Origin of the sequence: Polaribacter septentrionalilitoris, assembly GCF_009832745.1 — a bacterium.
In the GTDB taxonomy this organism is placed as follows: domain Bacteria; phylum Bacteroidota; class Bacteroidia; order Flavobacteriales; family Flavobacteriaceae; genus Polaribacter; species Polaribacter septentrionalilitoris.
On the sequence record NZ_VRMJ01000008.1, the window covers coordinates 57,672 to 115,342 of the forward strand.

The window sequence follows — 57,671 nt, forward strand, 5'->3', positions numbered from 1 at the left end:
GGTTGGTTTTCCTGGAGCATTTCCTCCAGCATAACCAGACACTACTTTTTCAATACCTCTTACTTCTTGGAATACAGCTTCTGTACACCAAAAACAGCCACCTCCTAAAGTGGCAATTTGTAAATTTTTACTCATTTTTATCTCCTTGCTCTAACTGCATAGATTCAGAATTAATACAATATCGCAATCCACTTGGTTCTGGTCCATCTGGGAAAATGTGTCCCAAATGAGCATCACATGAGTTGCATAGTACCTCAACTCTAATCATACCAAAAGAGGTGTCTTTATGGTATTTAATAGCGTTTTCTTTAATGGGTTGCGTAAAACTAGGCCAACCAGTTCCTGAACTAAACTTTATGGTAGAATCAAATAATGGTGTATTGCAACAAACACAATTGTATTGACCTTCATCATAAATACTACATAAAGCTCCACTGTGAGGTCTTTCAGTTCCTTTTTGTCTTGTAATTCTGAATTGCTCTGGGGTTAATAAAGCTTTCCATTCTGTTTCAGTTTTCTCAACTCTTTTATCAGGAGTTGGATTTCCTTTTGTTGCGAAGTTGATAACTTCTTTCCAAGTTAGCATATTTTAGGTTCCTTTCTTTTCTAAATTAATATTGATATGCTTTCGTTTTTAGACGTAAAAAACGTTGTTAACTTACAAATAATTCTTAATTTGTATACCTTTGAAAGCAATACCTAAATTTACGACGAATATCAATAAAGAGGAAAGTTACTTTGTAGTTTCTTTCGATTCGTTTATAAAATAATCTTATATGAGTACACTAATTGTTGATGCAGAAAAATTTGTTTTTAACTTGTTAAGTAATGAGCTTGACACGAAATATGTCTATCATAATTTGGCTCATACACAAAGAGTAGTTGAGAAAACAAAAGAACTTGTAGAAAATTTAAATATAACTGAAACTGATACTGAGAATTTAGAAATTGCAGCTTGGTTTCATGATACAGGTTTTACTCAAAAGTCATCAGGTCATGAAGAAATTAGTGTAGCGATAGTAAGTGATTTTTTAAAACAAAAAAAAGTTGGCCAAAAAAGAATTGATGCTATTTCAAAGTTGATTTTAGCAACAAAAATGGGACATGAACCTCAAACTATTTTAGAGGAAATTATAATTGATGCAGATTGTGCACATTTGGCTTCTAAAAGCTTTTTTGATTACACTTCTTTACTAAGAAAAGAGTGGGAGATAAGTGGTTTTAAAATAATTTCTGATGAGGAATGGATGAAAGAAAATATTGCTTTTTTTACAGGTCAGCACCGTTTTAATACCGAATATGCTCTGAAAAACTGGACTAAAAGAAAGGAGAAAAATCTTTCTAAATTGATAAAAAATTTAAAAAGTTTACAAGAAGATCTTCGAAAATTTAATCAGAAGCAAGAGGCTTTAGAACTTAAAAAAGAAAAGATTGAAGCTCCAGAACGTGGTATAGAAACTATGTTTAGAGTTGCTTTGAGAAATCATATTACATTAAGTGATATTGCAGATACTAAAGCAAATATTTTATTATCTGTTAATGCTATTATTATTTCGGTAGCATTATCTAATTTGTTACCTAAATTAGATAACCCTTCTAACACGTATTTGATTTACCCTACATTAATTTTTATGGGATTTACTGTAGCTTCTATAGTTTTATCGATTTTAGCAACAAGACCAAATGTAACCAAAGGTGAGTTTACAAAAGAAGATGTTGCCAATAAAAAAGTAAACCTTTTATTTTTTGGAAACTTTCATCAAATGAGCTTAAAAGATTTTGAATGGGCTATGGGTGAAATGATGCAGGACAAGGATTATCTGTATGGATCTTTAACCAAAGACTTATATTTTTTAGGACTTGTACTGAATAGAAAATACAATCTATTAAGAACAACTTATACTGTTTTTATGATTGGTATACTTGTTAGTGTTGTTGCTTTTGCAATAGCATTTGCTACTCAAGGAATGGCTTAATTTTTTTAAGCTTCAATTTCTTTGATTAAATCATCGAAAGAAATGGTGTTTTTTTCTTTAAAATCTTCTTGATAGATAACTTCTACACGTAATGCTTTTAATCCAGAAACACCTTGTAAATCTTCCAATTCTAAGTATTCTAATTTACCTAATTGATTTTTAGACTGTAGATAATTGATGTATTTTGTATACTCTATAGCATCTTTTTCTTGAGAGTAAACTATTGCAATTTTTCCTGGAGTTGTAAGTCTTTCTTCTGTACTTTTAATATGAGCTTTGTCAATTCGTTTTTTTATAATTTCATAACGAATATTATAGGCACCATCTACATCAAATTGTTTTTCATCCATTCTAAATTTGATTGCCATTGCATTACTATGTACTAAAATAAGAGATGCAACTCGTAGTTGGGTTTTCATATTTCTACGTTCGTAATAAGCTACATTTTCCATTTCATAGGTAATTTGCAACTGCCATAAACGTAAATTATACAAATACAATTTATCAAAAGATTTGTTCTTAGTGATAGATTGTCCAATATACATGTTGTACTCTACACCATCAGTTTTATATCGCTCAAAATAGTGTGGAAACATATCTTGTGCATCTTTTTGTCTATTGTCAATAAACTTGGCTAATTTGTCATTTAAAAGGGTAACACTATCTTCATATTCTTTTCTACGCTCATAAACCACATTTAGGTTTTTATCTAAACGATTCATGTAGATAGTTACCTTGTCTGAATGTTCATCACTAATTTCTCTAATGTGATTGAAAACTGGATAAATATCTTTGTTTAAAAAATCTAAAATACTGACTTCATCACCTGCATTTAATCCACTTTTTACATCTTTCAAATATGAAGAAACACGAAACATCAATTCGTTATAAATAGGAAGTTGTTCTGTTTTACATGCATCTTCAAGTACAGAAATTGCCAAGGTTAATTGTGTAATTAAATCTTCTTTTATGGCTTTATTTCTTGCTGTAGAAGAACCTTTTATATCACTTTGGCCATAAAGAGGATATACATCTTTAAAAACAATTTCATCTAGTTTTGCGTTGTCATTTGTTTGGCTTTCAAAATGATATTTTTCTGCTGCTTCATAAAAACGCCACTTTACTGAATTATGAATAGAAGTATAGTTTTCTTGTATTGTGGCCTCTAAAACATTCTGACGTTCTTCTGAAACTCTTTTAACAGCAGCTTCAAAAACCGGAATAATGTCTTTAAGTTTGTTGATGTTTACTGAGTTTAATTCATAAGCTCTTGGTGAAGCAATTTCTAATAATGCTAAGTCATTATTCTTGGTTGCTTTTATAGGAATTAAGATGATACTTCTAATTCCAGAATCGTGTAAACTTTGATAAAATGGATTTTTGTTTGTATTCAATCCATATTCTTCAATATCAGAAATTACGAATGTTTCGTGATTTTGAAATACTTTTTGCATTATTCCATGACAAAAGTAGCCGCCTTCACAAGAAATTTCTGAATTTTTGTTTAAAATAATGCTGTTTGATTTTTTTAAGGCAGCCTCACAAATTTTATCATTTACATTATCAAAAATAGAATACCCTAATTTTAAATCTTTGATGGCATAGAAATCTCTTAAATTGTTTTGGAGATGATAAATTAAATCGTCTCCACCTGCTAAAAGATTTGCTTTGATAGAAGATAGCATTTCTTCTGAAGTAACATCAAATAAATTAACTAATCCAAAACCTTTAAAAATATAGCTATTTGGTGGAAACTTCTCTTTCCATAAATCGATATTGTCAAAGTTATTTAGTAATTCTTTAAAATCTTCTTGTGTTAAATTAGGTGCTTTTTCTGTTGCTGTGATTTCAGAAAAATCACCATTAAAAGCTGCTCTATAATACTTCATTGTTCCTGTGGTTTGATCAGGAATATCAAAATAAAAAGGTCTTTTAATATCTACTTTATAGCCATAAACAAATCCTAAAATAAATGTACAAGCCATAATGTACATACTATCATCTTCAAAATTACGAACATTAAATTCGTAATTGTCTCCAGCATTATTTAATATGTTCTCAAATCTATCTGAAAATTTAAAAGACGTAAATGAGAAAGGAACACTAACTGCTTTAATTTCGTTTAAACGTAAAGGTTCTGGAAATAATGGATCTAATAATAAGTTTATTTGTTCTTTGTACTTTTTGAGTAAAGTATAATCTGAAAATCCATCATTTAATTCTGGATGTTTATTGAATAAATCTACCATTTTCTTTGCAGCATCATGATAAGGATGTTCTTCGTATTCTTGATGCGCATATTTTTCGAACAATACAAATACCTTTTTAAAGGAAATGTTTAACTGAAGAGGTAATTCAACTTCTTCAATTTTATTAGATTCTATTATTTTCATTGTTCAAAAATTTTAAAATAGGTTACTATTTTAGACGTATTTAATAGAATAAAGTTACAAAAAAATGTTTTGTAATTATTTCTGCCTAAAATAGATAGTGATTGGAATACCCGTAAAATTGTAAATTTCTCTTAATTTATTTTCTACAAAACGTTTGTAAGGGTCTCTTACATACTGAGGTAAATTACAAAAAAAAGCAAATTGTGGAGTAGGAGTAGGCAACTGCATACAGTATTTGATTTTTACAAATTTTCCTTTTATTGCTGGTGGTGGATAGCTTTTTACCACCTCTAGCATAGTATCGTTAAACTTACTTGTTGGAATTCTATTTTTTCTATTTTCAAAAACTTCTACAGCAGTTTCAATAGCTTTAAATAAACGTTGTTTTGTTAATGCAGAAATAAAAACAATAGGCACATCTGTAAAAGGCTCTATTTGTTTACGAACTTTGGCTTCAAAATCTCGCATTGTGTTGGTTTCTTTCTCAACTAAATCCCATTTATTAATTAAGATAACAATACCTTTTCTGTTTTTTTCTGCCAACCAAAAAATATTTTGATCTTGACCTTCAAAACCACGAGTGGCATCAACTACTAAAATAATAACATCAGAATATTCAATAGAACGCACAGCACGCATTACAGAATAAAATTCTAAATCTTCTTTAACTCTCGATTTTTTTCTGATTCCTGCGGTATCAACCAAATTAAAGTCGAAACCAAATCTGTTGTATTTTGTATCTATAGAATCTCTTGTAGTTCCTGCAATATTGGTTACAATGTTTCTGTCTTCACCAATTAAAGCATTAATAAATGACGATTTTCCTGCATTTGGTCTACCAACAACCGAAAATCTTGGCAATTCTTCTTTCTCTAAATCTACTTCTTCTGGTTCTGGCATTTTTTCTGAAATAGCATCCAGTAAATCTCCTGTTCCACTTCCGTTGATCGATGAAATGGTATGATAATCTCCCAAACCTAAATTGTAAAATTCTACTGCATCCGCATCACGCATTGCATTGTCAACTTTATTTACTGTTAAGAAGATAGGCTTTTTTACTTTTCTTAGCATTTTGGCAACTTCAGCATCCATAGGAGTAATGCCATCTTCAACATCTACTACAAACACAATAATGTCTGCTTCATCTATGGCAAGTTTTACTTGCTTTCTAATTTCTTCTTCAAAAATATCATCAGAACCTACAGCATAACCACCAGTGTCTATTACAGAAAACTCTTTTCCATTCCAGTCTGATTTACCATAATGTCTATCTCTTGTTACTCCGCTAACAGAATCTACAATTGCTTCTCTACGTTGAACCAATCTGTTGAAAAGTGTGGATTTTCCAACATTAGGTCTTCCTACAATGGCAACAATGCTATTCATATGAATTGAAATTTTTTGCAAAGATACAATTTACCCTTTTAAGAAATGCTATTTTAAAAATTGTCTTTAAATAGTAAAAGCCAGCAAAAAATGCTGACTAATAATAAAAAAAATCTAGATTTTTTTTTATTTTGAATAAATATTTAATGTTGCTGTGTCTGGAGCTTCGTTAGAAACTATTAATAATAATTTTCCGTTTGGGCTATCTTCTGCATTAACTATGGTTAATCCTTCTGGAGAAGTATTTCTTAATCGTTGAATAAAAATTGGATTATATACATCTGAAATATTGTAAACTAAAACATCTCCAGATCTTTCTAAACCAATAACAGCAAAAGTGTTTTCACCTTCAACAAAAGTGGATACAGCTTCTGGTTCAGTTCCTTTATCATCAGATCTGTTTTCTGGGTAATTTCCAAAATCGAAAAGGCCTTTTAATGTAAATTGGTTTCCAGAATCAAAAATTTGCATTCCATTAGTATTCCAAATAGAGAAAGATCGAGCACCATAACCATAAATTTGATCAATGTATCCATCACCATCAGTGTCGCCATTTGCAGTTGTAACTTTTAACCTTCCTAGATTTTCTTTTTTTTGTAATTCTGCTGCATTAGGATAAGCAGTTGGGTCTAGCGTTAAATCATCTGCTCTATCTTCTTCTGAGTAGCCATCATAATCTCTAGCATCACCTTCGTTTGCAGTTATAATGTATCCAGTTCCATTAATTTCAAAGTAATCAATAGCATCTGGTTGATAAAAGCTTAATACTGGCCAGTAATTTAAATTACCTATGTTGTCATCTTTATCACTTAAATCAAAAGGGATTTCTGAGTAATCTTTAGTGCCTAAAGGTAAAATTTCTGTAATTTTTTTTGATGTGATGTCTAATTTTGCTATTCCGTTATTTTCTTGTAGGGCAATAAATGCTGTTTTAGAATCTGATGAAACTGTAATATATTCTGGCTCTACATCTGTGCTTAAATCTGCTCCAGGTCCAAAAACTCTAAATCCTTTTGCTTCTAATGCTGTTTCTTGAGAATTGAAACTATCAAAGAAAATTTGGGAAGTAGTTTTTGTTTCAACTTCAATTAAGGTTATAGAGCCTTTAGGATCTATATTGTAATTATCATTTGGTTCTCCTTCGTTTGCAGCTATGATGTATTTTCCATCAGGAGTAAAAGTAACCATGTCAGGTAAAGCACCAGCAGTAATTTGAGCATATGGTGTGGTTAAATCATCTGTTTTAAAAACAACAACTTTACCATTATCGGTTTTAACATTTGCTTCTACAGCAATTGCTAAATATCCGTTTTTTGTAGCAACGCTATTTACATTACCCCCAAATTCAGTTACATTAATAGCTGTTTTTATTTGTGGGCTATCCAAATCTGAGATATCAATAACATCTACTTCTTTTGCTTCAGCATTTGTAGAAAAGATAGTTTTAGTTGCTGGGTCATAGGCAGATATTTCAGGTACTCCATCACCTAAACTAATTTTAGCAGTGGTAGAGAAATAAGTAACATCTTTTCCGTTTGCACCACTTAAGCCATTTAAACCGTTTGCGCCATTAGTACCATTTGTTCCGTCGATACCATCAACACCATCTTCTCCACAAGAGAACAATACAATTGCAGAGGCTAATACAATGTTGTGTGATAATTTTTTTAATTTCATAATTTATGTTTGATTAATAATTGTCAAAAATGAAACCTATAATTTACTTGTGTGTTAATTGAATTATAATTTAGTATTAGTGTTTTTGAATTTCTGTTAAGAGAATGTTTAGTATTCTATAAAAAAGTAAGTGTTTGTTAGCAAAAGGTAATTTTCTTACATTTAGAGTGTCAATCCAAAAAAATGAGTGTTCAAGAAAAAAGAAATAGTGAGTTTTTTTTAAGACCAAGGTTCTCAATTGATTTACAAGAAAACTCAGAAGAGTTGCAAAAACGAATTGAAGATTATTTGAGTAGCGAAGCTTGTAAATTTAAAAGTAAGGTCTCAGAGGATCATTTTTTTATTGATGTACCTGACAAGAAAAGTCATTTTTGGTCGCCACAATTGCATTTTGAAATTGAAAAGATTGATGAAAAATCATCAACTATAAAAGGATTATTTGGGCCAAAACCACAAGTTTGGACACTTTTTATGTTTGTACATTTTGTTGTAGCTACTATGTTTTTAGGTTTTGGGGTGATGGCTTATGTTAGACATCGATTGGATGAAAGTTTATTTTTTCCTGTAGCCATGCTAATTGCGTTGCCATTAATCTGGGTGTTGTTGTATGTTTTGGGAAGTTTAGGTAAGGAAACAGGAAAAAATCAGATGAAAGAATTACACGATTTTTTAATTGATATTATCGAAAATTAATTCTGATTGTATCCAAATCTCTTTAATTGATTCTTATCACTTCTCCAGTTTTTATTAACTTTTACATACAATTCAATAAATACTTTTTTCTGAAAAAAACGTTCTAAATCTTTTCTAGCTTCTGCACCAACACGTTTTATAGCAGACCCTTTGTGGCCAATGATAATTCCTTTTTGAGTATCTCTTTCTACCATGATTATCGAACGAATTCTAACAATATTTTCTTCTTCGATAAAGCTTTCGGTTTCAACTTCTACAGAATACGGAATTTCTTTTTTGTAGTGCGTTAAGATTTTTTCACGAATTTTTTCATTTACAAAAAAGCGTTCAGATTTGTCTGTTAATTGATCTTTTGGGTAAAAAGGAGGTCCTTCTGGAAGTAATTCAATAATTTTTATAAAAACACTTTCAACGTTAAACTTCTCTAGAGCAGAAATTACATAAACAAAAGAGTTGGGTACTTTTTCTCGCCAATAAGCAATCTTTTCATCAACTTCTACTTTGTTAGATTTATCAATTTTATTCAATAATAAAATTACAGGGATTTTACTGTTGATTATCTTGTTAAAGAAAGCTTCATTTTTTAATGCAGTTTCACCAACTTCTACCATATAAATTATTACATCAGCATCGTCTAAAGCAGATTTTACAAAATCCATCATAGAAGATTGCAGTTCATAAGCAGGTTTAATGATTCCAGGAGTGTCAGAAAAAACGATTTGATATTCTTCGTGATTTACAATTCCTAAAACTCGATGTCTTGTAGTTTGCGCTTTTGGGGTGATAATCGATAATTTTTCACCTACCAAGGCATTCATTAATGTAGATTTTCCCACATTAGGATTTCCAATAATATTTACAAAACCAGCTTTATGAATCATAAAACAAATATAATGTGTTTTGTTAAGCGACTATAATTTAAGAGGATAAAAAATAAATCAAATAAAGTTTGGAAAATACTTAGGTTGTGTTGTATATTTGCAGTCCAAATCGCGGGATAGAGCAGTAGGTAGCTCGTCGGGCTCATAACCCGAAGGTCACTGGTTCGAGTCCAGTTCCCGCTACAAAGCTTAAAGCTATTTAAATCAACGAATTGTGTCTCACAATTCGTTTTTTTATGTCTTCTGTTTTCTTACATTTACAGCGAGTACACGATTCAGTACACGATTTTACTATGAAAAAGAACTATTCAGACCCTAAAATTTACACTGGTGGAATTGCTATTTCCAATTGGTCTAAACTATCAACTAAAGCTCAAAAAGCTGCACTTGACAAGCCTTGGTACTTGTATTTTTCTTATCGAAATCCAAAAACAGGAAAATTAGAAAGACAAACAAATATTAAAGGAGATGCTAATAAATATCTCACTAAAAAAGAATAGTACAATTATTTATTAGCCTTACAAAGTGCCCTACTGAAATTATTGGAATTTGGATTCAATTCTTATGAAGATAATGAAGATTTATATTTTACAATTCCATTTCATAAATATTCCATTTTTTTAAGTATAAATCTATGCATTCTAGAGGTTCTTCTTTTTCTATGAATTATTTTTAGTACCACTTTCATGTATTTTTATTTAAAGTGAGGTGTTTTAAGTATAGAATATACAGAAAATGCAAAAAAATAAAAATTGATCAAAAAGCCTTAAATGACTCGTCATCACTATTGTTCTAAAAGAGAAGATAAATAACATTATTATATATGAACATCGCTATAGAAATAAACTAAGTTATTTCTTAGCAGCAATCATCATATGAGGACTAAAAGGCAATAAATATTCATCATTTTGAGTGATTTTTTGTAGCTCTCTTAAAGTTTTAGATTTCTTTTTGTCTAACATATTTGCAAAATATTCATTGTCTAACCAAATCATACCTTCTACAGCAAATAAATTAATAAACTCTAAACCTTGTTCTAAAAACTCTTCTTTCAATTCTTGAGGTTTATGATAAAAAGCATCTGCCAATAAAAAAGGAAAATCTTTGGGTGCATTATGAATTCCAGTAGTCAATTCTTGTTTACACATTTCAAAAAAAGAATTTGCATGAATCATTCCGTTCATCAAACCAACAACTGTAGAAGCTGGTGCATTAATAGCGAATCCTAAAATTACTCCACCTCTTTTAAGCACTCTTTTTGCTTCTAAAATAGTTGCTATTCTGTCTTCTCTTTTTTGTAAATGGTATAAGGGGCCATGTAAAATTACCAAATCTGCAACTTCATTTTGATAAGGCAAATTTTGAGATTCCCCTTGGGTTACAGAAAAAGGATGTTGTAGTTTTTTTGCTCTTTTTTGTGCGAGTTTTATGTGTTTTTCAACAGGTTCTAACAAATGAACTTTATGCCCTTTTTTTGCTAACCATTCACTGTATTTCCCTGTTCCACCACCAACATCAATAATAGTTGATTTAGGTTTAGAAACATGTGTTTCTATAAGTTCTTTAATACGGTCAAACTCAAAAACCCCCATTCCTTTTTCAAGGCGAGTTTCTTCTGAAGCTTTATTGTAAAAACTTTCTAATTCTTTACTGATTAATGGTGTTTTTTTCATCAATTAAATTCTAATCAAATGTATTATAATAATTTTAATATCAACATAAATCTATACTTGCAATTTGTGTTTGTTGTAATTTAATCCTTATTTTTAGCAGAGAAATGAACCAATCCTATTATGAAAATTAAGAACTCTTTTTTTACAATTATCATTATTTTGTTTTTAGTACAAACCCTAACAGCGCAAGACTATTATTTTAAAGACAAAGCACCTTTTAATACTAAGATTCCAACACCAGAAGAATATTTGGGTTATAAAATTGGTGAGCATCATACAAGACACGATTTAATTGTAAGTTATCTCACCAAATTGGCTGATGTTTCAGATAGAGCTTCTATAGAAATTTATGGATTAACTCACGAAAAAAGAAAATTGGTGATGTTTGCAGTATCATCAACCAAAAATTTACAGAATTTAGCATCCATACAAAAACAACATCTTGCTTTTTTAGATACCAATAAGAAAGTGAATAATTATGACGAGGTTCCTGTAATTATAAATTTAGGATACAATGTCCATGGAAATGAACCCTCAAGTTCTGAAGCTGCGTTGTTAACTGCCTATACATTGGTGGCTTCAAATAGCAAAGAAGTGTTGAATTACTTAGAGAACGCTGTAGTTTTTATTGATCCAACTATTAATCCTGATGGAAGAGATAGGCATACACAATGGGCGAATCAATATCAATCTAAAAATTTGGTTTCAGATAATATTGATGCAGAACACACAGAAGCATGGCCTAGAGGAAGAACCAATCATTATTGGTTTGATTTAAATAGAGATTGGTTGTTGGCAGTGCATCCTGAAAGTCAAGGAAAATTAAAATGGATACATTCTTGGTATCCGAATGTAGTGACCGATTTTCATGAAATGGGTACAAATAGTCATCACTTTTTTGAGCCTATGAAGCCTATTGGTTCTTGGGATCCTATTATGCCAAAAGAGAATTATGAAGATTTAAATAATTTATTTGCAAAGTATTTTTCAAAAGCTTTAGATGAGGTAGGTTCTTTATATTATACCAAAGAATCTTTTGACGGAACTTATCCAGGTTACGGATCTTCCTATCCAGATTTGCAAGGTGGTTTGGCGTTGTTATTTGAACAAGCTAGTTCTCGAGGTCATGTTCAAGACACAGATTATGGGAAAATTACGTTTCCTTTCACCATCAGAAATCAATACATATCTACGTTTGCAACTCTAAAAGCTGCAGTTGAGAATAAGACGTTTTTACGAGAATATCAACAAAAGTTTTTTAAAACAGCAGTAACAAAAAAAGCAAAATCGGGTTTTGCAGGTTATGAATTTGAAGAAAAATATGATAAAAACAGAGAAAAAGCATTTATAGACCAACTGTTAACCCATAAAATTAAAGTGTATAAAAATGGAGATAAATATACAGTTCCATTAAAACAGCCACAACAAAGAATGGTGCAAACCATGTTTGAAACCTACGAAAAATATAGAGATAGTGTTTTTTATGATGCCTCTGCTTGGAGTGTTGCCAACTTTTACAATATAAAATATAAAGGTGTAAAATCCGTGAAATTAGGAACTGAAATCACATCCACAGAAAAATTATTTTCAAACATAAAAATCTCAAAATCAGAATATGCCTACTTAATAGATTGGGACGATTACAATTCACCTGTAGCATTATACTATTTGCAATCTAAAGGATTAAAAGTTGCGTCAGCATTCAAGCCATTTTCAATAAATACTTCTCAAGGCGAACAGAGTTTTAATTATGGAAGTTTATTAATTCCTGTAAGTAAACAGAAATACAAGAGTGACAAAGTTTTTGAAATTGTAAAATTAGCCCAAGAAAAATTTGACATTCCAGTTTTTGGTACCAATAGCGGATTTAGCTTAAAGGGAATTGATTTAGGAAGTAATAATTTTAGAGTGTTAGAAAAACCAAAAGCAGCTTTGTTAATTGGTGAGGGTGTAAGTTCTTATGAAGCAGGAGAAGTTTGGCATTTGTTAGATACAAGAGTTCACATGCCTATTACCAAAATTAGAATGCAGAATTTTCGAAGAGCAGATTTAGATAAGTACAATACGTTGGTCATGGTTTCTGGGAGTTATCGTCAATTAGACTCTCTACAGAATGTAAAATTGAAGAATTGGACAGCAAAAGGAAACACCTTAATTACAATTGCAGGAGGTGCAAAATGGGCAATAGATAAAAAATTAGTGAAAGAAAGTTTAACAAAAAAGCCAAAAGAGAAAGACAAAAAAGAAACCAAAAGATTGCCTTATGTAGATGCTTCAGAACATAGAGGAAGAGAAAGAGTAGGAGGTGTAATATTTGAAGTAGATTTAGATGTTACTCATCCTTTAGGTTTTGGGTATCGTTCATCAAAATTGCCAGTTTATAAGAATAATATGGTGTTTTTAGCACCCAGTAAAAGTCCGTATGCAACAGTAGCAAAATATGCCGAGAATCCACATATAGATGGATTTGTTTCCAAGAATAATTTAGAGCATTTTATAAAACCTTCTGCTTCTTTATTGGTGAGCCCAATTGGTTCTGGAAGAGTTATACTATTTGCTGATAATCCAAATTTTAGAGGTGCTTGGTATGGAACGAATAAACTGTTTTTAAATGCTTTGTTTTTAGGTAGCAAAATTAGAGTGCCTAGGTAAATAAAAAGCATATTTAGATTTTTTTAAATGCGCTTTTTAATTAAGATTATTTAAATCTTATGTAAGATGGTTTTTGAAGAAATCAATCGTTCTTTTCCAAGATAACTCTGCAGCCTCCTTTTCATATCTTGGAGTTGTGTTGTTGTGGAATCCGTGGTTAGCATTTGGATAAAAATGAGCTGTATGTTCTATATTTTTAGCTTTTAAAACTTTTTCAAAAGCAGGCCAACCTGCATTTACTCTTTTATCTAACTCACCATATTGCAATAATAAAGGAGCTTTAATTTGTGCAGCCATTTCATCATTAGGTTGTCTGCCATAATAAGGTACAGCAGCTCCTAAACCTGATACTTGTACAGCCATCATATTAGAAATCCATCCTCCAAAGCAAAAACCTACAACACCAACTTTACCTGTACATTTTTTATGATTTTTTAGATAATTATACGCAGCTATAAAGTCTTCTAACATTTCTAAACGATCTCTTTTTCGTTGCATAGTTCTTCCTTCATCATCATTTCCTGGATAACCTCCTAAAGGAGATAAAGCATCTGGTGCTAATGTAATAAAACCCTCTAGTGCAGCAACTCTACCTGTATCTTTTATATACGGATTTAACCCTCTATTTTCATGCACAACCACAATGCCTGGGAGTTTTCCATCTTTATTTTTTGGGATAGATAATAAGCCATCAATTTTTTTTCCTCCTTTTGGAGAATCGTAAGTGATCATTGTAGAATCTAACCTTGGGTCATCTTCAGGAACAATAATAGAATCGATATAATTGGGTGAGATAAAGCTCAACAACGCTGGCAAAGTAATAGCTCCAACTGCATACATTGAGAGCTTTTCTAGAAATTGTTTTCTATTGATTTTATTATGTGCATAGTCATCATATAAATCAAAAACTTCTTGACTGATATCTTCTTTTTTTAATTGAATCATAATTGAGGGCTGTGTTAAATTGATTTCTCTAATATAATCAATTTTAATAATACACTAAGTTGAGTGTCAGTTGCAAACCTTACAGTCTTCTTTTTCTTGAATTTCGCCAACTAAGTTTCCTTTAGAATTCATTTCAAAACCACAACAATCCATAAAACCTTGTGCAATTAATTTTCGTGCACGTTGTATTTGTGATTTAGTTGTCGATAAACTTTGATTTAATTGATTGGCAACTTCCTGTTGTTTTAACCCTTTAATGTCTGATAAAAACAAAGGATTTCTGTATTTCTTAGGTAAATTTTTTAAAATACCTTGTAAACAATCTTTTTCTGTATGTGTGTTTTCAGAGATCTCAGTTTCACCTTTAAAATTGGCAATTTCAAAAGTTTGATTGGTTGTTTTCCAATAATCTAAAATGGAGTTTCTTGCCACAGTAAAACACCAAGGTTTTAGTTTTGTAATATCGTTTAAAGTATGGAGTTTAGTGTGAATTTTGATAAAAGTGTCCTGCAAAATATCATCAGCAATAGTAGTGTTTTTCACTTTGCTGATGATAAATCGTCTTAGGTCTTCAGAATAAGATGTCCAAACTTGTTGTGTGGTCATAATATTTAATTAGTCATAATTATGTCATTCCGAACGAAGAATGAGGAGGAATCTCAATAAAAAGATTTCTCAATTGTTGTTCATTTCGCAATGAGAATTCTTTAACAATTACAATTGTTACACTTACAGTTTTCGCAAGTACAATTTTTACAATCTCCAGTTACACAACTTTTACAATTACAAGTACATTCGTTTTTATATTTCATCATATTTGATTTAATGTTCATGTAATAGACAGTAAAACTTTAAAAAAGATGCAAGTTTATGTAAAAACTTTTCTTTTTTGTCATTCCGACCTTGTTGAGAAATCTATAGAATTGAGATTATATTTCGATTAAAATTACATAGCTATTTCGATCTCGAACCTACAAATTGATCAGATTTAACTTTAAACAGAACATTAAAAGTGGTTAAGCTTCCATAAATTCTGGTGATGTATTGTTGCAAATCAATTTTATCTTGATCGTCTAAGGTCTTACTTGAGTTAATTTTTTGCTCCATTACACGAATTCGATCTCTAACCATTACAATCTTATGAAAAAACGTATCAATAGGAATTTCTTTATCAGCTAAATTAGCATCAGCAGGTCTAAAAATTAACGTTCCGTTTTTCCATCTGTCTGCAATGGGTGCAATTTCTGTAACATCGCTCCATTTTTGTAATAAATTTTTAAGCGATTTTTCAACTTCATAAAAACTAATTGTGTCAACTTCATCTTCTACAACTTCAATGACTTCAAAATCGCTGTCAATGGCTATGGTTTCTAATCCGTCTTTTATAAAAGTTACCCAATAATGTTTGCTGGTAACGTTTGTGACAACTCCTGTTCCATATGTTGCGTGTTCTATTCTTGAACCTATTCCTAATAATTTCATTATGTATTTAATTTTAGCTAAAAATAAAAAAATCGAAGTTAACTTATTCGGTTTTTTGTGGAATTCTAAAGAGATTCCTTTTATAATTGAACTTAATAACCTTCAGGTTTTTAAAACCTGAAGTGTATATTATTAGATAAACACATAAAATAATTTTTACATTTTTCTACTAAATTGTCTCCCCCGTTTTAAACAAAGCTTCTGTAATTTGTCTTAATGAACAAATTTTGGTGGCTTCCTATAAATTATCCAAAAGATTTTTGTTTTAAATGGTAGCTTCCTGTATATCTTTTAATTTCTTTTGTGCTTTTCTCTATAAGAAGGAATATAGGAGATAAAAGGGAATAATTTGAGAATAAAAAATGATTTAGCTTTAAACCCTTCAGGTTTTCAAAACCGGAAGGGTTTCTTTTTTAGATTAGAACAATAATAGCTTCTACATATTTCTACGATACTGACCACCAACTTTAAATAAAGCTTCTGTAATTTGTCCTAAAGAACACATTTTTGTGGCTTCCATTAATTTATCAAATAAGTTTTCATTTTGAATGGCAGCTTCTTGAAGAATAGCAATTTGCTCTTTTACATTTTCTTCATTTGCTTTGTTGAGACACTCTTTTGTTTTAATCTGATTTTGCTTTTCTTGTTCAGTAGCACGAATCACTTCTGCAGGTTGCACAGTTGGTGATCCTTTAGAACTTAAAAATGTATTTACACCTATTATTGGGAAATCACCATTGTGTTTTAAGGTTTCATAATACAGGCTTTCTTCCTGAATTTTTGAACGTTGATACATGGTTTCCATAGCACCCAAAACACCACCTCTTTCTGTAATTCTATCAAATTCTTCTAAAACAGCTTCTTCAACCAAATCCGTTAATTCTTCTATAATGAACGAACCTTGAATTGGGTTTTCGTTTTTAGTTAATCCTAATTCTTTATTGATAATCAATTGAATCGCCATTGCTCTTCGCACAGATTCTTCTGTAGGCGTTGTAATCGCTTCATCGTAAGCATTGGTATGCAGAGAATTACAATTGTCATAAATGGCATACAAAGCTTGAAGTGTTGTTCTAATGTCATTAAAATCGATTTCCTGAGCGTGTAAAGAACGTCCAGAAGTCTGAATATGATATTTTAACATCTGTGCTCTTGGGTTGGCTCCGTATTTTAACTTCATCGCTTTTGCCCAAATTTTACGAGCAACTCTTCCAATTACTGCATATTCTGGATCTATCCCGTTTGAAAAGAAAAATGATAAATTCGGTCCAAATTTATTAATATCCATGCCACGTGATAAATAGTATTCAACGTAAGTAAATCCATTAGCTAAGGTTAATGCCAATTGTGTAATTGGGTTTGCGCCTGCTTCTGCAATATGATATCCAGAGATAGAAACTGAATAAAAATTACGGACTTGTTTTTCAATAAAATATTCTTGAACATCACCCATTAAACGTAAGGCAAATTCAGTAGAAAAGATACAGGTATTTTGAGCTTGATCTTCTTTTAAAATATCTGCTTGTACAGTTCCTCTAACTTGTGCTAAAGTTTCTGTTTTAATTTTTTGATACACTTCAGAAGGTAACACTTTATCACCAGTAATTCCTAGTAATAACAAACCTAAGCCATTATTTCCTTCAGGTAATTGCCCTTGATATTTTGGTCTTTCAATGCCTTTATTATCATAGAGCTCAGTCAGTTTTTCCTCAACTACATTTTCTAATTGATGTTCTTTGATGTATTTTTCGCAATTTTGATCAATAGCAGCATTCATAAAGAAACCCAACAACATGGGGGCAGGACCATTGATGGTCATTGAAACAGAAGTCATATGATGACTTAAATCAAAACCAGAATACAATTTTTTGGCATCGTCTAAACAACAAATAGAAACACCTGCATTTCCTATTTTACCATAAACATCAGGTCTGTGCCCTGGGTCATTTCCATATAAAGTCACAGAGTCAAATGCGGTTGACAAACGTTTTGCATCCATTCCTAAACTTACGTAATGAAAACGTCTGTTGGTTCTTTCTGGACCACCTTCTCCAGCAAACATTCTAGTAGGGTCTTCACCTGTTCTTTTAAAAGGATACAATCCAGAGGCATAAGGAAACTCTCCAGGAACGTTTTCTTGTAAATTCCATCGTAATAAATCTCCCCATGCTTGGTATTTTGGCAAACAAACTTTAGGTATTTGTGAGTGTGAAAGTGACTCACTGTGCGTTTCTATTTTTATTTCTTTATCTCGAACTTTAAACGAATAAATAGGGTTTTTATATTTCTGAACTTTCTCTTGCCAGTTTAAAATGATTTCCCAGTTATAAGGATTTAAGTTGAGTTTTACTTTTTCGAATTGAGCTAATAGTAGTTTGATGAACTCTTTATCGTTTTCATCCTGAACTTGTTTCAGGATCTCACCATTATCAAGTCCTGTTTTTATCAAAAGAGATTTCTCCATTTCAGTCGAAATGACATTCGTTAGCGTTAAAATTGTCTGGAAAATCCCATATAATTTTTGAGCAACGATAACTTGTTCATTAACTTTATCATCATAACTTCTGTTGTTTTCGGCAATTTCAGATAAATAACGTACTCTTTTTGGTGGAATCACATAAATCTTTTCAGACATTTCTTTGGTGATTTCCATGTCAGATTTTAAATCTGCACCTGACTTCTCAACCAACTTATCCATAATCGCTTTATACAACGAATTCATTCCAGGGTCATTAAATTGTGAGGCAATTGTACCAAAAACAGGCATGTCATCCATATGAACATCCCATAAATTATTGTTACGCATGTATTGCTTTTTCACATCACGAATCGCGTCTAAGGCTCCTCTTTTGTCAAACTTATTGATAGCAACTAAATCAGCAAAATCTAGCATATCAATCTTTTCTAATTGAGTTGCAGCACCAAATTCTGGAGTCATTACATACAAAGAAGTATCAGAATGTTCAATGATTTCTGTGTCTGATTGTCCAATTCCAGAAGTTTCTAAAATAATTAAATCAAACTCAGCAGCTTTTAAAACTTCTACGGCTTCATTTACATACTTAGATAAAGCTAAATTAGATTGGCGTGTTGCCAAAGAACGCATATAAACTCTAGAGTCATTGATAGCATTCATACGAATTCTATCACCTAAAAGTGCACCACCAGTTTTTCTTTTGGATGGATCTACAGAGATTAAACCAACAGTTTTGTTGGGGAAATCAATTAAAAAACGACGTACCAATTCATCAACTAAAGAAGATTTTCCTGCGCCACCAGTTCCAGTGATTCCCAAAACCGGAGTTTTGGAGTTTTTATTTTTTGCGTGAATTTTATCGAGTGTATCTTTAGCTATTTCAGGAAAATTTTCGGCAGAAGAGATTACTCTTGCTATTTTACCAGCTTCTTTTTTTGATAGCTTGTCAATATCAACGTTTAATTCATCACCTATAGCAAAATCAGATTGTTGAACTAAATCATTAATCATTCCTTGTAAACCTAATTCTCTTCCATCATCAGGAGAATAAATACGCGTAATTCCATAATCCATTAAAGCTGCAATTTCTTCAGGGAGAATTACTCCACCACCACCACCAAATATTTTGATATGACTAGCTCCTTTTTCTTGTAACAAATCATACATATATTTAAAGTACTCATTATGCCCACCTTGATAAGAAGTCATTGCAATTGCATTAACGTCTTCTTGAATAGCGCAATTCACAACTTCTTCAACACTTCTATCATGCCCTAAATGAATTACTTCTACACCAGTAGATTGTATAATTCTTCGCATAATATTGATGGCTGCATCGTGTCCGTCAAATAAAGAAGCAGCTGTTACAATACGTACTTTTTGTTTGGGTTTATAAGGTGGTATTTGTTTCATTCGTAATAAATGTTTGATTTTGAGCTGGCAATTTACGAAAATCTTAAAAAAATAAAGGATTCTTTAGGGTAATTAAAATTTCATTAACATAAAGCAGTTAACCAACAGCTACTTGGCATAATTATTGTTATAATTTTGATGTTGTAATTGCAATTTTACTTAATCTACATAAAATATTTTATCATGAAAAAAATACTTCTTTTACTTATAAGTTCTTCTATTTTAATGTCATGTAGTTCATTGAAAGTGTATACAGATTATGATGATAAAATAGATTTTAATCAATACAAAACATTTGCTTTTTACAAACCAGAGATAGATAAAGCTAAAATTTCAGATTTGGATAAAAAAAGAATTTTAAGAGCAATTGAGTCTGAATTGTTGGCGAAAGGTTTTACAAAATCTGACCAACCAGACATGTTAGTTGGAATTTTCACGAAATCTAGAGAAAGAGTTAATGTTAGTCAAAATAATAATATGGGCTTTGGCTGGGGTTGGGGCTGGAATCCATGGATGATGGGAGGAATGAATAATGTTAATGTCAATCAATTTACAGAAGGAACTTTATTTATTGATTTTATTGACAAAGAAAAAAAAGAGTTAATTTGGCAAGGTGTTGGTAGCGGTGCATTACGATTACAGAGTAAAGCAAAGAAAGAAGCAAGAATAAAGGAGTTTGTTAAAGAAATTATTACAAGATTTCCACCAGATGATAAAAACAAATAAAAGTTAGCGCTCAATAGAGCGCTTTTTTTATGAATTAAAGTGATATTTTTGCATCTATGTACAATCAGAGAATACCTTTAGAAGAGGGTGATTTTTATATAAATGAACAAGGATATAAAGTATTTACAGCACAATATCATCTTAAAAGAGGATATTGTTGCAAAAGTGGTTGTAAACATTGTCCTTATGGTTATGATAAAAGAACGGACACATTTAAATAAAAAAGTGACTTCTCAAAGAATATTGTTTCAAAAAAATAAATAAAACAATAAAAATGATAAAAAGAATTATAATTTTAATAGTTGCTGTTCAATTTGTTGGATGTGCAGAATTACAAAAAGTAGTTAATAATTTACCAAATGGAGGAGCACTTACTCAAGAACAAATAGGTAATGGATTAAGGCAAGCTTTAGATAATGGAATAAAAAACCAAGTTACTAAATTAACGGCTAAAGATGGTTTTTATAAAAATAAATTGGTTAAGATTTTATTACCTGAAGAATTACAGGCCGTAGACAAAGGGTTAAGAAAAATTGGTTTAGGAAATTTGGCAGATGAAGGTATTAAGGTATTAAATAGAGCTGCTGAAGATGCAGTAAAAACGGCAACACCAATTTTTGTAAATGCTGTGAAAGAGATTACTTTTAATGATGCTAAAAATATTTTGTTGGGAGATCAAAATGCGGCAACATCATATTTAAAATCAAAAACTTCAGAAAACTTGTATCAAAGTTTTACTCCTGTAATTGATAATTCTTTTTCTAAAGTAGGAGCGGATAAAGTTTGGAGTAATTTAATTACAAAGTATAATAGTATACCTTTTGTTAAAAAAGTAAATCCAGATTTAACCCAATATGTAACTCAAGAAGCTTTAAAAGGTGTTTTTACAATGATTGAAGTTGAAGAAAAAGGAATTCGTGAAAAAGTTGGCTTAAGAAATACAGCGTTATTAAAGCAAGTTTTTGCCTTACAAGATTAGGTTTTTTTAAAAAAATTCCATTATTCTTAAAATTTAATGGATTAATTAGTGTCTTGTGAAAATCTTAACAAAAATCCTGACATTGTTAAATTTTTATTAAAATAATGTGGATTATATTTTTTGTTTTAGTAAAATTTTAAGATTTTTGGCATAATTAATTCAAATAAATTATACAATGAAAACAAAGTTTAATGGAATTTTGACGCTATTACTGGCGCTTGTTGTGCAAGTTTCTTTTGCCCAACAAAAAACTATTTCCGGAACAGTATCTGATCCTTCAGGTCCTTTACCTGGGGTTAGTATTTTAATTAAAGGTACTGCTACAGGTACTGAAACAGATTTTGATGGTAAGTATACGATCAAAGCAAAATCAGGAGATGTTTTGGTTTTTAGGTACTTGGGGTACAAAGTTCTTGAGAAAAAAGTAGGAGCATCTAGTACAATAAACGTCTCTATGGAAGAGGATTCAAGCTCATTAGATGAGGTTGTAGTTGTGGCATATGGTTCTCAATCAAGAGCTTCGCTTACAGGGTCTGTGAGTGTTATTGGTTCTGAAGAAATTGAAAACGCTACTTACTCAAATCCTATTCAAGGGTTAGAAGGTTTAGCTTCTGGTTTAAGAGTAATACAATCAAGTGGTCAACCTGGTGCTGATCCTATCATTAGAATTAGAGGTTTTGGTTCTATTAACGCAGATAGTGCTCCACTTATCGTTTTAGATGGGGTTCCTTATACTGGTGCTTTAAGTAGTATTAATCCTCAAGATATTGCTTCGACTACCATTTTAAAAGATGCATCTTCTACTTCGTTATATGGTAACAAAGCGTCAAATGGTGTTTTATTAATTACCACAAAAACAGGTAAGAGTAACAAAACTCAGATAAGTATTGATACTAGAGTTGGTATTACTCAAAGAGGAGCCAAAGAGTATAATATTACAAAAACAACTGGTGAATTTTATGAAATGTATCACAGCATACTTGCAAACTCTGAGTTTTATGCTCAAGGGCAAGCAGGTACTCCTGTAACCATTGGTGCTGCCAGACAAACTGCTTCAAATAATCTTATTGGTGAATTAGGTTATAATGTTTATGATGTATCAGATGCGACTATAATTGACCCAACTACAGGTAAGTTAAATAGTTCTGCAAGATTACAGGTAAACGACAGATGGGATGATGTATTATTTAGAGATGCAGCAAGCTTTAGTTCTACTAACCTTAATATTTCAGGAGGTTCTCAAGACATAACTTATTATTTTTCTTTAGGAACACAAACTGATAATGGATATACTGTTGGAAGTAGTTTTAAAAGAAGTACTGCTCGTTTAAAGGTAAACGCTAAGAAGATTGCAAATATAGTTTCTTTAAGTGGAGATGTTGCATACTCAAAATCAAATAGTAGAGCAGTTCCTAGTGATGGTACTACTTCTTTCAATAATACTTTTTCTTGGACAAGAAGAATTGCTCCTATTTATCCTGCATTTCAATATGATGAAAATTGGAATCCTGTCCTAAATCCTAATAATCCAAATGGATTTGCCTATGACTTTGGTAATGTTCAAGTTTTTCCTAGCGGAGCAACAAGAGGTCCTAGAAACTATGCTCCAGGAGAACATCCTCTTGCTGTGATAGATAATACTATTGAAACTAATGAAAGAGATAATTTTAACGCTGCTTTCAGAGCTAAAGTTGATTTACCTTTAGGTATTAAATTTGAATATGTAGCAAACCTTTTAACAGAAGTAGATAAAGGTATAGATTTTACGGGTCCTGGTGCAGGTGCGTTTGCTTTGTCTAATAATGGTTTGTTGTTTAATAACAGAGATAATTTTTCAGCATTTACAAACCAACAATTATTAACATGGAAAAAAGATTTTGGACGTCATAGTATTGATGCACTTTTAGGTCATGAAACATACGTAGAGTCATTTACAACATTAGGTGTAAATAAAAGAAATCTTATCAGTGGATTTAGCCCAGTATTAGACAATACTTCCGTATATGTAAGTGCATCTAATTATAATACAAATTACACAACAGAAGGTTATTTCTCTAGATTTATTTATGGTTTAGATAATAATTATTTCTTAAACTTAACAGCTAGGTATGACGCTTCTTCAGTATTTCATCCAGATTCTCGTTGGGGAGCCTTTTGGTCTGCAGGTGCTTCATGGGTAATGAGTAATGAGGATTTCTTAAAAGATTCAGATGTAATTAATTATGCAAAATTAGCTGTAAACTATGGTACTACTGGTAATGATAGAATCTTTTATCAAACAGGTGGAAGAAATCTTGTAGCTTACGAAAACCAATATGTAGTTGATGAAAATAATGGAGAATTAACACAAACTCTATTCAGTTTAGGAAATAAAGACATTACTTGGGAAAAAGCAGCAAGTTTAGATGTTGCTTACGAAATGAGCCTTTTTAATAGAGTTAATCTTTCATTAGGATATTTTAGAAAAAGTTCAGAAGATCTTTTATTTAACAACCCACTTCAATTATCAACTGGTCAAGCAACTAGTCCAGAGAATTTTGGTTCTATGGTAAATAGTGGTTTTGAGTTCGAAGTTGCAGTTAGTGCAGTAAAAAAGGAAAACTTTAATGTAAACATTAACGCAAACCTTTCTACGCTTAATAATGAAATTACAGAACTACCAAGAGATTCTATACCAGCTGGTAACTTTAGAAGAGTGGTTGGAAAAAGTTTATTTGACTATTTTATGGTTAGATCTGCAGGTGTTGATCCAGCAAATGGTGATGCTTTATATTACACAAAAGATGCAAATGGTCAGGAAATTACAACTACAGATTACGCTGATGCAGCTGAAAATGGTAGAGAATTTTTAGATAAAAGAGCAATACCTACAATTACAGGTGGTTTTGGAACAAGTATACAGGTAGGTGATTTTTCACTTGGACTTCAGTTTGCGTATCAATTGGGAGGTTATGGTATAGATAATGAATACTTTAGTTTATTTAACCAAACAAATAATGTTACAAATATCGCAGATTATGATAAAACTTGGACGTTTGACAATCAAACAGCTAGCTTACCTAGAGTTGATCCTTTAAGCCCAAACCAATATAGACTTTCTGATTTATACTTAGTGGACTTAAGTTATTTAAGTTTAAGTAATATTAACTTAGGATATGTTCTTCAAAATGAAGCAATCAAGAAATATCATATTGATAGTATTCGATTTTATGGAACTGTAAACAATGCTTTTTTATTATATAGTGCTAGACAAGGTTATGATCCTCGTTTAAATTCAGTTGGATCTTCTTCTGCTGAATATGGAGCTAATAGAACAATAGCTTTTGGATTAAATATTAATCTTAATTAATAAAATAAAATAATTATGAAACAAATAAAATTATTAAACATACAGATAGACAAATATTTTGTCTTGCTCATCATGACAGCACTTTTCTTTTCTTGTGCTGATTTCGATAGAGACTTTGAAAATGAAAGATACTTAACGGTATCTCATGCTGAGGCAAATGCTAATGCTGGTGGAACTGTAGGTCTTCAGGCCTTAGATGGAGCTATTTTATCTTACTTCAGAGATGGAGAAGGTAGTACCGATGAATTTGGATTAAAGGCATTAGATATCGGAATGGATTTAAGAGGAAACGATATGGACATGAGTAGAAATACTTGGTTCGGAGCCTATAATAATTATGATAATATTATTCTAACGTCTAATGACAATGATTTTATCTGGGAATTCTTTTATAAAGTTATCAATAACGCTAACGGTATTATCAATACAATACCAGATACTGCACCTCAAGAGGTATTAAATTTTAAGTTTAAATCATACACTTATAGAGCAATAGCTTATTTTTATTTGATAAGAATTTACCAACACACAAAAGCAGACGACGCAACTAAGGCTATACCTATAGATTTAGGAGATTTTTCTGGAGCAAATAGAGCTACTGTAGGAGAAGTTAAAAAATTGATTCTTGATGATTTAACAGCAGCTTACAATGGGTTACAGTCATACAGTAGACCTTCTAAACAAGAAGTAGATGCAAATGTGGTAGCTGCTTATTTAGCTAGATACCATTTAACTTACGAAAACTGGTCTGAAGCTGAAAAATATGCTGATATAGCAATGAAAGTTGGTAGCATAAGTAGTGATGTTAATCATGGATTTGATGAACTTTCGTTATCTGAAGTAATTTGGGGATCTGAAGTAACAGCTGCTACTTCTGAAGTTTATGCTTCTTTCTTTTCTCATATGAGTCAAATTAATGATGGATACAGTGGATGGAACCATTTTAAAACAGTAAATTCTAATTTATTCGATTTTATACCTGCTACAGATACTAGACGCTCATGGTTTGCAGATCAAGATTATGGTCCATGGACAGTATTTTTCCCTGGTACTTGGGGGCATTATAATAACACTCCAAAATATACAAGTCTTAAATTTATAGCTCATCCTGGTCCAGGTGTATTTATTGGAGATTATATATACCTTAGAAATACTGAGTTTTATTTAACTAAAGCAGAAGCATTAGCAAGACAAGGAAAAAACAGTGATGCACAACAAGTTTTATTTGATTTAAATTCAATGAGAGATCCTAGTTATACGAAATCAACTAATACAGGACAGGCTTTAATTGATGAGATTTTAATGTATCGTAGAGTTGAGTTATGGGGAGATGGAGTAGCATCTTTTGATATGGCTAGACTTGGAAAAGGACTTAACAGAAAAGATGGTAGAACAAATCCAGTAATGCCAGGAGCAGACTTAGTTATTCCTGCAATGGATGATAAAATGATTTATCAAATTCCATTAAGAGAGATTGATGCTGCAGGTCCAGATTTTTAGACATTACTTTTATGTAATTTATAATAAAATAAAAACCAGAGAAGAAATTCTCTGGTTTTTTTATATTTTGACAAGATATTTTAAAGTATAATAAAAATATTTTACAATAAATTAGCCATTTCTTTCTGCAAATCCTCAGCTTTTAAAGCAGCATTCGCTGCAAAATCTTTATCATTTGAAGCATAAATAATTCCTCTAGAAGAATTTATCAATAAACCAATAGTTGAAGTTAAGCCATATTTACAAACATCTTGTAAATTGCCTCCTTGAGCTCCAACTCCAGGAACTAACAAAAAAGAATCTGGAATTATTTTTCTAATTTCAGCAAAATATTCAGCTTTAGTAGCACCCACAACATACATCAAGTTTTCAGAATTTTTCCAGTCTTTTGAAGTTTCTAACACCTGTTTATACAATTCTTGATTGTCTACTTTTTTTGTTTGAAAGTCAAAAGCCCCTTCATTAGATGTCAGTGCTAACATAATAGTATGTTTATTTTCAAATGCCAAAAAAGGTTCAATAGAATCTTTTCCCATATATGGAGCTACAGTAACAGAATCAAAAGCTAAATCTTCAAAAAAAGCTTTAGCGTACATCGTTGAAGTGTTCCCTATATCACCACGTTTTGCATCTGCAATGGTGAAAATTTCAGGATAATTGGTATTTAAATAATGAATGGTTTTCTCTAAAGATTTCCATCCTTTTAAACCATAAGCTTCATAAAAAGCAGTATTTGGTTTGTAGGCAACACATAAATGATGAGTTGCATCTATAATGGCTTTGTTGAATTCAAAAATTGGATCATCTTCTTGTAAAAGATGCGATGGAATTTTCTTTAAATCCACATCTAAACCAATACATAAAAAAGATTTTTTCTTTCGAATTTGAGTAATAAGTTCTTGTGTTGTCATCTATTTTATAAAAGTTATGCAAAAGTAGGTATTTTTGTAACAAATTGTAAGTAATAAACTTTCAATAAGACAAAAATGAAAAATCAATTTATGATAAAAAAAATAGCATTTCTATTATTCTTAGTTTTTATGAGTTGTAATATTGAAGAACCTACCCAATTTTCTGAACAAGCTTTAAATGATAAAGTTTATGATGTAGTTAATAAAGAATTCTCTTTTAAGCAGGTTTTAAATCAACATAAAGGAAAAAAAATACTGATTGATGTTTGGGCTTCATGGTGTAGAGATTGTATTGTAGGTATGCCTAAAGTAAAAGAGTTGCAAAAAGAATTCCCAGATGTAGTATATTTATTTTTGTCTGTAGATACAAAACAAGGTTCTTGGAAAAGAGGAATTCAGCGTTACAATATTCAAGGAGAACATTACAATTTACCTAAAGGAATGAAAAATGGAGTACTAGTCGATTTTTTAAATGTAAGGTGGATTCCTAGATATGTTGTTGTTGATGAATATGGAAAAATCTCATTGTTTAAAGCAACAGATGCATCAGATAAAAGTGTTTTAAATGCACTTCAAAAATCAATATAAAACGTTTTAGTAAGTATTTGTTTTTCTTGCTGATTTTTGATTTTCCATTTCTTAAATTTACAAGGTTAAATTAAATAAAAAATCAACCTAGAAATTAGGTGTAAAAATAGAATTATGAGAACAAAGATAGTTGCAGGAAACTGGAAGATGAATAATGATAAGCAAGCAAGCAAGCAGTTAATTAAAGATTTAAAAAAAGCAATTAAAAATGAAACTTTAGAGAATACTAGAGTAATTGTTGCACCAACTTTTGTAAATCTTTCTTCATCAGTAAAAGCGGCAAAAGATTCTAAAGTAGAAGTAGTTGCACAAAACATGCATCAAGCAAAAAATGGTGCTTACACAGGTGAAATTTCTGCTGACATGTTAAAAGCAATCGATATTAAAACTGTTATTTTAGGGCACTCAGAAAGAAGAACTTATTTTAATGAAACTGATGAAACTTTAGCAGAAAAAGTTGATGCAATCATCGCAAATAAATTAGAAACAATCTTCTGTTTTGGAGAATTGTTAGAAGATAGAAAATCAGACAATCACTTTGCAGTTGTAGAAAGTCAATTATCAAACGCATTATTTCATTTAGAAGCAGATGCATGGAACAGTATTATTTTAGCTTACGAACCAGTTTGGGCTATTGGTACAGGAGAAACTGCAAGTGCAGAACAAGCACAAGAAATGCATGCTTTTATTAGAAGTATTATCGAGAAAAAATACAACAAAGAAGTTGCAGACAGTGTGTCTATTTTATATGGTGGAAGTGTAAAACCAGCAAATGCAGAAGAAATTTTTTCTAAACCAGATGTAGATGGTGGTTTAATTGGTGGAGCAGCTTTAAATGTAGACGATTTTACAGGAATTATAAAAGCTATTTAAGGATAGACTTACAAATATTTACAATAAATTTGCATCAAGATTATATAATCTTGATGCTTTTTTTATTGATAAACTATGGATAATATTTATATAGAATACAATTTTACAATTAGCCCTAAAGAACCAGCAACTGAAATTTTAATTGCAGAATTAGGAAATATTGGTTTTGAAAGTTTTGTGGAAACAGAAGATGGAGTTACAGCTTATATCCAGAAAGAAGATTGGAGTAAAACACTTTTAGATGATGTTTTTGTATTAAATTCTGATGAATTTTCGATAGATTACAATCAAAATGAAGTAGCACAAACTAATTGGAATGCAGAATGGGAAAAGAACTTCTCTCCAATTCAAGTTGATGATTTAGTGAGTATTCGTGCACCATTTCATGATAATCCAAATTTAAAATATGATATCGTAATTGAGCCCAAAATGAGTTTTGGGACAGGTCATCACGAAACAACTCATATGATGGTTCAGCATTTATTGCAGCTAGATTTAGCGGATAAAAAAGTGTTAGATATGGGGTGCGGAACAGGAATCTTAGCCATTTTTGCTGAGATGAAAGGCGCAAAACCAACAGACGCTATAGATATAGATAATTGGTGTTATGAAAACTCACTAGAAAACGTTCAAAGAAATAACTGTCAACATATTTCTGTATTTGAAGGAGATTCTTCTTTGTTAACTGATAAAAAATATGATGTTATTATTGCAAACATCAATAGAAATATTTTGTTGATGGATATGAAAATCTATGCCAATTGCTTAAATGCAAAAGGAGTTTTGTTGTTGAGTGGTTTTTATCAAGAAGATATTCCTATTATTGATGCTGAAGTTTCTAAATACAACTTAACGCTAGAAAACCATATTGAGCATAACAATTGGGTAGCGTTAAAATATAATAAAGAATAAAAAATATTCATTATTTTTGCAACATGAGTACAAAAGAAAAAATTCAAGAAGAAATAGATGTTTTAGAGCAAGAAGTGCATCAACATGAAATTGTATTGCATAATGATGAAGTAAACACTTTTGATTTTGTTATTGAATCTTTAATTAATGTTTGTGATCATACTTTAGAACAAGCAGAGCAATGCACTATTTTAGTACATTATAAAGGAAAATGTACCGTAAAATCTGGAGAATATAAAGATTTAGAACCTAGGTGTTCTAAATTGCTACAATTGGGTTTGTCAGCTGAATTGGTGTAAGAATGGAAAACGTTTTAAAGTATTACGAGTTTTCCGATTTTTTTACAGACAAATCTCAAACTTTTTCTGGAAATGAAATCTCATTTTCAGAATTAAATGACACTCATTTTTTAATTTTCGAACGTATAAAAACTACCCACAATTTGTATGTTTCTAAATATAAAAACAAAAAAGAAATTGGAGTAAAACCTCCAGAGATGCTGGAGTTATTAGTCGAAAACTATGATAAGAGTATTCCTGAACATCGACTAATGATCAAACAATATCTACACTAAACTACCATTCATCGAAATCTTTCCGAAAAACCATTCTTTTTAATGTTCTTTGTAATGACTTTAAGAGTTTTATAGTCATAATAATAGAGAAGAGGTGTTTAAAAGAATTTTTTTAATTGGAATTTTACTGCTGCTACCTTTAATGGGATATGCACAAGTTGTTCCGCCACCTGCACCACCGCCACCGCCACCAGGTTTGCCAATTGACGGAGTTGTACAAATGTTATTTCTAGTTGGTATAGTTTATGGTTCAAAGAAGATTATAAGAGATAGTAGTAGTTAGTTTTTATACTAAGTTTGGTTAGACAAAAAGGCCTAGAATTTTTTTCTAGGTCTTTTTTACTTTCTTAAAGTAAACTTGATGTAATAAAAAACTCATCTTTTTTTAAAGATGAGTTTTGTTTTTTGTGACCATGCTAGGATTCAAACCTAGAACCTCTTGAGCCGTAATCAAGTGCGCTATTCAGTTGCGCCACATGGCCATTAAGCGGGTGCAAATATAATAGCATTTTTTTGAATTCAAAAGGCTATTCTAGTTTTTTATGAATTTATTTCCTTTCTGTAGTCGTCAGTAATTGCTTTTGCTTTTTCTTGATCATCAGCTAGTACATGTAATTCTACAGAATTCATTTGCTCGCCAAAACCAGCTAATCTTGCAGATTCAAAGTTGTCTTTAATAATGTAGTGAATGCCATTGTCATCTAATAGATTTTGTAAACCTTTAACGATGATTGAAGATCCCGAAAATATTTTAATATGTTCTGTTGCCATAATTTTTTGTTTTAATCTAATGAATTTAAAGTTACATAAGCTCTCCAACCAATTATAGCTAATTGAGTTTTTGAAGCTTTAGAAATATCCAATCCTTTTTTTGTGAAGGAAGGTAAAATCAGTCTGTTAAATTTTGCAAGTATTTTAAAAACTTGTTTTTTCATTTGTTGTTATAAATTAACAATCAAATTTACAGAAAAATTAAACAACTCAATCTGTTTAAAGAAAGAGTTGTGTTAAGTCAACTTACTTCTTCTTTGACATCATTTTTTTGGCAAGGTCAGCTCCGATAAGAGAATTTAAAAGGTTATCACCACTACCATTTTTACTTCCTGTTATATAGGTAGATGGTAGTTTTAAATCTTTTATTTGTCCAGCTACTCCAACTGCAGTTTTGTATTCCCATTCAGCTCTTTCTTGAGGAGTTAAACCTGCACTAACTAATTTAGCGTTTTCATAATATTGAGCGTCAGCTGCAACTTTTTTACTTTTTGCCTTAAACTGTTCTACTTCATATTGCTTTTTCTCTTTAATTAAGTTAAAGCCTGCAACTTTAGCAGCAGTTTCAGCCTCGATAGTTTGTTGAATTTGAATTTTTTCTAATCGAGCTCTTTCTTTAGCTTTTTCAGATTCTCCTTTAGCAACTTCTTTTTTTGCTCTGTAGTATTCTCTTTCAGCTTGTTGTTTTTCTAATTGCGTTTGCGCAACTTCATTTTTCTGTAAATCTAATCTTTCATCAAAAGAAGATTCCCAATCAATACCGGTAACTTGAGCTTGGTAAATTTTTAGACCATATTGTTTTAGTGTATTCGAATTATCTCTTACAATATTACCATTGGTATCTCTTTTGATCCTAAACTTTTTCTGTTTGCTAGATTTTCCCACATTTATTTTTCTAACAGTTGTTGTATCTCCTAGAATTTCATTTGAATTTTCAGACTCATAATATTGTTCTACCTGATACATTCCATTCTCTAATTGATCTCTAAAGTATCTATCAAAATCTGACGCTTGTCCAGAGATATAATCTTGAGCATCCATAAGTTTACATGTATTCTTAATAGCTGAATCTATGTTAGGCATTACCCTACCAAAAATTAATTTAGCTTCACTTTTATTTCTGTCAGCCATATTTAAGAATACTGCTTCATCATTAATATTTACGCCAACAATTACAGAAGTACTTATCTCTGCCTTTATAGCATCACTAAATTCCCATTTTTGAGCTTTTCTGTTATATATTCCTTGGTTGTTTTGGGGTAATTCAGAGGTGTTATCTAAAATAATATCTTTAATAGAGGTTTCATAAGAAAGCGGAATAATTCTTCCCCACCACTTTAATTTAAGCCCTTGTGTTGTAGTCATTTTATCTCCACCAGATAAATATTGTACAGCATAGGCGGTTCCTGCATCCGCATAGAAAAACATACCGTTTAAAAAGGTTAGTAATATTCCTAATACAATGACCTTAATTCCTTTGTTAGTATTAATCCATGATAGTGAATCCTTAGACTTAAATATACTTTTTAAAATAATTGCAGTTATTCCTGCAACTATTAAGATAATTCCAATAGTTGTTAACATAGCGTTGGTTTTAATAGGTTTTTAAAATAAGATTTGAAAAATAATTTCAGAAAGTTTTTTAATTGAGTCAAGTAAGATAATAATCATAATAGTGTTTTTTTGAGTTAGTAATTTTAGTCAATTTCGAAATTGTTTTATCAATATATGATGATAGAAACCTTAGTGCCAAAAGTTTTAAATAGTATTTATTAAATTAATTTAGTATTTATAACTAAAAAATAGTATTTAATTATAATATGTAATTATATTTCCTTTCATTATGTTTTAAAATATAATATTTAAGTATTTAATAAGTATAATACTGTAATTAAATAATGGGTAAAAAAACTATTTTTTAAAAAAGTAAAGGAAAATAACTCTCTACTTTTGCTCTTTTTAGTCATTTGATTTTTTTCATCTCACCTAAAGTGATAAAAATGTATCTTCGTAGAAAATTAGAATTGATGAATTTTTTATTAATAATTGGTGGATTAGTGGTGTTGATTTTTAGTGGAAATTGGTTGTTAAAATCGGCAGTTGCATTGTCATTAAAATTAGATATTCCAAAAATTGTTATTGGAATGACTGTGGTTTCATTTGCAACTTCTGCACCAGAATTAATTGTTAGTATTAATGCAGCACTCAGTGGTTCTTCAGATTTAGCATTAGGTAATGTAATAGGTTCTAATATTGCAAACCTTGGTTTAGTTTTGGGGATTACGTTGTTATTCGGAACCATGCATGTCCAAAAAAGTTTTTATAAAACGGATTGGCCAGTAATGATGATTGCTTCTGGTTTGTTGTATTTTTTTTTAATCGGAGATAAGAAAATTGTACAATATGAAGGTATTATTCTGTTTTCACTTTTAGTATTCTTTTTGGTTTATTTGTTGCGTTTCCAAAAAACAGCAGTAATAGATGAATTACCTGAAGATGATGAACCTTTACCACTATATAAAATTGTATTGTTTTTTGTAATTGGAGGTGTTGGTTTATGGGGTGGTTCAGAGTTGTTAATTCAAGGGGCAACTTCTTTAGCTATAGAATTCAACGTAAGCGAGAGAATTATCGGTGTAACTATTGTTTCTATTGGAACAAGTATACCTGAGTTAGCAGCATCAATCATAGCAGTTTTAAAGAAAGAAAAAGCCATTTCTTTAGGGAATCTTATAGGTTCTAATGTCTTTAATATTTTAGCGGTTTTAGGAATTACATCTATGATAACTCCCGTAAAAGTTCAGGATGAAGGTTTGTTAACCAATGATATTTTCTGGATGCTAGCAATATCATTTGCAGTATTGCCCTTAGTTTTTATACCTAAAGGATACCGTTTAAATTGGAAAGATGGTATTATCTTGTTAGGAGCATACGTTACTTTTATTTATCTGACTATTTGATAACTGAGTTTTATGCATAAAAAAAACGCTAACAAATTAATGCTAGCGTTTTAGTATATAATAAACTTGTAAGATTATTTAATTGGCTTAACCGTTTTAATAATTCTTGCAGCAATTTTATATGGATCTCCATTAGAAGAAGGTCTTCTGTCTTCTAACCATCCTTTGTATCCTTTCTCTACAGCAATAATTGGAATACGAATAGATGCTCCTCTATCAGAAACTCCCCAAGAGAAATCGTCAATAGACGCAGTTTCATGTAAACCAGTTAAACGTTGATCGTTAAACTCACCGTAAACTTCAATATGCTCTTTAGTGTAAGGACGGAAAGCTTCACAGATCTCAGCGTATTTTTCTTTAGAACCACAAGTTCTTAAGATTGAGTTAGAGAAGTTAGCGTGCATACCAGAACCATTCCAATCTCCTTTAATTGGTTTTGGGTGATATTCTATATACCATCCATATTTTTCAGTTAATCTATCTAATAAGTAACGTGCAATCCAGATTTCGTCTCCAGCTTTTTTAGCTCCTTTAGCAAACAATTGGAATTCCCATTGACCTGAAGCAACCTCTTGATTAATTCCTTCAAAGTTTAAACCTGCATCAATACATAAATCAGCATGCTCTTCTACGAAATCTCTTCCAAAAGTGTTTTTTCCACCAACAGAACAGTAGTACATTCCTTGTGGACCTGGATAACCACCAACAGGGAAACCTAAAGGTAATTGAGTCTTAGAATCCATAATAAAATATTCTTGCTCAAAACCAAACCAGAAGTCATTATCATCATCTTCTATAGTAGCACGACCATTAGACTCGTGTGGTGTTCCATCAGCATTTAATACTTCAGTCATCACTAAATAACCATTTCTTCTAGCTGGATCTGGATATATTGCTACTGGCTTTAAAATACAGTCAGACGCCCCTCCTGAAGCTTGTTTTGTAGATGATCCATCGAAAGACCAATTTCCTAATTCTTCAATTGTTCCTTGAAAGTTTTCATGTTCTTCAACTTTGGTCTTACTTCTCATATTTTGAGTTGGAAAATATCCATCTAACCAAATGTATTCTAATTTAATTTTTGCCATAATAAGTATTTGTTTATGTGATGTTTCTGTTACAAAAATCAAATAATTTAGTAAGATATCAAAAAAAAGAGGGGTAAAATATTAAAAAGTATTAAAAAATAATTTTATCCCTAATTTTGAAAGGGTATATTTGTTTAAAATTAAAAATAAGTTAAATATTTTACCAATATGTCAAGAATTAGATTTAATGCTTTACAAGAAACTCTTAGAAGAGTGCCTGTAAAAGTGGTTCAAAACGAAAAAAGATCTACACTTTTTGGTCAAAACGTATTTAATAAATATGCTATGCAACAGTATCTTACACGTTCTGCTTATGAAAGTGTAATGAATGCCATTAATCATGGAACTAAAATTGATAGAAAAATTGCAGATCAAGTTGCAGTAAGCATGAAAGATTGGGCAATGTCTAAAGGAGCAACTCACTATACACATTGGTTTCAACCACTTACAGGAGCAACCGCAGAAAAACACGATGCTTTTTTTGAGTCTATAAACGGAGGTTTAGCAATGGAGAAGTTTGATGGAGAACAATTGGTACAACAAGAACCAGATGCATCAAGTTTTCCAAATGGAGGAATAAGAAACACTTTTGAAGCAAGAGGCTATACAGCTTGGGACCCTACTTCACCAGCCTTTATTTATGAGACAACTTTGTGTATTCCAACTATTTTTGTGGCATATACAGGTGAAGCTTTAGACAATAAAACACCATTGTTAAGAGCTTTACAAGCTATCGATACTCATGCAACTGCTGTTTGTAAATATTTTGATAAAAATGCGAGTAAAGTCAATGCAACCTTAGGTTGGGAACAAGAATATTTCTTAATTGATGATGCACTAGCACTCTCAAGACCAGACATTTCATTAACAGGAAGAACCTTAATAGGGCATACCCCAGCAAAAGGGCAACAATTGGATGACCATTATTTTGGAACCATACCAACAAGAGCAATGAGTTTTATGCAAGATTTAGAACAAGAGTGTATGTTGTTGGGTATTCCTGTAAAAACAAGACATAATGAAGTTGCTCCTAACCAGTTTGAAATAGCTCCAATTTTTGAAGAAGCCAATTTAGCAGTAGATCACAATTCTTTATTGATGGACGTGATGCAAAAAGTATCGCGTAGACATAAGTTTAAAGTACTTTTTCACGAAAAACCATTTACAGGAATCAATGGTTCTGGAAAACATAATAACTGGTCATTGACTTCAGATAAAGGAACAAACCTGTTAAGTCCAGGTAAAACACCAATGAAGAATTTACAATTCTTAACTTTTTTTATCAATACCATTAAGGCAGTTTATGAAAATGAAGAATTATTAAGAGCCTCAATTGCTTCTGCAACAAACGATCATCGTTTAGGGGCTAACGAAGCACCATCAGCAATTATATCTGTATTTATTGGAGGTCAGTTATCGGCAGTTCTAGATGAACTAGAAAATGTAACAAAAGGGAAACTATCACCTCAAGAAAAGACAGATTTAAAACTAAACATAATTGGTAAAATACCTGAAATATTATTGGATAATACTGATAGAAATAGAACTTCTGCTTTTGCATTTACAGGTAATAAATTTGAGTTTAGAGCGGTAGGTTCTTCCGCCAATTGTGCAATTCCGATGACGGTTTTAAACACTATTGTTGCCAAACAATTAAAAGAATTTAAGAAAGAAGTTGATGTACTAATTGATAAAAAAGGATTAAAAAAAGACGAAGCTGTTTTTAATATTTTAAGAGAATATATAAAAGCTTCAAAGCCTATTCGTTTTGAAGGTGATGGTTATGGTGAAGTTTGGGAAAAAGAAGCTAAAAAAAGAGGTTTAACTAATAATAAAACCACACCAGAAGCTTTAAAAGTTAAGGTTGCAGACAAAACAATTCAGTTGTTTGAAGAGATGGAGGTGATGAGTAAGGTTGAAGTTGAAGCACGTTATGAAATCGACTTAGAATCGTATGCTAAGAAAATTCAAATAGAGTCGCGTGTTTTAGGAGATATTTCTAGAAATCATGTTATTCCCACAGCAATTATTTATCAGAATACATTGTTAGAAAACACCAAAAATTTAAAAGAAATCTTTGGTAGTGACTATAAAAATATAGCCAAAGAACAGATTGAATTGATCATGACGATTTCTAATCACATTACTCAAATTAATGCTTTAGTTCTTGAAATGAACGAAGAAAAATTAAGAGCAAATAAAAATATTGGATTAAAATTGGCGGAACATTATTGTAATAAAGTAAAACCATTTTTTGATAAAATAAGATTTCATTGTGATCAATTAGAAACTATGGTTGACGACAATTTGTGGCCATTAACAAAATACAGAGAGCTATTGTTTACAAAGTAATTTAAAAACATCCTACTTTACGGTAGGATTTTTTACGTAAAAGACTAAATTTGCAACTCACAACACAATATCATGAGTCAAGAAGTTTCTAAAAGATACGCACAAAGAGGTGTTTCTGCATCAAAAGAAGATGTGCACAATGCAATTAAGAATATAGACAAGGGGTTGTTTCCAAAAGCGTTTTGTAAAATAGTACCAGATCATTTAACAAATGACGATGATTATTGCTTAATAATGCATGCAGATGGTGCAGGTACAAAATCTTCTTTGGCTTACATGTATTGGAAAGAAACTGGAGATATTTCTGTTTGGAAGGGCATAGCACAAGATGCGTTAATTATGAATATAGACGATTTATTATGTGTTGGCGCAACAGATAATATCATGTTATCCTCTACAATTGGTCGTAACAAAAGTAAAATTCCTGGCGAAGTTTTATCAGCAATTATTAACGGAACAGAAGAATTAATTGAAGACTTAAAAAAATTCGGAGTTACTATTCATTCTACTGGTGGAGAAACTGCAGATGTTGGAGATTTAGTAAGAACTATTATTGTAGACTCTACAGTTACTGCAAGAATGAAACGCTCTGATGTGATTGATAATGCCAACATAAAAGCTGGTGATGTTATTGTTGGTTTAGAATCTTTTGGGCAAGCAACTTATGAAACTGAATATAATGGAGGTATGGGTTCTAACGGATTAACTTCTGCAAGACACGATGTTTTTCATAACTATTTAGCAGAAAAATATCCAGAAAGTTTTGATGCTGCTGTTCCTGCTGATTTGGTATATTCTGGAAATACAAAATTGACTGATAAAGTAGAGAATTCTCCTATTGATGCTGGTAAATTAGTATTGTCACCTACAAGAACGTATGCTCCAATTATTAAAGAAATTTTATCAAAATTCGATTCAAAATCTGTCCACGGAATGATACATTGTTCTGGAGGTGCACAAACCAAAATCTTACATTTTGTAGATAACTTACATATTGTAAAAGACAACATGTTTCCAATTCCACCTTTATTTAAATTGATACAAGAGCAATCGAAAACAGATTGGAAAGAAATGTATCAAGTATTTAATTGTGGGCATAGAATGGAAGTTTATGTTTCACCAGAAATTGCTGAAGAGATTATTAGCATCTCAAAATCTTTTAATGTTGATGCTAAAATTGTGGGTAGAGTTGAGGCTTCTAAAAGCAAAAAACTTACGATTAAAAGTGAGTTTGGAACATTCGATTACTAACGATTTACAGATTGTAAAATCAAATTATTTGTTAACTTTTTATTGTTGATAAGTAATTAAATAATTGATTTATAGTATTTTAAATATTTTTATTGAAAATTTTATGATAATTATCATCTTTTAAGTTTTGCGATTTAGTGAACTTCACATCACTTTAAAATCAACTTAAACACTTCTTTTATCATGAATTCCAAAACCCTACTCACGCCTAAAAAAAAGGTGACTAGGGAAGAAGCTTTACAAGCTTCTCTCTCTTATTTTAACAATGACGAACTTGCTGCAACTGTTTGGATTAACAAATACGCTTTAAAAGATTCTGATGGGAACTTATACGAAAGTTCGCCAAATGATATGCATCATAGAATTGCCAAAGAAATTGCTCGAATTGAGCAGAAATATGATAATCCACTAACAGAAACAGAAATTTTTGAAGTCATTAAAAACTTTAAATACATAGTTCCTCAAGGAAGTCCAATGGCTGGAATAGGAAATCCGTTTCAAATAGCATCTCTTTCTAACTGTTTTGTAATTGGTAATGATGGAGATTCAGATTCTTATGGTGGCATTCTAAAAATAGATCAAGAACAAGTACAATTAATGAAACGTAGAGGTGGTGTTGGTCACGATTTATCACACATTCGTCCAAAAGGTTCTCCTGTTAAAAATTCCGCTTTAACATCAACAGGAATTGTTCCTTTTATGGAGCGTTATTCCAACTCTACAAGAGAAGTTGCTCAAGATGGTAGAAGAGGCGCTTTAATGTTATCGGTTTCTGTGAATCATCCAGATGCAGAAGATTTTATTGATGCCAAATTAGAACAAGGAAAAGTTACTGGAGCCAATGTTTCTGTAAGAATAGATGACGCTTTTATGAAAGCTGTAAAAGCGAATGAAAAGTACACGCAAAAATATCCAACATTTAGTAAAAATGCTTTGTATACAAAGGAGATAGAAGCTACTAAAATTTGGAAAAAAATAGTCCATAATGCATGGAAATCAGCAGAACCAGGAATCTTGTTTTGGGATACCATTATCAATGAATCTGTGCCTGATTGTTATGCAGATTTAGGCTACAAAACAGTATCTACAAATCCTTGTGGAGAAATTCCTTTATGTCCTTATGATTCTTGTCGTTTGTTGGCAATCAACTTATTTTCTTATGTAGAAGATCCGTTTACAGCACAAGCAAGTTTTAATTTTGATTTGTTTAAAAAACACATTGCCATAGCACAAAGAATGATGGATGATATCATCGATTTAGAACTAGAAAAAATTGATGGCATTTTAGCAAAGATTGATGCAGATCCAGAAGAGGATGACGTAAAAGCAACTGAGAAAAACTTATGGTTAAACATTAGACAAAAAGCTTATGAAGGCAGAAGAACTGGTATAGGAATTACTGCAGAAGGAGATATGTTGGCAGCGTTAAATATGAGATATGGAAGCGAAAAGGGAATCGATTTTTCAACCAAAGTTCATAAAACACTGGGTGTAGAAACCTATAGAGCATCCGTAAATTTAGCGAAAGAAAGAGGTGCTTTTTCAATTTTTGATGCAAAAAGAGAAAAAGAAAATCCGTTTATCTTACGATTAAAAGAAGCAGATAGCAAATTGTATTATGAAATGTTAGAGTATGGACGCAGAAATATCGCCTTATTAACAATTGCACCTACAGGAACTACAAGTTTAATGACGCAAACTTCTTCTGGTATTGAACCTGTGTTTTTACCTGTCTACAAACGTAGAAAAAAAGTGAATCCGAATGATAAAGATATCCGTGTAGATTTTGTAGATGAAGTTGGTGATTCTTGGGAAGAATATGTGGTTTTTCATCATCGATTTAAACAATGGATGCAAGTAAACGGAATAGATACCAGCAAGAATTATTCACAAGAAGAATTGAATAATTTGGTAAAAAAATCTCCTTATTACAAAGCAACCTCCAATGACATCGACTGGTTGAGCAAAGTAACCATGCAAGGAGCTATTCAAAAATGGGTAGATCATTCTATAAGTGTTACTGTAAATTTACCAAATACGGTATCAGAAGACTTGGTGGGAGAATTGTATGTAAAAGCGTGGGAAGTAGGCTGTAAAGGAGTTACTGTGTATAGAGATGGTTCACGTTCTGGAGTGTTAATTTCTACGGATGATAAAAAGGAAGAAAAAACAACAGATAACTTTCCTAAAAATAGACCTGAAACTTTAGAAGCAGATGTGGTTCGTTTTCAAAATCAGAAAGAGAAATGGATTGCTTTTGTAGGTCTAGTTGATGAGAAACCGTATGAAATTTTTACTGGTTTGGTTGATGATGAAGACGGAATTCTAATTCCAAGATGGGTAGAAAAAGGATTGATTATTAAAAGTAGAAATGAAGACGGAACATCGCGTTACGATTTTCAATATCAAAATAAAAGAGGATATAAAACAACTATTGAAGGGTTGTCGCACAAGTTCAATCCAGAATTCTGGAATTACGCAAAACTCATTTCAGGAACCTTACGTCATGGAATGCCAATTGATAAAGTAATTGATTTGATTCATAGTTTACAATTAGATAGTGCTTCTATAAATACTTGGAAAAACGGAGTGCAACGAGCTTTAAAACGTTATGTTGCAGACGGTACAAAAGCCAAAGGACAAACTTGTGACAATTGTAATTCTACAAAATTAATTTATCAAGAAGGTTGTTTAACTTGTAACGATTGCGGTTCTTCTAAATGTGGATAATCGTTTTCTAACACTAAAAACTTCCAAAACAATAATTTGTTTTGGAGGTTTTTTTATGTTTAAGCTTAGTTATTATTTAAGCATAAAATCTTAGATAGTTTTTAGTAAAAGCTATTTTGCTTTATCGTACAGTTTTTTTAAATGAGGTATGCCATCAGTCATCCATTTAGGAGCTTCTTTATCCATTAAGTAGTGGTCAAAATATTGTTTCATTCTTATCTGAAAATCTTTTTGATTGGCCTCTACTCTTAGATGATGTGGTTCTCCTGGATATGATAAGAAAATAACTTCTTTGCCTAACCTTCTTGCAGCGTTGTAAAATTCAAGACCTTGTGTCCAATCTACAGCACCATCAGCTGTTCCATGTAATATCATAAAAGGAACTTTAATCTTTTGCGCATGAAACATCGGGTTTTCTCGCTGATAAATTTCACGATGTGTCCATGGAGTAACACCTCTTCCCATTCTCACTTGTCCAATTTCCATAATACCAGCATGGTTGGTTCCTGTGTTTCCATAAATATTATTGTAAAAACTTTCTAGATCTGTAGGTGGTGCTCCTGTTACTACACAAGCAAACATGTCTGTTTGTGTGAGTATAAATGAAGATTGATAACCACCCCAACTATGTCCTTGTAACCCAATTTTTTTAGAATCTGCATAGCCTAAATCAATTACTTTTTGAGTTGCAGATGTGATACAGTCTAAAGAGCTTGTGCCTGGTTTTCCTACCTCGTAAACATTGTCTGGTTGAAAAAATAAATAACCATTACTAGCATAAGTAGAACCATGTGGACGGTCATCATAAGATGGCATATAGTAACGGTGATGTCTATTAGACATTTTCTCGTAGAAATATACAACCATAGGATATTTTTTACCCTTTTCATAATCTGGAGGAAGCGTAAGTGTACCTTGCAATTTATCTCCTTTACTATTGGTATAGTCTATCAATACTTTAGAACCCCATTTGTATTCTTTTTGCTGAGGATTGGCATCAGTTAATCTTTTTGGTTTTTTAAATGAAAGTTTACTGATATAGTAATCTGGGAATGCTACAAAAGATTCTTTTGTAAACACAATCTTACCCGTATTTTCTGCTTTCATAATTCTAGTAAAAGCATAGTCATCAAAAAGTAATGATTTTGGTTTTTTACCCACTTTTAATTCATAAAAACCAGCCTTTTTTGTCCATTCTCCATAGGCATTTAAAAGTAGTGGTTCTTTGGTGTCTATATATGGATCATTAGTATTTAGGTTTTGGTATCTAAATCTAATTTCTTCTCTGTCTCCCAAGCCTTGAGTTATATTTTTAGCAGCAGAACCATCTAATTTTAACGACCACAAATCATATTTATGATTTAAGATAATAGAAGTACCATCTTTTGTCCATCCTGCTAAACCGTAAGGTGGTTTTTCATGAGGATAAGGATGTTCTAAGTTCATAAAGTTTACATCAGCAGCTTTAGAAATATTGGTTAATCTATTGTTTGTTAAATCTATGACATGAATAGCTGTGTCTTTTTGTACTGCGTAGTAATTTCCGTCTGGAGAATAGCCTAAAGGTCTTTTGATTAACTTAACCATAAGGTCACGTTTTCCAGTTTTTAGATTAACACGATATAAATCTGCAGGAGATACTCCCCAATTAACATCATTAATGTAAGGTTTTGGGTTACTACCTAACCAATAGTCAGAGTTTCTTGAGAATAATAAATTACGCATACTATCGTCAGTAAGTCTGGTAAATACATTATTTTTAAATTGGTATGATGCCCAATAGGTAAAGTTTCTATTTCTATTTGCTCTTCTTTTTTGTACAGAATTAATAGTTTCATCATTCCAATGAAAAACATCAAGATTCGCAATGGTATCTTTAGACATCTTTATTTTTTTCTCTTGTTCTTTAATTCCAAACAAAACAAAACTACCATCGTTGCTAAATTGCAAGCGTCCTTTTTCACTAACTACAAAGTTTTTAGGGAAATTAGATGTTTTCTTAGTATTTAATGTCTTTTTGGTTGGAGTTTGATACACATTAGAGATTACTAAAAGCATATTGTCTCTCTGCTCTAAGGTATCTATTTTTTTGCCTTTTAATACTGCAATTTGAGTGCCTTTAGTTTCCCAATCTTTCTTGAGTACGTTTGCATCATCCCAAATAAGACTGCTGTACGTTTTTCTATCACTGTCTAAATTCTGTAGTTTGTTATTATTAAGGTCGTATACATACAAACCATTACCAACCATTTCAGCTGCATCTATAGTGTATGCAATATGTGTAGAGTTTTTGTTAAATGAAAATTCGTTAACATTACCAAAGTTTAAAGTTGCTAGGGTTGTTAAATCTACAACAACCAAGTCGAGTCCTTTGTGTTTAGATTTATCACTTTCTGGTTTCTCTAGAGATATGGCAAAGTAGTTCCCATCTTCAGAAAATGTCATCGATTTTGCTCTTTTAAAACGAATAGAATCACCTGTAATAAGATTTCTTAACTCAGCTGTTCTTAATGCTTTCTTCCTTGACTTTTTTAGCTTTTTAGCAGTTTTTTTTGATGGCGAAATAAGATAGGCTGCCCATTTGCTGTTGCTAGAAAATGATGGCGAGCTTGCATAAGGAATGCGATAGCTAAAATCTGAAGTTGCAGCGGTTGTTTTTTTTATAAATAAAGTGTCATCACCTCCATTTGGTCTAAGACCATAGGTAAACCACTCTCCATTCGAAGAAATTTTTGATGATACAATACGTTTCCATTTGCTGTAATCTTCTAGTTGAAGTACTTTGTCTTGAGCTGTACTTAAAGTGCTAAAGAAAAATGCGAATACAATGCTTATAAATAAGAAGTTTTGTCTCATGGTATTTTAAATATTGGTTAGTATAAATGCTACTTAATACTATATGTTATAATGTATTAATAGTTAAGTATTAAAACTAAGATAGTGTTTTTATGTTTAATATAACTTGTTGTTGTCAGTTGATAACTTTAGTATTATTTTTTTTAATTTTTTTTCAAGTTACTATTAGTGCAATATTTACTGCTTCTTTTTAAGACTGGACAAGGACCACTAATTTGCCACTAAAAAATTTCATGGTTAGTAGATGAAAAAGTTCTAACGAAGTTCCATTACCATTTCAAATGCATAATATCAAAAAAACAAAACAATGTATTTGAATACTATACTAAGAGGTAGTTGTTTAATAGTATTATAGTTCGTAATTATCACCTTCATTAGCAAACCTAAACCCTAATTTTTGAATTTCAATTTGTTCTTTGCTTCCTTTTTGTAAAGTAGGATTGGTATGATTAAAATGAATAAAAATAATTTTGTTCTTGGTAGCCAAAGTTTCATTTTTAAACAAGTTTATGGTTTCCTCAATAAAAGGATGAGGTACTTCAGACATGGCTCTTTTTACTTCATTCTGATTTAAAAAAGCAGCATCTAAAAAAGCATAATCTACTTTTTTTACTTCTTCGATAATATTTCTTTTCCATTTGTGCCACTTGTCAATATCAGGAATAAAAATTGCGCTTTTTTTAGTTCCTTTAATTTTATATCCCACAGTTTCAGAATATTCATCTCTGTGTGGTACTAAAAAAGGAGTTACTTTTAGATTGTTATTTAAAATAATGGTGGAATCATTTTGTAGACTTTTAAGTTTTATATTTTGTAAACTAACAAGTTGGTTCCAAGGTCCATTATTTTTTAGAAAACTGGTCATTTTGGGCATTGCATATATAGGAATATCCTTTTTTCCATAGGCTTCTCTTCCAAAATACATTAAACCTGTATAGTGTCCAATATGTGCATGGGTTAAAAAAACTCCGTCAATAAGAGTTTCTTTTTTTAAATGGTTTTGTTCTAAATCTGCCAATTGAGTATGCATATCTGGAGTGGCATCAAATAACCATTTTTGTCGATTTTCTAAATCAACTAAACCCAAAGAAACCACACTTTTTCTCTTGTTTGTACCATTATAAAAATTTGCACAACATTCTTTATGACAACCAATATGAGGATAACCACCATCTTGAGCAATTCCTAAAATGGTAAGATATTGTTTGTGAGAAGTTATTATTGCCTCTTCTGTAGATTTCTTTTGACAAGAAATACAAGTGATAAAAAGTAGAAAACTTAAAAAATATCTCATTGCTTATTAGTGAAATTAGAATCACTTTAAAGATATAAAAATCAAAGCATAAAAAAAGCATCAAAATAAATTGATGCTTTCTTCTGTAAAATATGAGGTGACTAAATTTCAACCATAACTCTCCAACCATAAGGGTCTTCAGCTTTATTGGTTTGAATGTCTGTAATTGCTTTTTTTAATGTTGATGCAAAAGGGCTCTCTAATTCTGGTAAATCATAGTCAGTTCCTTGATATCCAAAACCAGCAATTGGAGAAATTACAGCAGCAGTTCCTGCTCCAAACATTTCTTTTAAATTACCACTTTGAGCAGCAGAAATTACTTCTGAAACCGTAATTTTTCTCACTTCAACATCAATACCCATATCCTTAGCAATTTGAATGATACTTTTACGAGTAATTCCATCTAAAATTCTATCGTTAGTAGGACTCGTAATTAAGGTGTCACCAATTCTAATAAAGATATTCATAGCTCCAGCTTCTTCAATATATTCGTGAGAGTTATCATCCGTCCAAATTACTTGATTGTATCCTTTTTCGATTGCCAATTGTGTTGGGTAAAACTGAGCAGCATAATTACCTCCAGCTTTTGCAAAACCAACCCCGCCATTAGCAGCTCTTGCGTATTTTTCTTCAATCAATACTTTTACTTTACCTGCAAAATAAGCTCCAGAAGGAGCAGTACAAATAATAAATTTATACCCATCAGCAGGAGAAGCATGAAACCCTAATCCAGAAGCAAACATAAAAGGTCTAATGTATAAAGAGCTTCCATCATTGGTTGGTATCCAAGCATTATCAACTGCTAATAATTTTTTTAACCCATCCATAAAAATATCTTCAGGAATTTGAGGGATTACCAAACGTTCTGCAGATTTATTCAAACGCTTACAATTGTCTAAAGGTCTAAATAGCATGGTGTTTCCATCTGCATCTTTGTAGGCTTTCATACCCTCAAAAATAGATTGTCCGTAATGAAAAATCTTAGCAGAAGGATCTAAAGAAATAGGAGCATAAGGCTTAATAACAGGAGTCTGCCATTCACCATTTATAAAATCACATTCTAACATATGGTCAGAATATACACTACCAAAAGGTAAGTTGTTAAAATCTACATTTTCAATGTTCGATTTTTCTACACGTTGAATCTCTATATGAGCCATCTCTATTAGTATTGAATTAAAGCACAAATGTACATAAATTATTTATCTGATAATGTATGAAAACCTTGCTTTTCACAACGAATTATGTAACTTTGTAAGAACCACATAAAATCAATAAATTATGAAATATTATATACAAATTTGTTTCGTTACTCTTTTTATTTTTTCTGCTTGTAAACAAGAAAAAAAAGAAGTAAAAGCTGAGGATAAAGTTATTGCAGAAGTAAAGTACGATGCTTTTGGAACTAAAATTTCTTTGGATGAATTTATCAGTTCTGAAGAAATGTTGGCAAAGTTTAAAACCATGAAGGTTGGTGATACCGTTAATGTAAAGTTTGCCTCTGAAATTAAAGAAGTGTGTTCTAAAAAAGGATGTTGGATGAAATTACCTTTAGATAAAAATACTGAAACTATGGTGCGTTTCAAAGATTATGGTTTCTTTATGCCATTAGATTCTAAAGGAAGAGAAGTTATTGTAAACGGAAAAGCGTTTGTAAAAGAAACTTCTGTAAAAGAATTGCAACATTATGCAGAAGATGCAGGAAAATCTAAAGCTGAAATTGCACAAATAACAGAACCTAAAGTTGAGTTTGCTTTTGAAGCTGACGGTGTTTTAATGAAGGAATAATGAGAAAAGTATTTTTTCTATTTTTTTTAGCCGCTTTATCTTCATGTAAAAAAGAGGCTTCTAAAGAAATTGTAATCATAGAAAAAAAAGTAGTAAAGCAGTCAGAAATGGCTGCTTTAATGCTTGAAATGTATAATACTAACTTAGAAAATAAAAAAAGGATACTTGAAGGAGAAAGTCCTACTCAATATCCCAAAGATTTTTCTAAAATTTATTCTGCAAAATTAACAGACTCTACAGATAGAAATGCGTCTTTTAATGCCTTTTCAGATTTCTATTTATATACTTTAAAAAAAGTATATAATGCACCTAAAGATTCACTTAAGATTTACCACAATAATGCAGTAAATAGTTGTATATCTTGTCATGAAACTACATGTATAGGCCCAATACCAAGAATTAAAAAATTATTGATAAAATAACTTGTGAAAAGAGAAATACTTATAACTTCTGATGGATCTACCACAATTCATTTACCAGATTGGAATGAACAATATCATTCTAAAAATGGGTCTATTAACGAGACCTATCATGTTTTTATAAAAAGTGGATTAAAGGAGGTTGTTGCTGATACAATCTCTCTGTTAGAAATTGGTTTTGGTACAGGATTAAATTGCTTTATCACTTATTTAGAACATCAAAAAAAAATAGATTATGTTGGTGTAGAAGCATATCCTGTAACTCTAGAAGAAGTTGATAAAATGAATTTTATCTCAGTTTTAGGTGCAGAAAAAGAAAAACAAATTTTTACAAAAATGCACAATGTTTCTTGGGAAGAGAAACATCAAATTACAGATAATTTTTCACTATTAAAGAGAAAACAATTTTTTGAGGATATTAATGATGAAAATGCATTTCATCTTATTTATTTTGATGCATTTGGAGCACGAGTACAACCCCAATTATGGACAGTTTCTATTTTTGAAAAAATGTTTAAAGCACTTAAAAAAGACGGAATCCTAGTAACCTATTCTGCAAAAGGAAGTGTAAGAAGAGCAATGCAAGAAGTAGGTTTTAAAGTAGAGCGTTTGCCTGGACCTCCAGGTAAAAGAGAAATGTTAAGAGCAATTAAATTATGACTGAAAAAAAATTAAAGTTTCAAAGAAAATTTAGCAATAGAAGAATTAGAAAAGAATCTAAACCTAAAAAAGGACTTTTTTTAGTGTTTTTGTTGGTAATCGCTTTAGTTTTGTGGTTTAAAGCTGAAGCTATTTTAGATTATTTTTTTAACAAACCTACTACGCCTTAAACTTTCTGCCTTTCCAGTTATAAGTTGTGGTTACTGCTAAAACTGCAATAACGAGGTTAAATATAGGATATATAATACTTGCTGGAACATACCATTTTACAAAGTCCATTTTATGATTAAAAAATGATAAAGTAGGTTTAAATAAGCACCAATCTATGATTAATTTAATGGCTATAGGAATGTACATTGTTTTTATGCTTCCTATACATAAAAAGGAGAATACAAAAAGATTGGTAAGCACAATAAGAACACCTATTAATTTTACTTTTATTGAGTTAAAGTTACTGGTTTTTGCAGCCCATCTTTTTCTTTGTTGAATTAAACCTGACCAACTTTTTACAGGAAAAGTAGTAACAATAGCCGCTTGAGATTTTAAATAATGCACACTTTTTTTATCGCTTTTGATGAATTTTTCAAACAGAAAAACATCGTCACCACTTGCAATTTCAGAATTACCTTCAAAACCATTAAGTTGCAAAAAAATACCTTTCTTGTAGGCTAAGTTTGCACCATTGCATAAAAATGGAAAATCAATTCCAAAGCCACCAATAGTTGTGCCTTGCATACTCATAAAATCTAACAATTGAAATTGCTCTAATAAGTTGTTTTTAGCTTTGTAGTTTACTGGAGCAACAATCATCTTAGAATTATTTTTTTGGATGAAACTATCTAAGCTAGAAAGCCAGTTTTTTGAGAGAACACAATCTGCATCTGTGGTAACTATCCAGTTATGTTTTGCTTTAGAAATTGCTGTAGAAATAGCATCTTTTTTTGGGGATTTAGAAGTTCTATTGTTTTTTAAAACCTGAAAGTTAGTTTGAGAAATAGCATCAAAAAAATCTTTAATAGCAGCTACAGAGTCATCTGTAGAATCATCATCCACAAAAAGAAATTCAACCAACTCTTTTGGGTAGTTTAATAACTGAATGGATTGCAATAAATTAGGTAGATTTTTGGCTTCATTTCTAAACGGAATAATCACAGAGAATTTAGTGGTTGGGTTTTCTGAAATGTTGTTGAATTCATCAACTCTACCAAATCCAATGGTTAGTGCTATAATTAAAATAGCATAGAGCAATCCAATTAAGATTAAGAACCAAATCATTTTTGAAAGTTTGGGGTAAATGTGATCACAAAATAGCTGCCAATAATTGCAGGAATTGCAAAATTTAACATCCACATTACACTAACAATCGTTAAAATACTAATGGGGTCAATTTGAAAAAAAGTAAAAATCCAAACCGAAATAGACCCTTTTAAAACAACATCAAAAAAAGACAACATAGGAACAATTGAAGCGATTAAATATACAGAGGTTATTGCAGAAATTGCATCTATATATTCGATTTGTAGATTAAAAAGAAATACTAAAAAATAGAATTGATGCGAAAAAATAAGATATCTTAAAAATGAATAAACAGTTGTTTTTAAGTTGATTGAAAAAGGTATTTTAGAGATAAATTTTTTCACCTTTTGCACATAATTTTTTCCTATTTGAAAACTTTTTATGAGTAATACAAAAAATCCGAAAAGTAAAATTAACACGAATATCACACCAAAGGCTGAATCAAAATCAAAATTTATTTGATGTGTTGAGGCCAAATAAATAAATCCGATACTACCAAAAAATAGCGTTGCAATCAACTGATAAAAATTTCCAATAAAATTTAAACCAACAATTTTTTTTCTGAGAGGCTTTTCAAAATAAAGTGCTTTTGCACCATATTCTCCAATTCTGTTGGGTGTAATTAAAGAAGCTGTTAGCGATGAAAAGCATTGAATACTGGCTTCCCAAAAAGAAATGTTTTTAATGGTATTTACCAAGTTATTCCATTTTAAAATCTCAAAAAACCAATTTAAGGCACTAAAAACAACTAAAATTAGTACATTTTTAAATGAGAAAATCTGATGTTGTAACAGTTGAGATGATAACACAGAAAAATCAATGTTGCTTTTTAAAAATAGTTTTTGATAGATAAAAAAAACACACCCAAATACAATGGTTAGTTTTATTAGTAACCAAAAGAATTGTTTAGATTTGTATGAAAGCGAAATTTGCATCAACACAAAGAACGATAAAATTTGAGTAGTGAAAAAATCATTTTAGGAATTGACCCAGGAACCACTATTATGGGGTTTGGTTTGATTAAAATTGTAGGCAAAAAGATGGAATTTATTCAAATGAATGAATTACAGCTTAAAAAATATGACGATCACTACTTAAAACTGAAACTTATTTTTGAACGTACCATAGAACTCATAGACACTTATCATCCTGATGAAATAGCGATTGAAGCTCCCTTTTTTGGAAAAAATGTACAATCGATGTTAAAGTTAGGAAGAGCACAAGGAGTTGCTATGGCTGCTGGTTTGTCTAGAGAAATACCCATTACAGAATATTTGCCAAAGAAAATCAAAATGGCAATTACAGGTAATGGAAATGCAAGTAAAGAACAAGTTGCTTTGATGCTAAAATCTTTATTAAACTTAAAAACTCTACCCAAAAATTTAGATGCCACAGATGGTTTAGCAGCAGCAGTTTGTCATTTTTACAATTCAGGAAAAGTAGTTGGCGGAAAGAATTACACAGGTTGGGCAAGTTTTGTGAAGCAAAATGAAAAAAGAGTTAAGAAATGAGTGGAATTTATATTCACATCCCATTTTGTAAACAAGCTTGTTACTATTGCGATTTTCACTTTTCTACATCACTAAAAAAGAAGTCAGAAATGATTGCTTGTTTGGTGAAAGAAATTGAACTCAGAAAATCGGAACTTAAAGGTGCAATCATCGAAACCATTTATTTCGGGGGAGGAACTCCTTCTGTGTTAGAAGTTGATGAAATTCAGTTGATTATTGATGCTGTTTATCATAATTTTGATGTTGTAGAACATCCAGAAATTACTTTAGAAGCTAATCCTGATGATCTGTCTGAAGCAAAAATTATTGCGCTTTCACAATCTCCAATTAATAGATTGAGTATCGGAATTCAATCTTTTTTTGAGAAAGATCTAAAGTTGATGAACAGAGCACATAATGCTCAAGAAGCCAAAGAATGCATATCAGTAGCGATTTGCCATTTTGATAATATTTCTATCGATTTAATTTACGGAATTCCAGATTGTAGCAACCAAGAATGGAAAGAAAATATTGAAACAGCATTGCGTTTTGGTGTTCCTCATATTTCTAGTTATGCCTTAACAGTAGAACCCAAAACAGCTTTAGCGAGTTTTATTGAAAAAGGTATCATTGCAACTATAGATGATGAAAAAGCACAAGAACAATTTCATATTTTAATTGAAGAATTAGAACGCGCTAATTTTATCCACTATGAAACCTCTAATTTTGGAAAAGAAGGTTTTTTCAGCAAAAATAATTCATCCTATTGGTTAGGGAAAAAGTATTTAGGAATTGGACCATCAGCACATTCTTTTGATGGAGAAGTTCGAAGCTGGAACGTAAGAAATAATGCAAAATATATTAAAGCAATTCAGCAATCTCAATTAGAAATTGAAAGAGAAACATTGTCTAAAAAAGACCAATACAATGAATATGTAATGACGGGTTTACGAACAATTTGGGGAGTTTCTCTAACAAAAATTGCTTCAGATTTTGGAGAGAAGTATCTAAAATATTTAGAAAATCAATCTAAAAAATATATTAAAGAAGAATTATTGTATATTGAAAACGAAATATTAAAAACCACAAAAAAAGGAAAGTTTTTGTCAGATGGAATTGCAGCTGACCTTTTTATGCTAAACTTGATTTAATACCATTTAATTTGAAAGCAGTAGTAGAATATAATTCAAGAAAAATAACAGTAAATATCTCTAATCCTATAGATATTTCTATTCCAATAGATACATCAAAGAAAAACGTAAATGCTTGGTATATAAAAGAACCAAAAATTTCTGCAGAAACACAAGAGGGTTATGAAATAAGTGTTGCAAATGGTGCAGTTGTTAATTTTAATAGCATTCATTTTAATCCGCATTCGCACATTACTCATACAGAATGTGTGGGTCATATCACCAAAGAAGTCCATTCTGTCAATAAAAATTTAAAGTACTTTATTTTTTTAGCAGAAGTGGTTACAATTGCTCCTTTGTTTCATAATGGAGATTTTCTAATTGGTGTAAAACAATTAAAAAAAGCTCTAGGAAATAAAAAACGAGATGCAGTTGTAATTCGCACATTACCTAATTTAGAAGAAAAAAAGAGTATGGATTACTCAAACACAAATCCAACATATCTGTCTGAAAAAGCGGCTATTTATTTAAGAGAAAAAGGAATTAAACATTTGTTGATAGACTTGCCTTCTGTTGATAAAGAAAAAGATGGAGGTAGACTATTATCTCATAACGCTTTTTGGAATACAGATGGTGAAATAAGAATGGATGCCACAATTACTGAGTTTATATATGTGCCAAATGAAGTTGAAGATGGTGAGTATTTGTTAAATTTAATGATTGCTCCTTTTGAAAATGACGCTACTCCAAGTAAACCAGTTTTATACGAAATTGAAAAATGAGAATAGCATAATTTTTACCTTTTTATCTAAAGTCTAAAACCACTTTTTACGCTTAAAATACCAAATAGAAACGATAGTAATTAACACCATAATTCCTAATAAAATAAAATACCCATATTTCATTTTTAATTCTGGAATATTTTCAAAATTCATTCCGTAAATACCTGCTAAAAAAGTTAGCGGAATAAAAATTACAGACAAAATGGTTAAGGTTTTCATCACTTCATTTAAACGATGACCTTGAATACTAAAAATCAAATTAATTTTACTTTCTAATTCTTGCAATTCGAAATCTATATTCGAAACCAAGTTGTTGGCTTGTTCTTTTAATTCGCTAAAATATTTTACATCAAAATTCTTGATTTCTATTTTTTCTAATTTGATGATGGTATCTTTTAGTCCTAAAGCAGCCTTTTTAAAATTAAATAATTCTTGCTTTCTTTTCTCTACCAAAGAAGTAAACTCTGGCGTAGGTTTTATATTGATTGAGTTTAGTTTATCTGCGCTTAAATCTGCATTTTTCTGATAAGCTTCTTCGTAATTGTCAACAATCGATTCTAAAATTAAAAACAATAAATAATCAGTTTTTTTTCGTCTTACAATTCCTTTGTTTCCTTCTAAACGCTCACGAATCCAATTAAAATAATCTCCTTCTTGTTCTTGTATGCTCCATAAAAATCCAGAAGATACAATAAACCACATTTGTTCAGAATCTAAAGATTTACTATCTGTTTTTAATATTCGAGTAGAAACAAAAAATAAATCATCTAATAAAATTACTTTGTTAGGATGCTCATCATCCATAAATAATTTCAGTAAAAAATCATCTAAATTATTATTTACAACAACAGATTTAAAAAGGTCTCTGTATTTATTTCCATAAGTGTTAACCCATTCAGTTGAGTTTGTTTTATTCGTTAACTTTACATCAGAAACAGAAGTATAGCAAGACTTTTCAAATTCTTTTTTGGAGTAACTTATTAAAGAAGTGTTTTTTAAAAATTCACTTTCCATTTTAAAAATAATTGTAGATTTGATTGATGTATAAAGATACTTTATTAATTTGATTTTTGCTCTATTTAAAAACCAACAGCATGCACATAGAACAAGTAAGAGATTTTTGTATGGCCAAAAAAGGGGTTACAGAGCATTTTCCTTTTGATGATGTTACGCTCGTTTTTAAAGTGATGAACAAAATGTTTGCTTTAACAGGATTAAAATCTTGGGAAGAAGGTGAGCCAAAAATCAATTTAAAATGCGACCCAGACAAAGCTCAAGAGTTAAGAGCAGCTTATGAAGGGGTAAATCCTGGTTGGCACATGAACAAAAGATTATGGAACACAGTAACCATAAATACCATTGATGTTTCTGAGGAAGTAATTAAAGAACTCATTAATCATTCTTATGATTTGGTTGTAAAAGGATTAACAAAAAAACTACAAGCTGAATTAAAAAATCTGTAATTTTCGATATTTTAGTGGAGTTGTCTTTTTAATTTCTTTAAACTTTCTATTAAAATTTGAAATATTATTAAACCCAGTTTTAAAGGCGATATCTGCAATAGAATTATCTTTTTGAGATTGTAACAATTTACAAGCATTTTCAATTCGTAATTCAGTTAAAAAACTAACATATGTTTTATTAGTGTGTTTTTTAAAATAAGTACAAAATGCATTTTTTGTCATATTTGCAACGTTAGCTATTTTTTCTAAAGAAATCGATTTGTGAGAGTTTGTAATGGTATATTCAAAAATAGTTCGCAATTTTTTTCCTTCTAAGTCAGAATATTTTTTTTGATATACAAAGTTTGATAGTGGTTTTGTTTCTGCCGATGAAATTGCTTTTAAAATCTTTAATAAAATAATAAAGCGTTCTAATTTTGTGGCTTTTTTTAAGCTCTTAAAAAATAAAATAATATGTTCTTTATTGCTTTCAATTTGTAAACCTTGCTCTAACTTTTTAAAGATATGCTTTAGTTCCTTAAATTCATTTTTTTCAAAAAAAGAATCTCCAAAAGAATCTTTTGTAAAAAAAAGACTCAACATTTTCGATTTTTCTGGTGTATTTTCTTCACTTTTAAACGCATGAGGTAAATTACTCCCAATAATAAAAAGATCATTTGTAGAATAGCTAGAAATACTATCGCCAACCAATAAGGTCCCTTTCCCTTTTTCTATAAAACTAATTTGAATTTCATCATGTTGATGCAGTTTATCATAAAAAATAAGCTCAATGTCTTCTTGATAAATCAATGCATTGTTTTCTGGTTTTGGTATTTTAAAAGGATATACTTTCATTTTTTTTGTTAAAATGTTGGTTTGTATGATTCCGGTTTTTCATAAAAATTGCATCGAGAACTAATTTAGAAATTAAAATTAATTATGATTAGCTCAACCTATCAAGTTTTAATATTTAATACAAAACTATTCATAATTAATTATATAAATACAATAATGAATAATATAATATAAAAAATGAATAATTTAATCTTATTTTTTAAGCAAGACTATTCATAATTTTATATCAATCAAATTATAACAAAATGAAATCTAATTGGGAAGGTGTAATGCCTGCAGTGTTTACATGGCTGAAAGAGTCAAAATCTGGCAATCTTGAAATTGACTTTGATACAACTCAAAAACAAGCAGCTGATATTTTAAAAACTCAAGGAAAAGGCGGAAGTAGAATGTGTGGACTTGTGGGTTCTGGTACTCTGGGTGAGAATAGCTATCTGAACAATAAACAGCGACTTTCTTTATTGAAATCCCTTTCTGAGGTTGCTAAAGAATATAAAGTTCCTTTGATCAGTGGGGCTTCAGCAGAAACAAAGGAGGAACTAGCAAAAATTATTGAAGGACTTGCAACAGTAGGAGTTGATACAGTTATGGTGATGCCTCCAAAAACCAAGGAGGTTCCTTCTGAAAAAGAAATGTATGAGTATTATTCACTTTCTGAAGCAACCGCAAAAGATGTAGGTGTAACAATCATGCCGTATAACAATCCTGATGCAGCAGGTTATCACGCACTCTCAACAGACCTTCTATTAAGACTTTCTGAGCTTCCTAAAGTAACCGCGCTTAAAGTATCGACTATAGATGTTTCAATTATTGAAACACTGATGTTAGAAAACAAAGATTTAAAAATTTTAGCAGGAGTAGATACAGTTACTGTACATGCAGGACTTGCAGGAGCATGTGGTGGAATTACAGGTGTAGGTTGTATCTTTCCAAAAGCTAGTGTTACAATGCAAGAGTATGTTTTAAATGGAGAATGGGCTAAGGCAAACAAAATTTCCCAGGCTTTAAATTCGCTGTCGTATTTAGATGCTCAACCGCTACTTTTGGAATATCTTAAACTGGCTATGGGAATTCATCATAATGATGTTGCTGGAGGTTTACGAACCTTTGGTAAGAAATTAACAAAACATCAAATTGATGATGTGCATGCAAGATATATTCTGGCGAAAGAAAGGCTTGAAGTTCTGGACTTAATAAGTTAATTCAACAAAAAAAAGTAGCTTACAAACTAGTAAAATTGAAAAAAAGCATTTAAAAAATAAGTAAAGATGATTACAGGAAAAAACTATATAGGCAATCAAAAATCTACCAAAGGAAATAAAACATACAAAACATTTAACCCGGAATTAAATAAAGAAAACGATACTGTTTTTACAGAAGCTTCTGAAGAAGAAATTAGTGATGCAGTAAATTTAGCATCACAAGCATTTAAAGAATACAGTACAATTTCAGGAGTAAAAAAAGCAGCATTTCTAAATGCAATTGCAGATGAAATTTTAGCTTTAGATGATGAGTTGGTGCAAGCGTATTGTTCTGAAACAGGTTTACCAGAAGGAAGAGCAAAGGGAGAAAGAGGAAGAACTATTGGGCAATTAAGAAGTTTTGCCAATTTAGTAGAGGAGGGCTCTTGGGTTGAGGCTACTATAGATAAAGCACAACCAAACAGAGAACCAATGCCAAGGTTAGATATTCGAAAAATGAATATTCCTTTAGGCCCTGTTGTGGTTTTTGGAGCAAGTAATTTTCCTTTAGCGTATTCTACAGCTGGTGGAGATACTGCAGCAGCCTTAGCAGCTGGTTGTCCTGTAATTGTGAAATCGCACCCAATGCATTCTGGAACAGGAGAATTGGTAGCTTCTGCAATTGTAAAAGCAGCAGAAAAAACAGGAATGCCAAATGGTGTTTTTTCTAACTTAAACTCAAGCGGAATAGAAGTTGGACAACAATTGGTAGCAAATCCAAAAGTAAAAGCAGTTGGTTTTACAGGGAGCATAAAAGGAGGTAGAGCATTACTAGATTTATCTGCGAAAAGAGAAGAACCTATTCCGGTTTTTGCAGAAATGGGAAGTATTAATCCTGTGGTCGTTTTGCCAGAAGCATTGGAAAATAGAAACCAAGAAATTGCAAAAACATATGCAGGCTCTATAACTTTAGGAACAGGTCAGTTTTGTACAAATCCCGGTTTAATTATTGGAATTAAAAGTGAAGCATTCAATTCTTTTGTAAATCACTTATCACAAGAAATTTTAGAGATAAATCCTTCTTGTATGTTGCATCCAAATATAAAAGAAGGATACAATACAAATAAAGAAAAAGTTGTTTCTCAAGAAAATGTTACTGTTACAGCAAATTATGAATCTGATGTTGCGAATAATCACGCACAACAAACTGTAGTTTCTGTTGAGGGAAAAACATTCTTAGAGAATTCAACATTACATTTAGAAGTTT

Annotated in this window: 52 protein-coding genes and 2 tRNA genes (2 of these 54 cut by a window edge); 30 read left to right on the plus strand and 24 right to left on the minus strand. The window is 31.0% G+C overall.

What is annotated here, in order from left to right; genetic code table 11:
- Together msrA and msrB are read right to left on the minus strand one after the other, a co-directional pair.
- Positions 1-135, minus strand: partial view of a peptide-methionine (S)-S-oxide reductase MsrA gene (gene msrA, locus FP421_RS01515; protein ID WP_159946920.1) — the 5' end (the start) only. The gene continues 402 nt to the left of window position 1, outside the view; only the first 135 of its 537 coding nucleotides appear in the window; the start codon lies at positions 133-135; its stop codon lies beyond the left edge, outside the window.
- Positions 128-586 carry a peptide-methionine (R)-S-oxide reductase MsrB gene (gene msrB, locus FP421_RS01520; protein WP_159946922.1) on the minus strand — a complete coding sequence of 153 codons (459 nt, stop codon included), beginning with the start codon at positions 584-586 and terminating at the stop codon, positions 128-130. Before msrB ends, msrA begins: the two co-directional genes overlap by 8 nt.
- A gap of 190 nt (positions 587-776) precedes the next feature.
- Between msrB and FP421_RS01525 the strand changes: the two genes are divergently transcribed.
- A complete protein-coding gene (locus FP421_RS01525; RefSeq protein ID WP_159946924.1) occupies positions 777-1,976 on the plus strand; it encodes a Pycsar system effector family protein in 1,200 nt (399 codons plus the stop codon).
- 5 nt (positions 1,977-1,981) lie between these two features.
- On the opposite strand, the gene FP421_RS01530 is transcribed toward FP421_RS01525, so the two are convergent.
- The 3 genes from FP421_RS01530 to FP421_RS01540 all read right to left on the minus strand — a co-directional run bounded on the left by FP421_RS01530 (position 1,982) and on the right by FP421_RS01540 (position 7,432).
- Positions 1,982-4,369 (minus strand): GAF domain-containing protein, encoded by a 2,388-nt coding sequence (locus FP421_RS01530; RefSeq protein ID WP_159946926.1) that lies wholly within the window; start codon positions 4,367-4,369, stop codon positions 1,982-1,984.
- Positions 4,370-4,444: 75 nt separating this feature from the next.
- Positions 4,445-5,755, minus strand: coding sequence for a ribosome biogenesis GTPase Der (gene der / locus FP421_RS01535; protein ID WP_159946928.1), 1,311 nt, complete (start codon positions 5,753-5,755; stop codon positions 4,445-4,447).
- Between the two features lie 126 nt (positions 5,756-5,881).
- On the minus strand, positions 5,882-7,432 hold the full coding sequence (locus FP421_RS01540; protein ID WP_159946930.1) for a choice-of-anchor I family protein: 1,551 nt from the start codon (positions 7,430-7,432) through the stop codon (positions 5,882-5,884).
- 183 nt (positions 7,433-7,615) lie between these two features.
- Between FP421_RS01540 and FP421_RS01545 the strand changes: the two genes are divergently transcribed.
- The gene (locus FP421_RS01545) at positions 7,616-8,125 is read left to right on the plus strand and encodes a GTP-binding protein (RefSeq protein ID WP_159946932.1); all 510 of its coding nucleotides are present in this window, start codon (positions 7,616-7,618) and stop codon (positions 8,123-8,125) included.
- Here the strand turns inward: FP421_RS01545 and era are convergent.
- Positions 8,122-9,006, minus strand: a complete 885-nt coding sequence (era, locus tag FP421_RS01550) for a GTPase Era (protein ID WP_159946933.1) — start codon at positions 9,004-9,006, stop codon at positions 8,122-8,124. The genes FP421_RS01545 and era overlap by 4 nt on opposite strands.
- 110 nt (positions 9,007-9,116) lie before the next feature.
- Here era and FP421_RS01555 point away from each other — a divergent pair.
- A tRNA-Met gene (locus FP421_RS01555) sits at positions 9,117-9,189 on the plus strand.
- Between the two features lie 110 nt (positions 9,190-9,299).
- The gene (locus FP421_RS01560) at positions 9,300-9,506 is read left to right on the plus strand and encodes a hypothetical protein (protein ID WP_159946934.1); all 207 of its coding nucleotides are present in this window, start codon (positions 9,300-9,302) and stop codon (positions 9,504-9,506) included.
- Between the two features lie 351 nt (positions 9,507-9,857).
- Here the strand turns inward: FP421_RS01560 and FP421_RS01565 are convergent, their stop codons facing one another.
- Positions 9,858-10,679: a class I SAM-dependent methyltransferase gene (locus FP421_RS01565; protein WP_159946935.1), complete on the minus strand. Its 822-nt coding sequence runs from the start codon at positions 10,677-10,679 to the stop codon at positions 9,858-9,860.
- Between the two features lie 120 nt (positions 10,680-10,799).
- Between FP421_RS01565 and FP421_RS01570 the strand changes: the two genes are divergently transcribed.
- Positions 10,800-13,331: a M14 family zinc carboxypeptidase gene (locus FP421_RS01570; protein ID WP_159946936.1), complete on the plus strand. Its 2,532-nt coding sequence runs from the start codon at positions 10,800-10,802 to the stop codon at positions 13,329-13,331.
- 57 nt (positions 13,332-13,388) lie between these two features.
- Here the strand turns inward: FP421_RS01570 and FP421_RS01575 are convergent, their stop codons facing one another.
- The 4 genes from FP421_RS01575 to FP421_RS01590 form a co-directional block, all read right to left on the minus strand.
- The gene (locus FP421_RS01575; protein ID WP_159946937.1) at positions 13,389-14,276 is read right to left on the minus strand and encodes a dienelactone hydrolase family protein; all 888 of its coding nucleotides are present in this window, start codon (positions 14,274-14,276) and stop codon (positions 13,389-13,391) included.
- 66 nt (positions 14,277-14,342) lie between these two features.
- Positions 14,343-14,882 carry a sigma-70 family RNA polymerase sigma factor gene (locus FP421_RS01580; RefSeq protein ID WP_159946938.1) on the minus strand — a complete coding sequence of 180 codons (540 nt, stop codon included), beginning with the start codon at positions 14,880-14,882 and terminating at the stop codon, positions 14,343-14,345.
- 348 nt (positions 14,883-15,230) lie between these two features.
- Positions 15,231-15,758, minus strand: coding sequence for a hypothetical protein (locus tag FP421_RS01585; RefSeq protein WP_159946939.1), 528 nt, complete (start codon positions 15,756-15,758; stop codon positions 15,231-15,233).
- A gap of 436 nt (positions 15,759-16,194) precedes the next feature.
- Positions 16,195-19,647, minus strand: coding sequence for a methylmalonyl-CoA mutase family protein (locus tag FP421_RS01590; protein ID WP_159946940.1), 3,453 nt, complete (start codon positions 19,645-19,647; stop codon positions 16,195-16,197).
- Between the two features lie 183 nt (positions 19,648-19,830).
- Between FP421_RS01590 and FP421_RS01595 the strand changes: the two genes are divergently transcribed.
- The 5 genes from FP421_RS01595 to FP421_RS01615 all read left to right on the plus strand — a co-directional run bounded on the left by FP421_RS01595 (position 19,831) and on the right by FP421_RS01615 (position 26,201).
- Positions 19,831-20,373 (plus strand): DUF4136 domain-containing protein, encoded by a 543-nt coding sequence (locus FP421_RS01595; RefSeq protein WP_159946942.1) that lies wholly within the window; start codon positions 19,831-19,833, stop codon positions 20,371-20,373.
- A 56-nt stretch (positions 20,374-20,429) separates the two neighbouring features.
- Positions 20,430-20,594 (plus strand): DUF5522 domain-containing protein, encoded by a 165-nt coding sequence (locus tag FP421_RS01600; RefSeq protein ID WP_159946944.1) that lies wholly within the window; start codon positions 20,430-20,432, stop codon positions 20,592-20,594.
- Positions 20,595-20,647: 53 nt separating this feature from the next.
- The gene (locus tag FP421_RS01605; RefSeq protein WP_159946946.1) at positions 20,648-21,352 is read left to right on the plus strand and encodes a DUF4197 domain-containing protein; all 705 of its coding nucleotides are present in this window, start codon (positions 20,648-20,650) and stop codon (positions 21,350-21,352) included.
- A 175-nt stretch (positions 21,353-21,527) separates the two neighbouring features.
- Complete coding sequence (locus FP421_RS01610) at positions 21,528-24,701, plus strand: SusC/RagA family TonB-linked outer membrane protein (RefSeq protein ID WP_159946948.1); 3,174 nt, start codon at positions 21,528-21,530, stop codon at positions 24,699-24,701.
- 15 nt (positions 24,702-24,716) lie between these two features.
- Complete coding sequence (locus tag FP421_RS01615) at positions 24,717-26,201, plus strand: RagB/SusD family nutrient uptake outer membrane protein (protein ID WP_159946950.1); 1,485 nt, start codon at positions 24,717-24,719, stop codon at positions 26,199-26,201.
- Positions 26,202-26,302: 101 nt separating this feature from the next.
- Here the strand turns inward: FP421_RS01615 and pyrF are convergent, their stop codons facing one another.
- A complete protein-coding gene (pyrF, locus tag FP421_RS01620; protein WP_159946952.1) occupies positions 26,303-27,112 on the minus strand; it encodes an orotidine-5'-phosphate decarboxylase in 810 nt (269 codons plus the stop codon).
- A gap of 90 nt (positions 27,113-27,202) precedes the next feature.
- Between pyrF and FP421_RS01625 the strand changes: the two genes are divergently transcribed.
- The 6 genes from FP421_RS01625 (at position 27,203) to FP421_RS01650 (ending at position 30,342) form a co-directional block, all read left to right on the plus strand.
- Positions 27,203-27,700 (plus strand): TlpA family protein disulfide reductase, encoded by a 498-nt coding sequence (locus FP421_RS01625; RefSeq protein WP_159946954.1) that lies wholly within the window; start codon positions 27,203-27,205, stop codon positions 27,698-27,700.
- Positions 27,701-27,814: 114 nt separating this feature from the next.
- Positions 27,815-28,573, plus strand: coding sequence for a triose-phosphate isomerase (gene tpiA, locus FP421_RS01630; protein WP_159946956.1), 759 nt, complete (start codon positions 27,815-27,817; stop codon positions 28,571-28,573).
- 75 nt (positions 28,574-28,648) lie between these two features.
- Positions 28,649-29,485: a 50S ribosomal protein L11 methyltransferase gene (prmA, locus tag FP421_RS01635; RefSeq protein WP_159946958.1), complete on the plus strand. Its 837-nt coding sequence runs from the start codon at positions 28,649-28,651 to the stop codon at positions 29,483-29,485.
- 23 nt (positions 29,486-29,508) lie between these two features.
- Positions 29,509-29,784, plus strand: a complete 276-nt coding sequence (locus FP421_RS01640) for an ATP-dependent Clp protease adaptor ClpS (protein ID WP_159946960.1) — start codon at positions 29,509-29,511, stop codon at positions 29,782-29,784.
- A gap of 2 nt (positions 29,785-29,786) precedes the next feature.
- The gene (locus FP421_RS01645; protein WP_159946962.1) at positions 29,787-30,059 is read left to right on the plus strand and encodes a hypothetical protein; all 273 of its coding nucleotides are present in this window, start codon (positions 29,787-29,789) and stop codon (positions 30,057-30,059) included.
- A gap of 94 nt (positions 30,060-30,153) precedes the next feature.
- Complete coding sequence (locus FP421_RS01650; RefSeq protein WP_159946964.1) at positions 30,154-30,342, plus strand: PID-CTERM protein-sorting domain-containing protein; 189 nt, start codon at positions 30,154-30,156, stop codon at positions 30,340-30,342.
- Positions 30,343-30,467: 125 nt separating this feature from the next.
- On the opposite strand, the gene FP421_RS01655 is transcribed toward FP421_RS01650, so the two are convergent.
- The 4 genes from FP421_RS01655 to FP421_RS01670 form a co-directional block, all read right to left on the minus strand.
- Positions 30,468-30,541, minus strand: a tRNA-Arg gene (locus FP421_RS01655).
- Between the two features lie 58 nt (positions 30,542-30,599).
- Positions 30,600-30,830: a putative signal transducing protein gene (locus tag FP421_RS01660; RefSeq protein WP_159946966.1), complete on the minus strand. Its 231-nt coding sequence runs from the start codon at positions 30,828-30,830 to the stop codon at positions 30,600-30,602.
- 11 nt (positions 30,831-30,841) lie between these two features.
- Positions 30,842-30,994, minus strand: coding sequence for an SsrA-binding protein (locus FP421_RS01665; protein WP_159946968.1), 153 nt, complete (start codon positions 30,992-30,994; stop codon positions 30,842-30,844).
- Between the two features lie 82 nt (positions 30,995-31,076).
- Complete coding sequence (locus FP421_RS01670) at positions 31,077-32,414, minus strand: SPFH domain-containing protein (RefSeq protein ID WP_159946970.1); 1,338 nt, start codon at positions 32,412-32,414, stop codon at positions 31,077-31,079.
- Between the two features lie 443 nt (positions 32,415-32,857).
- Here FP421_RS01670 and FP421_RS01675 point away from each other — a divergent pair, with 443 nt between their 5' ends.
- Positions 32,858-33,790 (plus strand): calcium/sodium antiporter, encoded by a 933-nt coding sequence (locus tag FP421_RS01675; protein WP_159946972.1) that lies wholly within the window; start codon positions 32,858-32,860, stop codon positions 33,788-33,790.
- A 74-nt stretch (positions 33,791-33,864) separates the two neighbouring features.
- Here FP421_RS01675 and FP421_RS01680 read toward each other — a convergent pair whose 3' ends face one another.
- Positions 33,865-34,878: a glutamine synthetase beta-grasp domain-containing protein gene (locus FP421_RS01680; RefSeq protein ID WP_159946974.1), complete on the minus strand. Its 1,014-nt coding sequence runs from the start codon at positions 34,876-34,878 to the stop codon at positions 33,865-33,867.
- Positions 34,879-35,046: 168 nt separating this feature from the next.
- Between FP421_RS01680 and FP421_RS01685 the strand changes: the two genes are divergently transcribed.
- The 3 genes from FP421_RS01685 (at position 35,047) to FP421_RS01695 (ending at position 41,211) form a co-directional block, all read left to right on the plus strand.
- Positions 35,047-37,230, plus strand: a complete 2,184-nt coding sequence (locus tag FP421_RS01685) for a glutamine synthetase III family protein (protein WP_159946976.1) — start codon at positions 35,047-35,049, stop codon at positions 37,228-37,230.
- A 72-nt stretch (positions 37,231-37,302) separates the two neighbouring features.
- Positions 37,303-38,481, plus strand: coding sequence for an AIR synthase related protein (locus FP421_RS01690; RefSeq protein ID WP_159946978.1), 1,179 nt, complete (start codon positions 37,303-37,305; stop codon positions 38,479-38,481).
- Positions 38,482-38,664: 183 nt separating this feature from the next.
- A complete protein-coding gene (locus tag FP421_RS01695; protein ID WP_159946980.1) occupies positions 38,665-41,211 on the plus strand; it encodes an adenosylcobalamin-dependent ribonucleoside-diphosphate reductase in 2,547 nt (848 codons plus the stop codon).
- 111 nt (positions 41,212-41,322) lie between these two features.
- Here FP421_RS01695 and FP421_RS01700 read toward each other — a convergent pair whose 3' ends face one another.
- The 3 genes from FP421_RS01700 to FP421_RS01710 form a co-directional block, all read right to left on the minus strand.
- Entirely contained in the window at positions 41,323-44,067 is a 2,745-nt protein-coding gene (locus tag FP421_RS01700) for a S9 family peptidase (RefSeq protein ID WP_159946982.1), read from the minus strand.
- 349 nt (positions 44,068-44,416) lie between these two features.
- A complete protein-coding gene (locus FP421_RS01705) occupies positions 44,417-45,361 on the minus strand; it encodes an MBL fold metallo-hydrolase (protein ID WP_159946984.1) in 945 nt (314 codons plus the stop codon).
- A gap of 101 nt (positions 45,362-45,462) precedes the next feature.
- Positions 45,463-46,521 (minus strand): branched-chain amino acid aminotransferase, encoded by a 1,059-nt coding sequence (locus FP421_RS01710; RefSeq protein ID WP_159946986.1) that lies wholly within the window; start codon positions 46,519-46,521, stop codon positions 45,463-45,465.
- Between the two features lie 121 nt (positions 46,522-46,642).
- On the opposite strand from FP421_RS01710, the gene FP421_RS01715 reads away from it, so the two are divergent.
- From FP421_RS01715 to FP421_RS15075, 4 genes are read left to right on the plus strand one after another with little or no spacing between them, the layout of a single operon-like run.
- A complete protein-coding gene (locus FP421_RS01715; protein WP_159946988.1) occupies positions 46,643-47,149 on the plus strand; it encodes a DUF4920 domain-containing protein in 507 nt (168 codons plus the stop codon).
- Positions 47,149-47,571 (plus strand): hypothetical protein, encoded by a 423-nt coding sequence (locus FP421_RS01720; RefSeq protein ID WP_159946990.1) that lies wholly within the window; start codon positions 47,149-47,151, stop codon positions 47,569-47,571. Before FP421_RS01715 ends, FP421_RS01720 begins: the two co-directional genes overlap by 1 nt.
- 3 nt (positions 47,572-47,574) lie before the next feature.
- The gene (mnmD, locus tag FP421_RS01725; protein WP_159946992.1) at positions 47,575-48,228 is read left to right on the plus strand and encodes a tRNA (5-methylaminomethyl-2-thiouridine)(34)-methyltransferase MnmD; all 654 of its coding nucleotides are present in this window, start codon (positions 47,575-47,577) and stop codon (positions 48,226-48,228) included.
- Complete coding sequence (locus tag FP421_RS15075) at positions 48,225-48,398, plus strand: hypothetical protein (RefSeq protein WP_201288775.1); 174 nt, start codon at positions 48,225-48,227, stop codon at positions 48,396-48,398. The genes mnmD and FP421_RS15075 overlap by 4 nt, the downstream gene beginning before the upstream one ends.
- Here the strand turns inward: FP421_RS15075 and FP421_RS01730 are convergent.
- Positions 48,388-49,503 carry a glycosyltransferase gene (locus tag FP421_RS01730; RefSeq protein WP_159946994.1) on the minus strand — a complete coding sequence of 372 codons (1,116 nt, stop codon included), beginning with the start codon at positions 49,501-49,503 and terminating at the stop codon, positions 48,388-48,390. The two genes, FP421_RS15075 and FP421_RS01730, sit on opposite strands and share 11 nt — an antisense overlap.
- Positions 49,500-50,333: a hypothetical protein gene (locus tag FP421_RS01735; RefSeq protein WP_159946996.1), complete on the minus strand. Its 834-nt coding sequence runs from the start codon at positions 50,331-50,333 to the stop codon at positions 49,500-49,502. The genes FP421_RS01730 and FP421_RS01735 overlap by 4 nt, the downstream gene beginning before the upstream one ends.
- Before the next feature lie 147 nt (positions 50,334-50,480).
- Between FP421_RS01735 and ruvC the strand changes: the two genes are divergently transcribed.
- From ruvC to FP421_RS01750, 3 genes are read left to right on the plus strand one after another with little or no spacing between them, the layout of a single operon-like run.
- Positions 50,481-51,035 (plus strand): crossover junction endodeoxyribonuclease RuvC, encoded by a 555-nt coding sequence (ruvC, locus tag FP421_RS01740; RefSeq protein ID WP_159946998.1) that lies wholly within the window; start codon positions 50,481-50,483, stop codon positions 51,033-51,035.
- Positions 51,032-52,165, plus strand: coding sequence for a radical SAM family heme chaperone HemW (hemW, locus tag FP421_RS01745; RefSeq protein ID WP_159947000.1), 1,134 nt, complete (start codon positions 51,032-51,034; stop codon positions 52,163-52,165). Before ruvC ends, hemW begins: the two co-directional genes overlap by 4 nt.
- Before the next feature lie 11 nt (positions 52,166-52,176).
- On the plus strand, positions 52,177-52,926 hold the full coding sequence (locus tag FP421_RS01750; protein ID WP_159947002.1) for a cyclase family protein: 750 nt from the start codon (positions 52,177-52,179) through the stop codon (positions 52,924-52,926).
- A gap of 33 nt (positions 52,927-52,959) precedes the next feature.
- On the opposite strand, the gene FP421_RS01755 is transcribed toward FP421_RS01750, so the two are convergent.
- Positions 52,960-53,940 carry a CorA family divalent cation transporter gene (locus tag FP421_RS01755; protein ID WP_159947004.1) on the minus strand — a complete coding sequence of 327 codons (981 nt, stop codon included), beginning with the start codon at positions 53,938-53,940 and terminating at the stop codon, positions 52,960-52,962.
- Between the two features lie 80 nt (positions 53,941-54,020).
- On the opposite strand from FP421_RS01755, the gene FP421_RS01760 reads away from it, so the two are divergent.
- Positions 54,021-54,389, plus strand: coding sequence for an MmcQ/YjbR family DNA-binding protein (locus tag FP421_RS01760; RefSeq protein ID WP_159947006.1), 369 nt, complete (start codon positions 54,021-54,023; stop codon positions 54,387-54,389).
- Here FP421_RS01760 and FP421_RS01765 read toward each other — a convergent pair.
- Positions 54,375-55,223, minus strand: coding sequence for an AraC family transcriptional regulator (locus tag FP421_RS01765; RefSeq protein WP_159947008.1), 849 nt, complete (start codon positions 55,221-55,223; stop codon positions 54,375-54,377). The genes FP421_RS01760 and FP421_RS01765 overlap by 15 nt on opposite strands.
- A 245-nt stretch (positions 55,224-55,468) precedes the next feature.
- On the opposite strand from FP421_RS01765, the gene FP421_RS01770 reads away from it, so the two are divergent.
- A complete protein-coding gene (locus FP421_RS01770) occupies positions 55,469-56,425 on the plus strand; it encodes a dihydrodipicolinate synthase family protein (protein WP_159947010.1) in 957 nt (318 codons plus the stop codon).
- Positions 56,426-56,491: 66 nt separating this feature from the next.
- Positions 56,492-57,671, plus strand: the 5' portion of a protein-coding gene (locus FP421_RS01775; RefSeq protein WP_159947012.1) for an aldehyde dehydrogenase (NADP(+)). It continues 404 nt past the right edge of the window; 1,180 of the gene's 1,584 nt are visible here — the first part of the coding sequence; it begins with the start codon at positions 56,492-56,494; the stop codon falls past the right edge of the window.

Excerpts from the sequence above, each read along its gene's own strand:
- msrB (WP_159946922.1), bottom strand. The coding sequence starts at position 586 with ATGCTAACTTGGAAAGAAGTTATCAACTTCGCAACAAAAGGAAATCCA.
- FP421_RS01525 (WP_159946924.1), top strand. The coding sequence starts at position 777 with ATGAGTACACTAATTGTTGATGCAGAAAAATTTGTTTTTAACTTGTTA.
- FP421_RS01530 (WP_159946926.1), bottom strand. The coding sequence starts at position 4,369 with ATGAAAATAATAGAATCTAATAAAATTGAAGAAGTTGAATTACCTCTT.
- der (WP_159946928.1), bottom strand. The coding sequence starts at position 5,755 with ATGAATAGCATTGTTGCCATTGTAGGAAGACCTAATGTTGGAAAATCC.
- FP421_RS01540 (WP_159946930.1), bottom strand. The coding sequence starts at position 7,432 with ATGAAATTAAAAAAATTATCACACAACATTGTATTAGCCTCTGCAATT.
- FP421_RS01545 (WP_159946932.1), top strand. The coding sequence starts at position 7,616 with ATGAGTGTTCAAGAAAAAAGAAATAGTGAGTTTTTTTTAAGACCAAGG.
- era (WP_159946933.1), bottom strand. The coding sequence starts at position 9,006 with ATGATTCATAAAGCTGGTTTTGTAAATATTATTGGAAATCCTAATGTG.
- FP421_RS01560 (WP_159946934.1), top strand. The coding sequence starts at position 9,300 with ATGAAAAAGAACTATTCAGACCCTAAAATTTACACTGGTGGAATTGCT.
- FP421_RS01565 (WP_159946935.1), bottom strand. The coding sequence starts at position 10,679 with ATGAAAAAAACACCATTAATCAGTAAAGAATTAGAAAGTTTTTACAAT.
- FP421_RS01570 (WP_159946936.1), top strand. The coding sequence starts at position 10,800 with ATGAAAATTAAGAACTCTTTTTTTACAATTATCATTATTTTGTTTTTA.
- FP421_RS01575 (WP_159946937.1), bottom strand. The coding sequence starts at position 14,276 with ATGATTCAATTAAAAAAAGAAGATATCAGTCAAGAAGTTTTTGATTTA.
- FP421_RS01580 (WP_159946938.1), bottom strand. The coding sequence starts at position 14,882 with ATGACCACACAACAAGTTTGGACATCTTATTCTGAAGACCTAAGACGA.
- FP421_RS01585 (WP_159946939.1), bottom strand. The coding sequence starts at position 15,758 with ATGAAATTATTAGGAATAGGTTCAAGAATAGAACACGCAACATATGGA.
- FP421_RS01590 (WP_159946940.1), bottom strand. The coding sequence starts at position 19,647 with ATGAAACAAATACCACCTTATAAACCCAAACAAAAAGTACGTATTGTA.
- FP421_RS01595 (WP_159946942.1), top strand. The coding sequence starts at position 19,831 with ATGAAAAAAATACTTCTTTTACTTATAAGTTCTTCTATTTTAATGTCA.
- FP421_RS01600 (WP_159946944.1), top strand. The coding sequence starts at position 20,430 with ATGTACAATCAGAGAATACCTTTAGAAGAGGGTGATTTTTATATAAAT.
- FP421_RS01605 (WP_159946946.1), top strand. The coding sequence starts at position 20,648 with ATGATAAAAAGAATTATAATTTTAATAGTTGCTGTTCAATTTGTTGGA.
- FP421_RS01610 (WP_159946948.1), top strand. The coding sequence starts at position 21,528 with ATGAAAACAAAGTTTAATGGAATTTTGACGCTATTACTGGCGCTTGTT.
- FP421_RS01615 (WP_159946950.1), top strand. The coding sequence starts at position 24,717 with ATGAAACAAATAAAATTATTAAACATACAGATAGACAAATATTTTGTC.
- pyrF (WP_159946952.1), bottom strand. The coding sequence starts at position 27,112 with ATGACAACACAAGAACTTATTACTCAAATTCGAAAGAAAAAATCTTTT.
- FP421_RS01625 (WP_159946954.1), top strand. The coding sequence starts at position 27,203 with ATGATAAAAAAAATAGCATTTCTATTATTCTTAGTTTTTATGAGTTGT.
- tpiA (WP_159946956.1), top strand. The coding sequence starts at position 27,815 with ATGAGAACAAAGATAGTTGCAGGAAACTGGAAGATGAATAATGATAAG.
- prmA (WP_159946958.1), top strand. The coding sequence starts at position 28,649 with ATGGATAATATTTATATAGAATACAATTTTACAATTAGCCCTAAAGAA.
- FP421_RS01640 (WP_159946960.1), top strand. The coding sequence starts at position 29,509 with ATGAGTACAAAAGAAAAAATTCAAGAAGAAATAGATGTTTTAGAGCAA.
- FP421_RS01645 (WP_159946962.1), top strand. The coding sequence starts at position 29,787 with ATGGAAAACGTTTTAAAGTATTACGAGTTTTCCGATTTTTTTACAGAC.
- FP421_RS01660 (WP_159946966.1), bottom strand. The coding sequence starts at position 30,830 with ATGGCAACAGAACATATTAAAATATTTTCGGGATCTTCAATCATCGTT.
- FP421_RS01665 (WP_159946968.1), bottom strand. The coding sequence starts at position 30,994 with ATGAAAAAACAAGTTTTTAAAATACTTGCAAAATTTAACAGACTGATT.
- FP421_RS01670 (WP_159946970.1), bottom strand. The coding sequence starts at position 32,414 with ATGTTAACAACTATTGGAATTATCTTAATAGTTGCAGGAATAACTGCA.
- FP421_RS01675 (WP_159946972.1), top strand. The coding sequence starts at position 32,858 with ATGAATTTTTTATTAATAATTGGTGGATTAGTGGTGTTGATTTTTAGT.
- FP421_RS01680 (WP_159946974.1), bottom strand. The coding sequence starts at position 34,878 with ATGGCAAAAATTAAATTAGAATACATTTGGTTAGATGGATATTTTCCA.
- FP421_RS01685 (WP_159946976.1), top strand. The coding sequence starts at position 35,047 with ATGTCAAGAATTAGATTTAATGCTTTACAAGAAACTCTTAGAAGAGTG.
- FP421_RS01690 (WP_159946978.1), top strand. The coding sequence starts at position 37,303 with ATGAGTCAAGAAGTTTCTAAAAGATACGCACAAAGAGGTGTTTCTGCA.
- FP421_RS01695 (WP_159946980.1), top strand. The coding sequence starts at position 38,665 with ATGAATTCCAAAACCCTACTCACGCCTAAAAAAAAGGTGACTAGGGAA.
- FP421_RS01700 (WP_159946982.1), bottom strand. The coding sequence starts at position 44,067 with ATGAGACAAAACTTCTTATTTATAAGCATTGTATTCGCATTTTTCTTT.
- FP421_RS01705 (WP_159946984.1), bottom strand. The coding sequence starts at position 45,361 with ATGAGATATTTTTTAAGTTTTCTACTTTTTATCACTTGTATTTCTTGT.
- FP421_RS01710 (WP_159946986.1), bottom strand. The coding sequence starts at position 46,521 with ATGGCTCATATAGAGATTCAACGTGTAGAAAAATCGAACATTGAAAAT.
- FP421_RS01715 (WP_159946988.1), top strand. The coding sequence starts at position 46,643 with ATGAAATATTATATACAAATTTGTTTCGTTACTCTTTTTATTTTTTCT.
- FP421_RS01720 (WP_159946990.1), top strand. The coding sequence starts at position 47,149 with ATGAGAAAAGTATTTTTTCTATTTTTTTTAGCCGCTTTATCTTCATGT.
- FP421_RS15075 (WP_201288775.1), top strand. The coding sequence starts at position 48,225 with ATGACTGAAAAAAAATTAAAGTTTCAAAGAAAATTTAGCAATAGAAGA.
- FP421_RS01730 (WP_159946994.1), bottom strand. The coding sequence starts at position 49,503 with ATGATTTGGTTCTTAATCTTAATTGGATTGCTCTATGCTATTTTAATT.
- hemW (WP_159947000.1), top strand. The coding sequence starts at position 51,032 with ATGAGTGGAATTTATATTCACATCCCATTTTGTAAACAAGCTTGTTAC.
- FP421_RS01755 (WP_159947004.1), bottom strand. The coding sequence starts at position 53,940 with ATGGAAAGTGAATTTTTAAAAAACACTTCTTTAATAAGTTACTCCAAA.
- FP421_RS01760 (WP_159947006.1), top strand. The coding sequence starts at position 54,021 with ATGCACATAGAACAAGTAAGAGATTTTTGTATGGCCAAAAAAGGGGTT.
- FP421_RS01765 (WP_159947008.1), bottom strand. The coding sequence starts at position 55,223 with ATGAAAGTATATCCTTTTAAAATACCAAAACCAGAAAACAATGCATTG.
- FP421_RS01770 (WP_159947010.1), top strand. The coding sequence starts at position 55,469 with ATGAAATCTAATTGGGAAGGTGTAATGCCTGCAGTGTTTACATGGCTG.